Annotated in this window: 51 protein-coding genes and 2 riboswitches (2 of these 53 cut by a window edge); of the genes, 22 read left to right on the top strand and 29 right to left on the bottom strand. The window is 58.7% G+C overall.

All coding sequences use genetic code 11. The features are described 5' to 3' along the window. Positions 1 to 295, bottom strand: partial view of an RNA 2',3'-cyclic phosphodiesterase gene (thpR, locus tag J5276_RS00735; protein WP_003516655.1) — the 5' end (the start) only. Its footprint begins 299 nt before the window's first position; 295 of the gene's 594 nt are visible here — the first part of the coding sequence; its start codon is at positions 293 to 295; its stop codon lies off the left edge, out of view. A 68-nt stretch (positions 296 to 363) separates the two neighbouring features. Further along, positions 364 to 1014 (bottom strand): arylesterase, encoded by a 651-nt coding sequence (locus J5276_RS00730; RefSeq protein WP_112153901.1) that lies wholly within the window; start codon positions 1012 to 1014, stop codon positions 364 to 366. Between the two features lie 90 nt (positions 1015 to 1104). Between J5276_RS00730 and J5276_RS00725 the strand changes: the two genes are divergently transcribed. From J5276_RS00725 to J5276_RS00715, 3 genes are all read left to right on the top strand, one after another. Beyond that, positions 1105 to 1815, top strand: a complete 711-nt coding sequence (locus J5276_RS00725; protein ID WP_038492408.1) for an ABC transporter ATP-binding protein — start codon at positions 1105 to 1107, stop codon at positions 1813 to 1815. Next, a complete protein-coding gene (locus tag J5276_RS00720) occupies positions 1812 to 4373 on the top strand; it encodes an ABC transporter permease (protein ID WP_111782570.1) in 2562 nt (853 codons plus the stop codon). Before J5276_RS00725 ends, J5276_RS00720 begins: the two co-directional genes overlap by 4 nt. Before the next feature lie 218 nt (positions 4374 to 4591). After that, positions 4592 to 5329, top strand: coding sequence for a Bax inhibitor-1/YccA family protein (locus tag J5276_RS00715; protein ID WP_013636912.1), 738 nt, complete (start codon positions 4592 to 4594; stop codon positions 5327 to 5329). Positions 5330 to 5464: 135 nt separating this feature from the next. Here J5276_RS00715 and J5276_RS00710 read toward each other — a convergent pair whose 3' ends face one another. The 3 genes from J5276_RS00710 to acnA form a co-directional block, all read right to left on the bottom strand. After that, positions 5465 to 5857 carry a DUF2794 domain-containing protein gene (locus tag J5276_RS00710; protein WP_003516645.1) on the bottom strand — a complete coding sequence of 131 codons (393 nt, stop codon included), beginning with the start codon at positions 5855 to 5857 and terminating at the stop codon, positions 5465 to 5467. 398 nt (positions 5858 to 6255) lie between these two features. Further along, complete coding sequence (locus J5276_RS00705; protein WP_003516643.1) at positions 6256 to 6996, bottom strand: thioredoxin family protein; 741 nt, start codon at positions 6994 to 6996, stop codon at positions 6256 to 6258. Between the two features lie 195 nt (positions 6997 to 7191). Beyond that, positions 7192 to 9885: an aconitate hydratase AcnA gene (gene acnA / locus J5276_RS00700; protein ID WP_112153902.1), complete on the bottom strand. Its 2694-nt coding sequence runs from the start codon at positions 9883 to 9885 to the stop codon at positions 7192 to 7194. Between the two features lie 272 nt (positions 9886 to 10157). On the opposite strand from acnA, the gene ccmA reads away from it, so the two are divergent. The 5 genes from ccmA (at position 10158) to J5276_RS00675 (ending at position 13118) form a co-directional block, all read left to right on the top strand. Continuing rightward, positions 10158 to 10799, top strand: a complete 642-nt coding sequence (ccmA, locus tag J5276_RS00695; RefSeq protein WP_112153903.1) for a heme ABC exporter ATP-binding protein CcmA — start codon at positions 10158 to 10160, stop codon at positions 10797 to 10799. Between the two features lie 43 nt (positions 10800 to 10842). Then, entirely contained in the window at positions 10843 to 11502 is a 660-nt protein-coding gene (gene ccmB / locus J5276_RS00690) for a heme exporter protein CcmB (protein ID WP_003516632.1), read from the top strand. Positions 11503 to 11576: 74 nt separating this feature from the next. After that, positions 11577 to 12338 (top strand): heme ABC transporter permease, encoded by a 762-nt coding sequence (locus J5276_RS00685; RefSeq protein ID WP_111803888.1) that lies wholly within the window; start codon positions 11577 to 11579, stop codon positions 12336 to 12338. Between the two features lie 4 nt (positions 12339 to 12342). Next, positions 12343 to 12516, top strand: a complete 174-nt coding sequence (gene ccmD, locus J5276_RS00680; protein ID WP_013636916.1) for a heme exporter protein CcmD — start codon at positions 12343 to 12345, stop codon at positions 12514 to 12516. Continuing rightward, positions 12513 to 13118, top strand: a complete 606-nt coding sequence (locus tag J5276_RS00675; protein WP_013636917.1) for a DsbE family thiol:disulfide interchange protein — start codon at positions 12513 to 12515, stop codon at positions 13116 to 13118. Before ccmD ends, J5276_RS00675 begins: the two co-directional genes overlap by 4 nt. Positions 13119 to 13136: 18 nt before the next feature. Here the strand turns inward: J5276_RS00675 and J5276_RS00670 are convergent, their stop codons facing one another. From J5276_RS00670 to J5276_RS00640, 7 genes are all read right to left on the bottom strand, one after another. After that, positions 13137 to 14324 (bottom strand): GGDEF domain-containing protein, encoded by a 1188-nt coding sequence (locus tag J5276_RS00670; RefSeq protein ID WP_162647798.1) that lies wholly within the window; start codon positions 14322 to 14324, stop codon positions 13137 to 13139. Between the two features lie 121 nt (positions 14325 to 14445). After that, positions 14446 to 15042: a DUF2585 domain-containing protein gene (locus J5276_RS00665; protein WP_003516627.1), complete on the bottom strand. Its 597-nt coding sequence runs from the start codon at positions 15040 to 15042 to the stop codon at positions 14446 to 14448. After that, positions 15039 to 15689 carry a septation protein A gene (locus J5276_RS00660; RefSeq protein WP_003516625.1) on the bottom strand — a complete coding sequence of 217 codons (651 nt, stop codon included), beginning with the start codon at positions 15687 to 15689 and terminating at the stop codon, positions 15039 to 15041. Before J5276_RS00660 ends, J5276_RS00665 begins: the two co-directional genes overlap by 4 nt. 2 nt (positions 15690 to 15691) lie before the next feature. Next, positions 15692 to 17122: a signal recognition particle-docking protein FtsY gene (gene ftsY / locus J5276_RS00655; protein WP_065705167.1), complete on the bottom strand. Its 1431-nt coding sequence runs from the start codon at positions 17120 to 17122 to the stop codon at positions 15692 to 15694. A gap of 30 nt (positions 17123 to 17152) precedes the next feature. Then, entirely contained in the window at positions 17153 to 18427 is a 1275-nt protein-coding gene (gene mtaB, locus J5276_RS00650; protein WP_112153905.1) for a tRNA (N(6)-L-threonylcarbamoyladenosine(37)-C(2))-methylthiotransferase MtaB, read from the bottom strand. Further along, positions 18424 to 19326 (bottom strand): diaminopimelate epimerase, encoded by a 903-nt coding sequence (gene dapF, locus J5276_RS00645; RefSeq protein ID WP_111782566.1) that lies wholly within the window; start codon positions 19324 to 19326, stop codon positions 18424 to 18426. The genes mtaB and dapF overlap by 4 nt, the downstream gene beginning before the upstream one ends. 121 nt (positions 19327 to 19447) lie before the next feature. After that, the gene (locus J5276_RS00640) at positions 19448 to 20563 is read right to left on the bottom strand and encodes an MBL fold metallo-hydrolase (RefSeq protein ID WP_013636923.1); all 1116 of its coding nucleotides are present in this window, start codon (positions 20561 to 20563) and stop codon (positions 19448 to 19450) included. A 282-nt stretch (positions 20564 to 20845) separates the two neighbouring features. On the opposite strand from J5276_RS00640, the gene ffh reads away from it, so the two are divergent. The 5 genes from ffh to trmD all read left to right on the top strand — a co-directional run bounded on the left by ffh (position 20846) and on the right by trmD (position 24622). Further along, positions 20846 to 22417 (top strand): signal recognition particle protein, encoded by a 1572-nt coding sequence (gene ffh, locus J5276_RS00635; protein ID WP_003516616.1) that lies wholly within the window; start codon positions 20846 to 20848, stop codon positions 22415 to 22417. 11 nt (positions 22418 to 22428) lie between these two features. After that, the gene (locus J5276_RS00630; protein ID WP_013636924.1) at positions 22429 to 22746 is read left to right on the top strand and encodes a chorismate mutase; all 318 of its coding nucleotides are present in this window, start codon (positions 22429 to 22431) and stop codon (positions 22744 to 22746) included. A 33-nt stretch (positions 22747 to 22779) separates the two neighbouring features. Further along, positions 22780 to 23157 carry a 30S ribosomal protein S16 gene (rpsP, locus tag J5276_RS00625; protein ID WP_003516612.1) on the top strand — a complete coding sequence of 126 codons (378 nt, stop codon included), beginning with the start codon at positions 22780 to 22782 and terminating at the stop codon, positions 23155 to 23157. Between the two features lie 204 nt (positions 23158 to 23361). After that, on the top strand, positions 23362 to 23928 hold the full coding sequence (gene rimM, locus J5276_RS00620; RefSeq protein WP_003516610.1) for a ribosome maturation factor RimM: 567 nt from the start codon (positions 23362 to 23364) through the stop codon (positions 23926 to 23928). Positions 23929 to 23932: 4 nt separating this feature from the next. Beyond that, the gene (trmD, locus tag J5276_RS00615) at positions 23933 to 24622 is read left to right on the top strand and encodes a tRNA (guanosine(37)-N1)-methyltransferase TrmD (RefSeq protein WP_013636925.1); all 690 of its coding nucleotides are present in this window, start codon (positions 23933 to 23935) and stop codon (positions 24620 to 24622) included. Here trmD and J5276_RS00610 read toward each other — a convergent pair. Then, positions 24619 to 25365: a sulfite exporter TauE/SafE family protein gene (locus J5276_RS00610; RefSeq protein ID WP_003516607.1), complete on the bottom strand. Its 747-nt coding sequence runs from the start codon at positions 25363 to 25365 to the stop codon at positions 24619 to 24621. The genes trmD and J5276_RS00610 overlap by 4 nt on opposite strands. A 267-nt stretch (positions 25366 to 25632) precedes the next feature. On the opposite strand from J5276_RS00610, the gene rplS reads away from it, so the two are divergent. The 4 genes from rplS (at position 25633) to J5276_RS00590 (ending at position 30607) form a co-directional block, all read left to right on the top strand. Further along, positions 25633 to 26172: a 50S ribosomal protein L19 gene (gene rplS / locus J5276_RS00605; RefSeq protein WP_003492508.1), complete on the top strand. Its 540-nt coding sequence runs from the start codon at positions 25633 to 25635 to the stop codon at positions 26170 to 26172. A gap of 249 nt (positions 26173 to 26421) precedes the next feature. Beyond that, positions 26422 to 28158, top strand: a complete 1737-nt coding sequence (locus J5276_RS00600) for a type I secretion system permease/ATPase (RefSeq protein WP_065705157.1) — start codon at positions 26422 to 26424, stop codon at positions 28156 to 28158. Further along, the gene (locus J5276_RS00595; protein ID WP_209159556.1) at positions 28151 to 29464 is read left to right on the top strand and encodes an HlyD family type I secretion periplasmic adaptor subunit; all 1314 of its coding nucleotides are present in this window, start codon (positions 28151 to 28153) and stop codon (positions 29462 to 29464) included. Before J5276_RS00600 ends, J5276_RS00595 begins: the two co-directional genes overlap by 8 nt. 180 nt (positions 29465 to 29644) lie before the next feature. Continuing rightward, positions 29645 to 30607, top strand: a complete 963-nt coding sequence (locus tag J5276_RS00590) for a hypothetical protein (RefSeq protein ID WP_025594592.1) — start codon at positions 29645 to 29647, stop codon at positions 30605 to 30607. Positions 30608 to 30730: 123 nt separating this feature from the next. Here J5276_RS00590 and J5276_RS00585 read toward each other — a convergent pair whose 3' ends face one another. Then, positions 30731 to 32008, bottom strand: a complete 1278-nt coding sequence (locus J5276_RS00585) for an MFS transporter (RefSeq protein ID WP_003516599.1) — start codon at positions 32006 to 32008, stop codon at positions 30731 to 30733. A 428-nt stretch (positions 32009 to 32436) separates the two neighbouring features. Between J5276_RS00585 and leuC the strand changes: the two genes are divergently transcribed. Further along, a complete protein-coding gene (gene leuC, locus J5276_RS00580; RefSeq protein ID WP_019566018.1) occupies positions 32437 to 33846 on the top strand; it encodes a 3-isopropylmalate dehydratase large subunit in 1410 nt (469 codons plus the stop codon). A gap of 61 nt (positions 33847 to 33907) precedes the next feature. On the opposite strand, the gene J5276_RS00575 is transcribed toward leuC, so the two are convergent. From J5276_RS00575 to J5276_RS00545, 7 genes are all read right to left on the bottom strand, one after another. Then, entirely contained in the window at positions 33908 to 35368 is a 1461-nt protein-coding gene (locus J5276_RS00575) for a M48 family metalloprotease (protein WP_025594597.1), read from the bottom strand. A 307-nt stretch (positions 35369 to 35675) separates the two neighbouring features. Further along, positions 35676 to 36392 (bottom strand): thiamine ABC transporter ATP-binding protein, encoded by a 717-nt coding sequence (locus J5276_RS00570; protein ID WP_019566017.1) that lies wholly within the window; start codon positions 36390 to 36392, stop codon positions 35676 to 35678. Continuing rightward, positions 36389 to 38014 carry a thiamine/thiamine pyrophosphate ABC transporter permease ThiP gene (gene thiP, locus J5276_RS00565; protein ID WP_019566016.1) on the bottom strand — a complete coding sequence of 542 codons (1626 nt, stop codon included), beginning with the start codon at positions 38012 to 38014 and terminating at the stop codon, positions 36389 to 36391. Before thiP ends, J5276_RS00570 begins: the two co-directional genes overlap by 4 nt. 19 nt (positions 38015 to 38033) lie before the next feature. After that, positions 38034 to 39047 (bottom strand): thiamine ABC transporter substrate binding subunit, encoded by a 1014-nt coding sequence (gene thiB / locus J5276_RS00560; RefSeq protein ID WP_112153908.1) that lies wholly within the window; start codon positions 39045 to 39047, stop codon positions 38034 to 38036. Between the two features lie 38 nt (positions 39048 to 39085). Further along, positions 39086 to 39196: riboswitch (TPP riboswitch) on the bottom strand. Positions 39197 to 39241: 45 nt separating this feature from the next. After that, on the bottom strand, positions 39242 to 39634 hold the full coding sequence (locus J5276_RS00555) for a VOC family protein (protein WP_065659960.1): 393 nt from the start codon (positions 39632 to 39634) through the stop codon (positions 39242 to 39244). A 91-nt stretch (positions 39635 to 39725) separates the two neighbouring features. Then, on the bottom strand, positions 39726 to 41552 hold the full coding sequence (locus tag J5276_RS00550) for an ABC-F family ATP-binding cassette domain-containing protein (RefSeq protein ID WP_112153909.1): 1827 nt from the start codon (positions 41550 to 41552) through the stop codon (positions 39726 to 39728). 4 nt (positions 41553 to 41556) lie between these two features. Beyond that, a complete protein-coding gene (locus J5276_RS00545; RefSeq protein ID WP_112153910.1) occupies positions 41557 to 42210 on the bottom strand; it encodes a thiamine diphosphokinase in 654 nt (217 codons plus the stop codon). A gap of 90 nt (positions 42211 to 42300) precedes the next feature. Continuing rightward, a riboswitch (SAM riboswitch) is annotated at positions 42301 to 42377 on the top strand. An 82-nt stretch (positions 42378 to 42459) separates the two neighbouring features. On the opposite strand from J5276_RS00545, the gene metA reads away from it, so the two are divergent. Then, a complete protein-coding gene (gene metA, locus J5276_RS00540; RefSeq protein WP_025594607.1) occupies positions 42460 to 43386 on the top strand; it encodes a homoserine O-succinyltransferase in 927 nt (308 codons plus the stop codon). A 74-nt stretch (positions 43387 to 43460) separates the two neighbouring features. Continuing rightward, positions 43461 to 44480: an aldose epimerase family protein gene (locus tag J5276_RS00535; protein WP_003516565.1), complete on the top strand. Its 1020-nt coding sequence runs from the start codon at positions 43461 to 43463 to the stop codon at positions 44478 to 44480. A 15-nt stretch (positions 44481 to 44495) separates the two neighbouring features. Here the strand turns inward: J5276_RS00535 and mtgA are convergent, their stop codons facing one another. Continuing rightward, entirely contained in the window at positions 44496 to 45242 is a 747-nt protein-coding gene (gene mtgA / locus J5276_RS00530) for a monofunctional biosynthetic peptidoglycan transglycosylase (RefSeq protein ID WP_003516563.1), read from the bottom strand. Positions 45243 to 45377: 135 nt separating this feature from the next. Between mtgA and J5276_RS00525 the strand changes: the two genes are divergently transcribed. Next, entirely contained in the window at positions 45378 to 46292 is a 915-nt protein-coding gene (locus J5276_RS00525; RefSeq protein WP_111790476.1) for a polyprenyl synthetase family protein, read from the top strand. A 32-nt stretch (positions 46293 to 46324) separates the two neighbouring features. Here the strand turns inward: J5276_RS00525 and J5276_RS00520 are convergent, their stop codons facing one another. The 6 genes from J5276_RS00520 to J5276_RS00495 all read right to left on the bottom strand — a co-directional run bounded on the left by J5276_RS00520 (position 46325) and on the right by J5276_RS00495 (position 54878). Next, positions 46325 to 46987 carry an OmpA family protein gene (locus tag J5276_RS00520; protein WP_003516557.1) on the bottom strand — a complete coding sequence of 221 codons (663 nt, stop codon included), beginning with the start codon at positions 46985 to 46987 and terminating at the stop codon, positions 46325 to 46327. Positions 46988 to 47053: 66 nt separating this feature from the next. Then, complete coding sequence (ispG, locus tag J5276_RS00515; RefSeq protein WP_003516555.1) at positions 47054 to 48304, bottom strand: flavodoxin-dependent (E)-4-hydroxy-3-methylbut-2-enyl-diphosphate synthase; 1251 nt, start codon at positions 48302 to 48304, stop codon at positions 47054 to 47056. Positions 48305 to 48424: 120 nt separating this feature from the next. After that, positions 48425 to 49615 (bottom strand): MFS transporter, encoded by a 1191-nt coding sequence (locus J5276_RS00510; protein ID WP_003516553.1) that lies wholly within the window; start codon positions 49613 to 49615, stop codon positions 48425 to 48427. Positions 49616 to 49627: 12 nt separating this feature from the next. Further along, positions 49628 to 50428 (bottom strand): DeoR/GlpR family DNA-binding transcription regulator, encoded by an 801-nt coding sequence (locus J5276_RS00505; RefSeq protein WP_111790475.1) that lies wholly within the window; start codon positions 50426 to 50428, stop codon positions 49628 to 49630. A gap of 144 nt (positions 50429 to 50572) precedes the next feature. Continuing rightward, positions 50573 to 54034: a pyruvate carboxylase gene (gene pyc / locus J5276_RS00500; protein WP_038492474.1), complete on the bottom strand. Its 3462-nt coding sequence runs from the start codon at positions 54032 to 54034 to the stop codon at positions 50573 to 50575. Between the two features lie 106 nt (positions 54035 to 54140). Beyond that, a complete protein-coding gene (locus J5276_RS00495; protein ID WP_003516548.1) occupies positions 54141 to 54878 on the bottom strand; it encodes a LuxR family transcriptional regulator in 738 nt (245 codons plus the stop codon). A gap of 337 nt (positions 54879 to 55215) precedes the next feature. On the opposite strand from J5276_RS00495, the gene J5276_RS00490 reads away from it, so the two are divergent. Continuing rightward, the gene (locus J5276_RS00490) at positions 55216 to 56979 is read left to right on the top strand and encodes a glucan ABC transporter ATP-binding protein/ permease (protein WP_013636948.1); all 1764 of its coding nucleotides are present in this window, start codon (positions 55216 to 55218) and stop codon (positions 56977 to 56979) included. A gap of 460 nt (positions 56980 to 57439) precedes the next feature. Here J5276_RS00490 and J5276_RS00485 read toward each other — a convergent pair whose 3' ends face one another. Then, positions 57440 to 57671, bottom strand: partial view of a GH36-type glycosyl hydrolase domain-containing protein gene (locus J5276_RS00485; RefSeq protein WP_112153912.1) — the 3' portion only. 8264 nt of this gene lie beyond the right edge of the window; 232 of the gene's 8496 nt are visible here — the last part of the coding sequence; its start codon lies beyond the right edge, outside the window; the stop codon is at positions 57440 to 57442.

Genomic DNA, 57671 nt, shown 5'->3' with positions numbered 1-57671 from the left:
CCTGAAGCGCATTCATTTCCGGCGAGGGGGAAACCCCCGCCCAGATCGAATGCGGTTTCTTGGAGCCGAAGGAACCCATCCCGTTGAGACTGAGCTGGAATTCCGGCCTGTCGATCCGGTCCAACCTGTCAACGACCTCATCGGCGGTTCTCCCGTCGATATCGCCGATAAAACGCAGGGTTATGTGATAATTCTCCACATCGATCCACCGGGCTCCCGGCAGACCACCGCGCAACAATGACAGGCTCATAGCCGCATTGCGCGGAATTTCGAGGGCGATAAACAGTCTCGGCATGGCGAGCTCCCCGAATCTCTTGGCAGAACAAGCATAGCGAATCATGCAATGCAGGCGGGCGCAAGTGCTTATTTTTTTTGCGCACCGATTGTCTTGATGAAGCTTTCAACAGCTGGCAAAGATTTCTCCACCATCATCGCCACACCCTGCGTATTGGGATGCATCTTGTCCTCCAGCTTCAACTTATCATCCGTCACCACGCCATCCAGAAAAAACGGATAAAGCGGCAAGTTGTATTTTTCTGCAAGCTTCGGATAGATCGGGTTGAAGCGCTTGGCGTAATCGTCACCCATGTTCGGCGGTGCCATAATGCCGACTAGCAGCACCGCTATGTTGCGTTTCTGAAGGCCGGAAATGATGGCGTCGAGGTTCTTTTCCGTCTGTTCCGGCGCAATACCGCGCAACGCATCATTGGCGCCGAGTTCCAGAATGACCCCGTCCGTGCCATCGGGAACCGACCACTCCGCCCGAGCCAGACCGCCTGAGGACGTATCGCCGGACACACCGGCATTGGTGACGGTAACATTGATGCCCTTGGCCTTTAATGCAGCTTCAAGCTGTGCCGTATAGCCATCGGTGGGGGGTAACTGGTAACCCGCCATGAGACTGTCGCCCAGGCCAACCAGTTGCAATGTCCGCTCCTGCGCCATGGCCGCCGAGGCGGAAAAGGCGGCGGCGAAAATGACGATGAAGTGAAACAGGGCAGCTTTAAATCTCATCACGGCTTTCCTAACTTGGTTTGCATTGTCTGAAATACCGTGCGCATCGACACCGCCAGACTGTTTTCATCATATATAGGAACGAGAATTGTGACGAAAAGCATCATAGAGCTTAAGAAGGCCGACCTCACGCTCGGCAACGCCGCCGCCTCCGTTCACGTTCTCAAGAGCATCGATCTTGCCATTGGCGAAAGCGAGGCGGTGGGCATCGTCGGCCCTTCCGGTTCGGGAAAATCGACACTTCTCATGGTGCTTGCCGGTCTCGAAAGGCTGGATAGCGGCGAGATCGTCATAGCGGGCACGGAATTGCATAAGCTCGGCGAGGATGCTCTCGCGGATTTCCGCGGCAAGAATATCGGCATCGTTTTCCAGTCTTTCCACCTCATCGCCAATATGACGGCGCTGGAAAACGTAGCCGTTCCGCTGGAACTGGCCAACGTGCCGAACCCCTTCGAGATCGCCAAACGGGAACTCGTTGCTGTCGGTCTCGGCGAACGCCTCAACCATTATCCCGGCCAGCTCTCCGGTGGCGAACAGCAGCGTGTTGCGATCGCCCGCGCGCTTGCACCCTCCCCCGCCGTGTTGATTGCAGACGAACCGACCGGTAATCTGGATGCGGATACGGGCCAGCAGATCGCCGATCTTCTTTTCTCAAAACAGGCCGAACGCGGCATGACGATGATCCTTGTCACCCATGATCCGTCACTGGCCGCTCGTTGTTCAAGACAGATCAAAGTGCGCTCCGGCGAGATAGAGGGTGACAGCGCCGCTGCCCATATGGCCAGGGCGGTATCGGCATGATCGGCTCCATTCTCCCGTCTGTTGCCAACATCAAAAACGCATTGAGGCTCGCGCGGCGCGAAATTCGCGGCGGCCTTCGTGGCTTCTATATTTTCCTCGCCTGCATCGCGCTCGGAACCGGCGCCATTGCCGCCGTCAACTCCGTGTCACGTGCCGTCACCAGCGCGATTGCGACGGAAGGCCAATCGATACTGGCTGGCGATGTGCGCTTCGAGCTGCGCAACAGGGAGGCAACCGCAGAGGAACGGGCCTACCTCGATGGCCTCGGCAAAATTGCGGTTTCCACCGGGCTGCGCTCCATGGCGCGCCTTGCCGATGGTTCCGAACAGACGCTGACGGAAGTGAAGGCCGTAGACGGCGCCTATCCGCTTTACGGCGCGTTCGTGGCAGATCCAAACCGGCCTCTGAGCGAGCTTCTGGCTGCGAACGGCGATACCTATGGCGCCGTGGCCGCGCCGCTTCTCCTGGAGCGGCTGGGCATCAAGGTCGGCGACGACATCCTTCTCGGTAATGTGAAGCTGAAACTGACCGGCACGGTTGTCGACGAGCCGGATGCCCTGTCCGACGGCTTCGGTTTTGCCCCAAGGCTGATGGTCAGCCGCGATGCGCTTTTCGCCTCAGGCCTCGTTCAGAACGGAAGTCTGGTCGAACACGCCTACAAGATCATGCTGAACGATCCTGCAGCGCGGGCAACGATGACCGATGCGGCCAACAAGACGTTTCCCGATGCCGGCTGGTCCATCCGCACGAGTGACCGGGCAGCGCCATCGCTTACCGAAAACGTCAACCGCTTCTCGCAATTCCTGACGCTGGTGGGCCTGACTGCCCTCATCGTTGGCGGCGTCGGCGTTGCGAACGCCGTTCGCGCGTTCCTCGATTCCAAGCGCACCACGATCGCCTCGCTGAAATGCCTCGGCGCGCCGGCTTCCGTGGTCACCATGACCTATCTCTTCCAGATCGTGTTCATTGCCGCCGTTGGCATCATCATAGGCCTCGCTGTGGGCGCCATCGCCCCGCTGATCGCCATGCGGTTTCTGGAGGGTGTGCTTCCGGTACCGAAAGAGCTTGCCTTCTATCCGGCAGCACTTGGTCTTGCCGCCCTGTTCGGCATCTTGACGACACTTGCCTTCGCCATCGTGCCACTCGGCCAGGCGCGCGAAGTTCCCGCGACCGCCCTTTTTCGAGAGCAGGGGTTCGAGGAGGGCAGCTGGCCGTCCTGGCCTTATCTCGCCGTGACGGGCTTGTTGTTGGCTGCGCTGGCCGTACTTGCCATTTTTTCGGCAGAAGAACGTTTCATCGCCTTGGTTTTCCTTGCCGCCATCGCCTTCGCGTTTGTGGTGCTGCGACTGGTGGCGTCAGGCGTCAAGGCCATCGCCAAACGCAGCCCGCGCGTTCATTCCGCCGCCCTTCGCCTGGCGATCGGCAATATTCACCGGCCGGGTGCGCTCACCCCCTCCGTCGTTCTCTCCCTCGGCCTCGGGCTGACGTTGCTGGTGACCCTGACGCTTATCGACGGCAATCTGCGCCGCGAACTGACCGACAGCCTGCCGGAACGAGCGCCGAATTTCTTCTTCGTGGATATTCAGGGCACCGAGTTGCAGGGCTTCCGCGATCTTCTCAGGCAAGAAGCGCCTCAGGGCACGCTGACCGAGGTGCCGATGCTGCGCGGCCGCATTCTGGCTCTTAATGGCGAGGACGTGACGAAGATAGACGTGCCGCCATCCGGTCGCTGGCTGCTGCGCGGTGATCGGGGCATAACCTATTCGCAGGATGCTCCCGAAAACGCCAAGCTGACCGAAGGAACATGGTGGGGACCGGATTATAGCGGCGAGCCGCTGGTCTCTTTTGCGGCGAAAGAGGCGCAGGAACTGGGCCTCAAGATCGGCGACACCGTTACCGTCAACGTGCTCGGCCGCAGCATCACGGCAAAGATCGCCAATCTGCGCAATGTCGAATGGGAATCGCTGTCGATCAATTTCGTCATGGTGTTTTCACCCAATACCTTCCGTGGCGCACCACATGCCTGGCTTGCCACACTCGCCGACCCCTCCGCATCCGCAAGCGAGGAGGGCCAGATATTGCGCGCCGTTACCAACGCCTACCCAACGATAACAAGCGTGCGCGTGAAGGACGCCCTCGATGTGGTCAACCGGCTGGTCGGCCAGCTTGCCACCGCAATTCGCGCAGCAGCGGCCGTTGCGCTCATAGCCTCCGTCCTCGTCCTCGCCGGCGCTCTTGCCGCCGGAAACCGTGCCCGCACCCATGATGCGGTCATCCTGAAAACACTGGGCGGTACACGCAGCCTGCTGATCCGCGCCTTCTCCTATGAATATATGATGCTCGGTCTCGCCACCGCCGTTTTTGCGCTTTTCGCCGGCGGCGTCTCCGCCTGGTTCGTCATTTCCCGCATCATGAAGCTGCCCTCCAGCTTCCTGCCGGATGTGGCGATCGGCACGGTCGTCGTCGCCCTCGTCATGACGGTAGGCATCGGCCTCATGGGTACATGGCGAATTCTCGGGCAGAAGGCCGCTCCGGTTTTGCGGCAGGCGGGTGAATAATCTTCGGTTGTGCGCTGCTTAACTTTAACGATTAATTCTTTGTAATGATCGCTGAAACGTGAGCGCTTTTCGCGCATATGGTGTCTTTTCGACTGCAAAAGGCCTTGTATCGGACACGTTCTGCCATCATATTCTTGGGCAGGCTTGCTGAAGCTCCGCAGCGGCGCCCGGGAGGTATCCCGACACCGTAGCAATTACGGAGCTCAAAAGAGGAAACAATGGCTGACTTCAATAACTACCAGAACCGCATGGCCCAGACCCGTGCACAGACTGGTGCGATGATCGATGAAGGTCTTCGTGCCTACATGCTCAAGGTTTACAACCTTATGGCACTGGCTCTGGTCATCACCGGTGTTGCGGCGTTCGCTACCTTCACGCTCGCGACCACCAATCCGGCTTTCGCCCAGTTGCTCTATGCATCGCCGTTGCGCTGGGTTGTGATGCTCGCACCGCTCGGACTGGTGTTCTTTCTTAGCTTCCGTATCCAGAACATGAGCGTTTCTGCCGCCCAGATGACCTTCTGGGTCTATGCGGCGCTGATGGGCGTGTCCCTGTCTTCGATCTTCCTGGTCTATACCGGCCAGAGCGTCGTACAGACGTTCTTCGTGACCGCTGCCTCGTTCGGCGCGCTCTCGCTTTACGGTTACACCACGAAGAAAGACCTTTCGGGCATGGGTTCGTTCCTGATCATGGGTCTGTTCGGCCTGATCATCGCGTCCATCGTCAACATCTTCCTCGCCTCTTCCGCGCTGCAGTTCGCGATCTCCGCGATTGGTGTGCTGATCTTCGCTGGCCTCACCGCCTATGACACGCAGAAGATCAAGGAAATGTATTTCGATGGCGACGAAGTTGCCGTGGCTGGCCGCAAGGCGATCATGGGTGCGCTGACGCTCTATCTCGACTTCATCAACCTGTTCATGTTCCTCCTGCAGTTCATGGGCAACCGTGACAAGTAAGGGCAGGAACCCAACTGGCAAACATGCAAAAGGCGGCCATTCGGCCGCCTTTTTAATTACAAGAAATTCAAAACCTGACCGTCTCCCAACCCGCTGTGGCATAAAGCGGCGGAATGGGTAACCCGTCGTCCCATCTCACTCGATAAGCTTCAGGACCTTGTCGAAAACCTTGAGAACCTGCGGCAGTTCGTGGCCACGTTTGAGAATGCGGCCATCCGTATTCACCACGCAATAGGCGCCCTGTTTCGCCGCCAGCTTGGGGTTCTTCTCGATCCTGTAGAGCGGCATTTCACCCGAGCGTTTAAACACTGAAAATACCGCCTTTTCCCTCAAGTGGTCGATGGCATAGTCGCGCCACTCGCCCTCTCCCACCATGCGGCCATAAATGCGCAGGATCGCATCCAGCTCGCGCCGATGGAATGTAATTGGCAGAGGGTCTTTGTCTTTTTTGTACTCGCGGAGATCGACAACGGTGGAACTGTCGCGTGAAGCGGTCTGAACCTGCTGCACATCCGGTTGATCGGTCATCCAATACCTCCGATTCCACCCAAGTCGTCCGATTAATGTGAGCCGGAGAAGACAAAATTGCAAGTCTCGAACAGCCATTGAAGATGAGATCGCAACTTTGGAGGCGGGTTTTTACGGTCTTAGGACGGCAGCGAAACCCAGCGTCTGCGACGCAGAAAGACACCAGCCGATGTCCATAAGGACGCTGCCTTAGAAAAAAGCAGGGGTAAAAAAGGTAACCATTTAGGCAGCCATTTTAGCATGGCCTGCCGTATTTCGGTCAAACCATGGCCCGAATTGAATGGAATAGTCCTATTGTCAATTGATGCCTAGGCACCAAGATGACCCGATCCGGTGCATTGACCCTTTACCCCCAGCCCCCAATGCCCGGATCGGATCTTCCATCGCCTAACAGGCGATCAGGGTGTTTCATTCCCCAGTAAAATACTTGCACCGACGATTGCCGCCGGATCGCCGCTGGCATTTGCCGTTTGCAACAGCACGGCGCAGCCACCCTTTTTCACCTTTGCCACCACGCTCGCCGGAAGCTTCACCGTCATCGGTGAACCATCCCACATGCCGACGGTCTGCACGTCATAGACGCTGTGCCAGTAGGACATTTTCTTCCCCTGGTTTTCGCCCTTCTGCACGTCTACCGTCTGCTCGCGCGTGAAATAGGCGACCACGACATCGGCCTTGCCGCTACCGGCGCCAATATCGATCTCCACCTCGTCACCGGCAAATTTAGATGCGACCGGCACGTTCAGCCCCTGGCCCTCGCGCTTGAAAGCATCCAGCCTGTCGTAAATCCCGCGGACATCCGCACCCTTGACGTGGTCGCGACCGTTCAGGATGGCCTGCGGCGTATAGACACCGTTGCGGCCGAGGGCGCGCATGTAGCCATATTGCCGCTCTGTATTTTCCTTCGATGCCAGGGAATCTGTCCAGCCAAGATAATTCCAGTAGTCGACATGGTAGGAGAGGCCGACCACATCACCCTTCTGGATCATCTTGCGCAACGCTTCGTCCGCCGGCGGGCAGGACGCGCATCCCTGCGATGTAAACAACTCGACAACGCCCTTCACAGCTTCCTGCGCATGCGCGGATGTGACGAGGAACGTGCCGAGAAGACATATCGACAGGGGCAATTTCAGCGGCATTACAAGAACCTTTGTCCGGAGCAGATATCCAGACGAATTGATGCGATCAACCCAACCGGATTCAAACCGGAAAATAACGTCTATTCCACTTCAATAGAAAGTCACGAAGGGGTGAGTGGCAATCACAAAAAAAGAGATGATGAAACGCAAAGACGCCGGGAAAAATCCCGGCGTCCTTTGCTGGTCTGAGCTTTGTCAGGCAACCAGATCGCGAAGAACCGTCTGCAGAATGCCGCCATTGTTCATGTAGATCACTTCATCCAGCGTATCGATGCGGCAAAGAAGCGGAACTTCCTTCACCGAACCGTCGCTGTAGGTGATCTTGGCGATCTTCTTTTCACGCGGCTTGATTTCACCTTCGAGACCATCGATCTCGACGACTTCATCACCCTTGAGATCAAGGCTTGCCCAGGTCGTGCCTTCCTCGAAGACGAAGGGAACGACGCCCATGCCGACGAGGTTGGAGCGGTGGATACGCTCGAAGGACTGTGCGATGACTGCCTTGACGCCGAGCAGGTTGGTGCCTTTCGCCGCCCAGTCGCGGGAAGAACCGTTGCCATATTCGACACCGGCGAAGATGACGAGCGGAACGCCCTCCGCCTTGTACTTCATGGCAGCGTCGTAGATCGACATCTCTTCCTTCGACGGATAGTGGATGGTGTAGCCACCTTCCTTGCCGTTCGGGCCGAGCATGTGGTTGCGGATGCGGATATTGGCGAAGGTGCCGCGCATCATGACTTCATGGTTGCCGCGACGCGTACCGTACTGGTTGAAGTCGGCAACGCCCACGCCGTGCTCCGTCAGATAGGCGCCGGCGGGCGAAGCAGCCTTGATCGAACCGGCCGGGGAAATGTGGTCGGTTGTGATCTTGTCGCCGAAGAGACCGAGAACGCGGGCGCCCTTGATGTTCGTAAGGCCCGTACCAGTCTTGCCCATGCCCACGAAGTAAGGCGGGTTCTGAACATAGGTCGACTTGTCGTCCCAGGCATAGGTCTGGCCCGGGGGAACCTGAACGGCCTGCCAGTTCGCGTCACCCTTGAAGACATCAGCGTACTTCGATTCGTAAAGTTCGCGTGTGACGTATTTCAGGATGAATTCCTGGATTTCCTGCGAAGTCGGCCAGATATCCTTGAGATAGACCGGATTGCCGTTCTGGTCGTCGCCGATCGGCTCCTTCGTCAGGTCCTTCTGGACTGTGCCGGCAAGCGCGTAGGCCACGACGAGCGGCGGCGAGGCGAGATAGTTCGCCTGAACATCGGGCGAGATACGGCCTTCGAAGTTGCGGTTGCCGGAGAGGACGCCGGCCGTGATCAGGCCCTTGTCGTTGATCGTCTTGGAGATCGGTGCGGGCAGCGGGCCGGAGTTGCCGATGCAGGTGGTGCAGCCGAAACCGACGAGGTTGAAGCCAATCGCATCGAGATCCTTCTGCAGACCCGACTTGTCGAGATATTCGGCAACGACCTGCGACCCCGGCGCCAGCGAGGTCTTCACCCACGGCTGGGACTTCAGACCCTTGGCAACCGCATTGCGGGCGAGAAGGCCGGCAGCGATGAGAACGGAAGGGTTGGACGTGTTGGTGCAGGAGGTGATGGCGGCAATCGCCACATCGCCATGGCCGAGATCGAACTCCTCACCCTCAACCGCATAGCGGCTGTGGAGTTGGCCGGGCTTCTTGTAGTCGTTCTCGAGAGCCGCCGCGAAATTCGGTGCAATGGTTTCGAGCGGCAGACGGCCTTCCGGACGCTTCGGACCGGCCATGGATGGCACGACGTCGCCGAGGTCGAGTTCAAGGGTGTCGGTGAAGACGAGGTCGGAACCGTCGCCCGTCCGCCACATGTCCTGCGCCTTCGAATAGGCTTCGACAAGCGCGATACGGTCCTTGGTGCGACCGGACATGGTCAGATAGTTGATGGTCTCGTCGTCAACCGGGAAGAAGCCGCAGGTAGCGCCATATTCGGGACCCATATTGCCGATGGTGGCACGGTCGGCCAGCGTCATCGAATCGAGGCCGGGGCCGAAGAATTCGACGAATTTGGAAACCACGCCCTTCTTGCGCAGCATCTGCACGACGGTCAGCACGAGGTCGGTCGCAGTCACGCCTTCCTTCACCTTGCCGGTCAGCTTGAAGCCGATGACCTCGGGCAGGAGCATGGAGACAGGCTGGCCGAGCATCGCTGCTTCAGCCTCGATACCGCCAACGCCCCAGCCGAGAACGCCAAGACCGTTGATCATGGTGGTGTGGCTGTCGGTGCCGACGCAGGTATCCGGGTAAGCGATCGTTTCGCCGTCCTCTTCCTTGGTCCAGACGGTCTGGCCGAGATATTCGAGGTTTACCTGGTGACAGATGCCGGTACCGGGCGGAACCACGCGGAAGTTCTTGAATGCCTGCTGGCCCCACTTCAGGAAGCGGTAACGCTCGCCATTGCGCTCATATTCAAGCTCGACGTTTCGGGCAAACGCCGTCGGCGTGCCGAATTCGTCAACGATAACAGAGTGGTCGATCACGAGGTCGACGGGAACGAGCGGATTGATCTTTTCCGGGTCGCCACCGAGCGACACCATGGCATCGCGCATAGCGGCGAGATCGACCACAGCCGGAACGCCGGTGAAGTCCTGCATGAGAACGCGGGCGGGACGATAAGCGATTTCGTTTTCGGTCAGGCCCTTATTGTTCAGCCACTCTGCAACGGCCAGAATATGCTCCTTGGTGACGGACTGGCCGTCCTCGAAACGAAGCAGGTTTTCCAGAAGAACTTTCATGGAATAGGGGAGCTTGGAAACGCCCTTCAGGCCGTTTGCCTCAGCCTTGGGAAGGCTGAAATAGACGTAGTCCTTACCATCAACGGTAAGGACGGAACGACAATGAAAACTGTCGAGTGATTTGGGCATGGATAAAAAACCCCGCTTACTCTGATAGCCAACACGTGCGTGCGGACACCTATGCACTCATGCACATCAGGATGCGGGTACGACCATTTCCGCTGTCCGCACGTGAAAATTGCTCCTCGCAATCGTCAAGTCCGGCGCAAGATGATGTTCACGCCGGCCGCTGGCGTGGTTGACACCCATATAGATAATTTCTCAGAAACGTGCCAGACCATTCAGGAAATCAAATCGATTTTTTTATGCGAGACGATGAAAATCTTATACGGAAACGCAGCATGGATTTGACGGCGGAAAATCTTGGCGTGCGACGCGGCGAAGATTTCATATTCATGAACATTTCCTTCAAGTTAAGTGACGGCGAAGCGCTGGTGCTGACCGGCCGCAACGGCTCGGGAAAATCCACTCTTCTGCGCACTGTAGCCGGCCTGCTGCGCCCCGAGCAGGGCTGGGTAAAGATAGCCGGCAAAGAAATAGAAACGGACATGCGTCCATCGGAGGCCTGCCATTATCTCGGCCATCGCAACGCAATGAAAACGGAACTGACGGTTTCGGAGAATCTGCGGTTCTGGAAAGACTTTCTCGGTGACTTCGCCGGCGGCGCCGGTGTCGATATCGATGAGGCGGCAGACATCGTCGGCCTTGCGGGCATCACCCACCTGCCCTTCGGTTACCTGTCCGCAGGCCAGCAGCGACGTTTTGCCATGGCAAAGCTTCTGATCGCGTGGCGGCCAGTGTGGATTCTCGACGAGCCGACAGCGGCGCTCGACAAAGCAGCGGACGGCATGTTTACGGATCTGGTCAAGAGCCACCTGAGGAGAGGCGGCATCGTCATGGCTGCCACCCATCAGCCGCTTGGGCTCGATAATGCGCGGGAATTGCAGATGACGGGCTTTGCAGGTGTGGAGGCTTGGGCGTGATGGGTGCGTGTGCGGGGTATGCCCGCCTACCGAGGCGCCTCCAATGACCGCCCTCTTCCTCCGCGACCTGAAACTCTCCATCCGCGCCGGCGGTGGCGCGCTGATCGGCGTCTTGTTCTTCATGACCGTTGTCGCCGTCATCCCCTTCGGTGTCGGGCCTGATCTCAATCTGCTTGCACGCATTGGCCCGGCCATCGTCTGGATCGGCGCGCTGCTCTCCACCCTCCTCGGCCTCGACAGGCTGTTTCAGGCAGAGCGGGATGACGGCTCGCTAGACCTCATACTCATGCAGGAAAACCCGCTTGTGCTGACCGTGCTCGTCAAATGCCTGGCACATTGGGTGGGAACGGGTCTGCCACTGGTCATCGCCTCGCCGCTCATCGGCCTGTTCATGAACATGGACGAAGTGGCGATCGGCGCGGTGATGCTCACACTCCTTGTCGGATCGCCCGCCATTACCTTCATCGGCGCGGTGGGTGCCGCTGTCGCCGTTGCCTTGCCGCGCGGCGGCCTTCTGGTCTCCATCCTTGTGCTGCCATTGGCCATTCCGGTCCTGATCTTCGGCGTCAGCGCGTCCTATGCGGCGGTGCAGGATCCGGCACCCTTTCTGCCGCCCTTCCTCATTCTCTGCGCGATCACGTTATTTTCAGCCGTGACCGGTCCTTTCTTTGCCGCTTTGGCATTGCGCAATGTTATGGATTGATGAAACCGCAATTGCCGATCTACGATTGACGGCGATCAATTGCGGGGCAGCCATTCTCGGGTTACACAAACGGCATGAACCAGCAGACTTTCACCATCACCAAATTCAGTGATCTCGCCAATCCCTCGCGGTTTCTGGCGCTCTCGGCACGCATTCTTCCCTGGCTTGCGGTCCTGACGGCACTGGTGCTGGCCGCCGGTCTCTATCTGTCTTTCACGACAGATGGCGACTACCAGCAGGGTTATACCGTGCGCATCATGTATGTGCATGTCCCGTCCGCCTGGCTTTCGATGATGTGTTATACCGTCATGGCGGTCTCAGCGATCGGCACGCTCGTCTGGCGTCATCCGGTTGCGGATGTCAGCCACAAGGCGGCCGCACCCATAGGCGCTGCCTTCACGCTGATTGCGCTTGTTACCGGCTCGCTCTGGGGTAAACCCATGTGGGGAACCTGGTGGGTATGGGACGCGCGGCTGACGTCCGTCTTCGTGCTTTTTCTGATGTATCTTGGCCTGATAGCGCTCAACCGCGCCATGGACGACCCTTCCAGAGCCGCCCGTGTCAGCGCCGTGCTCATCCTCGTTGGTTTTGTAAATATTCCCATCATCAAGTTTTCAGTTGAATGGTGGAACACGCTTCACCAGCCGGCAAGCGTCATCCGCATGGGCGGCTCGGCAATCGATGCGGAGTTTCTCTGGCCGCTTCTGACCATGGCGATCGGCTTTACGCTACTGTTCTTCACGTTGCACATCGCCGCAATGCGTAACGAAATCTGGCGCCGGCGCGTGGCAGCCCAACGGCGGCTTGCCGCCCGCATGGCAAACCGGGAGGCATGAGAACATGACACACGCCTTTTATATCGGCATGTCCTATGCGGCGACAGGCCTTGTTGTCCTCTGTCTCATCGCCTGGGTCATCCTCGATGGTCAGGCGCGCAAACGGGAACTGAAGGAATTGGAAGCATCCGGCGTGCGCCGCAGGGCAAAAGCCGGTTCCGCGGGTGAAACCCGATGACGCAGGCCAGCCAGGACCAGAACACCAAAGCCAAAAGCACGGGGCGCACGCGATATGCCCTGGCGCTTCTGCCGCTTCTGCTTTTCGGCGGTTTTGCCATTATCGCCGGCAAGATGCTCTACGATCAGGACGTCAACGGGCTGGATATCAGCGCCATTCCATCGGCGCTTATCGGAACCAAGGCGCCCGCACTGTCGCTGCCGCCGCTGGAAGGCTCAAACCTGCCGGCCCTCAACGATGCCGCCGTCAAGGGTAAGCTGACGCTGGTCAACGTCTTCGCCTCCTGGTGCATTCCCTGCCGTCAGGAGCATCCCATCCTTCAGGAATTGGCGAAAGACAAACGCATCACCGTCGTCGGCATCAACTATAAGGACAAACCGGACAACGCGCTTCGTTTTCTCGGCGAACTCGGCAATCCCTTTGCCGCGATAGGCGTCGACCCGAACGGCAAGGCCGCGATCGACTGGGGTGTCTATGGTATCCCTGAAAGCTATCTGGTCGGCGCCGACGGCACGATCCTCTACAAAAAGGTCGGCCCCTTCGATGCCCGCAGCGTCGAGCGGGATTTATTGCCGGCGATCACCGCTGCGGCCGGAAAGTAGCCCGCGCGCCGAACGGTATTATACCTTGGAAATCACCCTTAGCGACGGCCCTTCGGCTGTCGCCTGCAAACCCATCCCTTCAAGCACGACCTGATTGCGGCCACCACGCTTTGCCGCATACAGGCTGTCGTCAGCGCGTTTGATCGCATCGTGAATTGAATGATCTCCCCTCGCGACAGCTGAAACGCCGAAGCTCGCCGTGACCTTGGTGGCCACGCCACGGCTACGCCAATCCAGCGACAGAAGGTTCAAACGCATGGCATTGGCAAGGTGACCGGCCGCGGCGGCGGTGTGGCCGGGCAGGAAAACCACGAATTCCTCGCCACCGAAACGCGCCACCAGAGCGTCGCTACGCGCGCCTTTCCTGAGAAGGTCTGAAAGGCCGATGAGAACGATATCACCGGCGGCGTGGCCATAGTCATCGTTGATACGCTTAAAATGGTCTATGTCGCACGCAATTACTGCGCCTATTGGTGTCCCGCTGCGAAAATCGGGAACGCGCCGGTCGAACCCACGGCGGTTCAGCACATCCGTCAGCGGATCGTGCTCAGCCGCTTGCAGGTGCCGGTCGACAGTCACGGAAATCTGACTCGCGAGTACGGATAGCGCAAGCAGAAAGCCGAATATGCTCGCGGCAAGCTGCATGTAGAAAGCATAATCGGATTCGAAGAATTCGCTTAGTTCGATCATCGAACCGTTCGGCGTCATCACCAGCAACATGCCGATGCGCACCAGCGTTTCGAGCACCACGAGTGACGCAATCGCCACCATCAGCCTGTCTGCAAGCGCCAGGGGCCGCTTCCGCACGATCCAGACCGGGATGGCGAGCAGCAGGGCGCAGACAAGATCACCGATGACCAGCTCACGTTTCAGATCCGGTGTGATGAAGACATGGAACGAGACCAGCAAAACCGCCGCAGCCACGATCGACAGTCGCGCCGTCGTATAAAGCGGCCGTCCGAAATGGGTAAGCAGCGCATGGCCGTAGAGAAAAAAGGCAGAGAAAAACAACAGGTTCGAGACGATCGCCTGTACTTCGAAGGGCAAGCCGCCAAGCACCAGAGGTGCGGCAAAACCAAACGCCGCCGAAAGATATCCGAAACCCCAATATCGCGCCGAAGCGTGGCCGGTCCTCTCCAGGAACAGGAATACCACACCGAATGTCAGCATGATGAAGGGGAGAAGATAGGCGAAATTATCTTGCACAGTGTTCTGCCGGACGAAAAGACGAGCCTTTGAGCCCGGACACTACCGCAATGCCCTTAAGAAAACTTGCATATAAGGCAGGGTTTTCGTGCCTTTCCGACGCACGTACGGGCAGATATGTTCACATTGGCGGGAGCGCGTTCTGCCATTGCTTGATCGCTTCGACGGGCCAGACAAGCATCACTACGTTCAGCGTCAGATTATCGCGGATCAGCCAGCCGGTGAAGATTTCAAAGAAGATGGCGATCACAACCGTCAGCCACACCGGCACGCGGGCGGCGAAGAGGAAACCCAGCGCCATGAAAACGGTGTCCATCGCGGAGTTCAGGATGCTGTCGCCGGTATAACCCAGCGCCATGGTCGCCGTGCGGTAACGATCGATAATGAGCGGCGAGTTTTCGAGAATTTCCCACGCTGCCTCTATCAAAACCGCAAAAGAAAGCCGCATGGAAAGGGGTTTCTTGCGAAACAGCAGCCAGGCGAGCCCGTAAAACAGGAAGCCGTGGATAATGTGTGAGGGCGTGTACCAGTCGGCAAGATGCTGGGAATTGCCCGGCGTGTTCACACCGGGTTCGAACAGCTTCACATAACCGCATTCGCAAATGGGAATGCGGCCCATGGCATAGAGGATGACGATCTGCAGGAGAAGAAGTCCGGCGGCGACACCGAACCATTTGAACGAGCGCGGACGGGAAGCCGGCATCTCTGCAACTGTCATTTTTCGTCCTTGTTCAGCGGTTCGAGCGAATGACGCATGACGAGCGGCATTTGCGCCATGGTGAAGATGATCGTGATCGGCATCGTGCCCCAAACCTTGAACGCAACCCATGCGTCGGTTGAGAACATGCGCCAGACCACCTCGTTCAGCACGGCGAGAAAGAGGAAGAACACGCCCCAGCGCAGCGTCAGCTTGCGCCAGCCCTCATCGTTCAGCCTGAAGGCCGAATTGAAGACATAGCCAAGCAGCGATTGGCCGAAAAACAGGCCGCCCAGCAGAATGACGCCGAACAGCGCATTGACGATGGTTGGCTTCATCTTGATGAAGGTATCGTTCTGCAGCCACAGCGTCAGCGCACCGAACACCAGAACCACGATGCCTGATATCAGCGGCATGATCGGCAGCTTGCGCGTCAGCATCCATGAGACGGAAAGCGCAATTGCGGTTGCGATCATGAACAGGCCGGTGGCGATGAAGATCGGCCCGCCGAACTCCGTCAGTACCGGAAAAGTGGAGGCCAGCCATTCGCCGCGGGAATTGGCGAAAAAGAACACCATAAGCGGGCCAAGCTCGAGCACGAATTTCAGGAGCGGGCTGATTTCCGCCACCATCTTTTCGCTTTCCTTGGAATTGCTTTCAATATCCATACTCAAACTCCCGCAATGGCCTTGGCGAAATCTTCCGCCTCGAAGGGCTCCAGATCGTCCACGCCTTCACCCACACCAATGAAATACACCGGCAGCTTGTGTTTGGCGGCAATGGCCACGAGGATACCGCCCCGCGCCGTGCCATCCAATTTTGTCATAATCAGGCCCGAAACACCCGCAACATTGCGGAATATCTCCACCTGGTTCAAGGCGTTCTGCCCGGTCGTGGCGTCCAGTGTCTGAAGCACGGTATGCGGCGCATCGGGATCGAGCTTGCCGAGCACGCGCACGATCTTTTCCAGCTCCGCCATCAGCTCCGTCTTGTTTTGCAAACGGCCGGCAGTATCAATGATGAGCACATCGCTTTTTTGCGCACGCGCCTGCTCATAGGCGTCGTAAGCGAGACCCGAGGCATCCGCACCGAGCTTGGTGCCGATGAATTGCGAGCCGGTGCGATCCGCCCAGATCTTGAGCTGCTCGATTGCCGCCGCACGGAACGTATCACCGGCCGCGAGCATGACCTTGAGGCCAGAGCCCGAGAGCTTGGAGGCGAGCTTGCCGATGGTCGTGGTTTTGCCGGTGCCGTTCACGCCGACGACGAGAATGACATGCGGCTTGTGTGAAAGATCGAGTTCCAGCGGCTTGGCGACAGGTTTCAGGACCTTGGTGATCTCACCTGCCATGATGCGCGCCACGTCCTCGCCGCTGACATCCTTGCCGTAACGTTCCGAAGACAGGGCGCCGGTGATGCGCATGGCGGTCTCGACACCCAGATCCGACTGGATGAGAAGGTCTTCCAGTTCGTCGAGCGTATCCTCATCCAGCTTGCGCTTGGTGAACAGCGCCGAAATCTGGGTGGTAAGTTGCGAGGAGGTGCGCGCAAGCCCGGCCCGCAGGCGCTGGAACCAGCTGAGCTTCGGCTGCGGCGCTTCGGCGACAGGCTCTTCGCGCTCGCTTGCCGCCGCAAAACCTTTCGGCAAGATCGGCGAAACGGCAGAGGGCTCGACGGCACCGGCAGCCTCCGCCTCATCGAGCAGCGCATCCATCGCATCTGCATCGAGCACGGCATCGGCAGCTTCGGGCAAAACCTCGGCCTGTTCTTCGGCAGCGGCTTCGGCCTGCAACAGCGACAGCGGAACAACGCCGATGTCTCCGGCCTGCTCGGCACCGGGCAGAAGTGGCGCGTCCTCTTCCTCCTGGTCATCGGAAAGGGCCGCATCAGCATCCGGAGCAGGCCCACCGGCCGTCTCAATCTCCAGTTCGGAAACCGGGTCTTTCTCAACAATGGGATGTGCTTCGGCTTCGCTCAGCGCCTCATCGAAAGAGACATTTTCTCTGGCGCGTTCAAGCGCGGAATCCTCTTGCGGCTTGCCGTCAGTCCCGGCCTTGTCCTTGCCGAAAGAAAAGACTTTTTTGATGAAGCCGAGGGCCATGGTCGTTCCCGTGTCTTTTCCTGTGCCGCTTCAGGCCGCGTCCGCTGCGAGAAGCTTCATGTTCAGATGTTTGCCGTTGTGGCCGGTAATCTCAACCTGCGCAAGAGTGCGCGGGAGAAGATCGGGCGCCGCCACCAGCGTGAAATTGTCGGTATGCGCAAAACCGGTGTTTTCAACGAGGATCGTTTGCGTCGAACCGACCATATTTTGCAGATGCACGAGCCTGAGTGCCTCGCCACGTTCGCGAAGCCTCGCCGCCCGCTCCTTCACCAGCGCACGGTCGAGCTGCGGCATACGCGCCGCCGGCGTGCCGGCACGCGGGCTGTAGGGAAATACGTGCAGGCTGGAAATGCCGCATTCTTCCGCAAGCGTCGCGGCGTTTTCGAACATCTCTTCGCTCTCGGTCGGAAAACCGGCAATCATATCAGCACCGAATGTGATATCCGGCCGGAGCGACCGCACCTCGTGACAGAAACGGATGGCATCGGCCCGCAAATGACGGCGTTTCATGCGTTTCAGGATCATGTCGTCGCCATGCTGGAGGGACAGGTGAAGATGCGGCATGAAACGCGCCTCACCTGCAATCAGATCCATCAGATGGTGGTCGGCCTCGATGCTGTCGATCGAGGATAGCCGAAGTCTCAAGATTTCCGGCACCTGCTTCAGCAATGTTTTGGCAAGAAGCCCTAGCGAAGGTTCGCCCGGCAGGTCGGCACCGTAGCTGGTAGCATCCACCCCGGTCAGCACGATTTCGCAATAACCGCTTTCCACCAGCCTGCGCGCCTGCTCCACCACAGCGCCCATCGGCACGGAGCGGGAATTGCCCCGCCCATAGGGAATGATGCAGAAGGTACAGCGATGATCGCAGCCGTTCTGCACCTGAATGAAGGCACGGACATGCCCGTCAATGTGCTTGACCATCTGCGGCGCGGTCGCCTTGATGCTCATGATGTCGTTGACGCGCAGCTTTTCTTCCGCCGAAACGCCGAAATCCGGCAGTGCGCGATAGGAGGCGCTTTTCAGCTTTTCCTCATTGCCCAGCACCGCATCCACTTCGGGCATCTCGGCAAAGGTCTGTTTTTCAGTCTGGGCAGCACAGCCGGTCACGATGATGCGCGCATGCGGATTGTCGCGCCTTGCCCGACGGATGGCCTGGCGCGCCTGGCGCACCGCCTCGCCGGTCACCGCGCAGGTATTGACCAAGACGGCATTGTTGAGCCCGGCCTTTTCGGCCTCCGCCCGCATCACTTCCGATTCATAGGTATTGAGACGGCAGCCGAAGGTTATGACCTCGACGCCGCTCATATGGCCCCCTGCTCAGCCACGGCATCGCGCGACCAGGCGCCGCTGATGGGATCGACCATGCCGGACCATTCCCATTCGGCCGGCCCGGTCATGATGACGTGGTTGTCCTCGCGCCACTCAATTGTAATCGGCACACGCACGGGGCTGGAGGCAACATCGATGGTGACCTTCCTGCCCGTGCGACCGGTGCGCGCAGCGGAAACGGCAGCGGCACATGCGGCAGAACCGCAGGCGAGCGTCAGCCCGGCGCCGCGCTCCCAGGTGCGGGTGCGAAGCGCACTGTCGGAAATAACCTGCGCCAGGGTGATATTGGCCTTTTCAGGGAACATCGGGTGGTTTTCAAGAAGCGGACCGAAGCGTTCCAGATCGAACTCCATCGGATCGCGATCCACCCAGAAAATGGCGTGCGGGTTTCCCATGGACATGACGGCGGGCGAATGCAGGATTGGCGAGTCGATCGGCCCGATCTGCAACTCGATGCGGCTCGTATCGTGGAACTCTTCAGAAAGCGGAATGTCGCTCCAGCGAAAACGCGGCAGGCCCATATCAACGGAAATCATGCCGTCTTCATGCTCAACGGCGTTCAGGATGCCCGCCACCGTCTGGAAGGTGAAGGTGGTCTTGCCGGTTTCAGAGGACAGTGCCTGCACCACGCAGCGCGTGCCGTTGCCGCAGGCCTGCGCCTTCGTGCCGTCGCAATTGAGGATATCGATGAATGCATCGGTGCCGCCGACACGCGGATCGTGGATCGCCATGATCTGATCGAACTGCGTGGCGGGATCGGCATTGAGCGCAGTGGCCGCCGCAGGCGTCACCATATCCCTGCGGCCGCGCATGTCGACAACGAGGATCTTGTTGCCAAGCCCGTTCATCTTCGCAAATTCGACCGTATCCGCCATCGTACTGAACCTGAAAACTACCTGAAACCGGAATAAAGACGGGCTTTGCCCGCACTTTCGCTCTATATGGCGGAAAGGACGGCAAATTACCAGACTGTTGCGGCGCAAACCGCTGAGCCGCTCAGGCGGAAGGTACGTCGAAGACTTCGCCGGGCCGCATGGGCTGGAAGCGGCTCTCGTCTATCCCCTGCTCAGCAAGCGCTGCCTTCAACGCGACAAGAGGAGCTTCGACCGCTTCATCGGTCAGTTGCACAGTGCCCCAATGATGGCCGCAGACATGTGCCGCACCGCAGATCTTCATGCCTTCCACGGCTTCCGCAGGGTTCTGGTGCTGGCCCTTCATGAACCAGCGCGGCTCATAGGCGCCGAAAGGCAGGTTGGCGAGACGGAACTCACCGTGTTTCTTGCGCGCGGCGTGATAATTGAGGCCGTCGTGGAAGCCGGTATCGCCGATATGATAAATCTTGCCATAAGGCGTTTCGATGACGAAGGCAGCCCACAGCGCCATGCGCCGGTCGTTCAGCCCACGCGCCGACCAATGGTGGCACGGCTCGAAATGAATTTTGACCGAACCAATCTCAAGGACATCGCCCCAGTCCCCCACCTTGATGCGCGCTGCCTCGACGCCGGTGCGGATGATGGCGTCATTGCCAAGCGGCGTGATGAAAAGCGGCTTGTGCGCGACATGCAGGCGCTTCAGCGTTTCCATATCCAGATGGTCGTAGTGATTATGCGTCACCAGCACCAGATCGATAGGCGGCAAATCCTCAAAACGGATGCCCGGCGGGTTGACGCGTTTGGGACCGGCGAAGCTGAACGGGCTGGTACGCTGCGACCACACCGGATCGATGAGAATATTCAGCCCTGCCGTCTGGATGAGAAAGGAGGCGTGACCGACGAAGGTGACGCGAATGTCCTTGCCGTCGATGCGAGGCTCCGGCTTTGCGAACGGAAACGGGCTGGGGTAGTTTTCCGGCCACGTGGCGCGCTCGCCGTTGAAGCGCCATTTCAGGAGGCCCATGAAATTGCCGGGCGGCGAGCCGCCGGGATTGAAGAAACGCACCCCGTCGAAATGATCGGAGACCGGCCCACTATAATAGGCGCTGGCGTTAGAGCGGCGCGCAAACAGGCCGCCGCCCGCAAGAGCAAGCAGACCAAGTGCGGAAAAACGAAAGAAGTTTCGACGTTTCATGGGAAAGGTATAAGAAGCCAGGCGACGCCGTTCAAGCACCGCCATCGCAGCTTTCGTCTGATCACGTAAAGATGACAAGGCATGCTTTGCCGCATGAAAACCGGCACTGTCTTGACTTTCACGGCACTTTCCTATTTATCGCGGCCAATCAGCTGGCAGTTTCACGACTCCAAGCCGCCGACCGGGACCCGCAAAGGTATAAAGAGATCCCGGAGGTCAACACCCGACAGCGCGATGCGCCCTCGGGTGCTTTTTGGCTTTGCGTCTTGTTTTTGGCAGCGAAAGCACCGACGTTTCGGAGATCCCGGAACGAAGAAGGAAGAAACGATGTTTGAAAACCTCCAGGACCGCCTTGGTTCCATTCTGAATGGACTGACCGGCCGTGGCGCGCTGACGGAAGCCGATGTTGCCGCCGCCCTGCGCGAGGTTCGCCGTGCGCTTCTGGAAGCGGACGTTGCGCTGGAAGTCGTGCGTTCCTTCACCGACAAGGTGCGTGAAAAGGCTGTCGGCGCAGCCGTTCTGAAATCCATCAAGCCCGGCCAGATGGTCGTCAAGATCGTGCATGACGAACTTGTCGAGATGCTCGGCACCGAAGGCGTCTCGATCGACCTGCATGCGGCCGCCCCTGTCGTCATCATGATGGTGGGTCTGCAGGGTTCGGGCAAGACCACGACCACAGGCAAGATCGCCAAGCGCCTGACCGACCGCGACAAGAAGAAGGTGCTGATGGCATCTCTCGACACGCGTCGTCCGGCCGCACAGGAACAGCTTCGCCAGCTGGGCGTGCAGACCGGTGTCGATACGCTGCCGGTCATCGCAGGCCAGTCGCCGACAGATATCGCCGCGCGCGCCGTGCAGGCCGCCAAGCTTGGCGGCCATGACGTCGTCATTCTCGACACCGCCGGCCGCACCCATATCGACGAACCCTTGATGCTGGAAATGGCCGACATCAAGAAGAAGTCCAACCCGCATGAAATCCTGCTGGTCGCGGATTCGCTGACCGGTCAGGACGCCGTCAATCTGGCGCGCAACTTCGATGAACGCGTCGGCATCACCGGCCTCGTGCTCACCCGTATGGATGGCGACGGACGCGGCGGTGCGGCCCTCTCCATGCGCGCCGTCACCGGCAAGCCGATCAAGCTGATCGGTATCGGCGAGCGCATGAACGAACTCGACGAGTTCCATCCGCGCCGTATCGCCGACCGTATTCTTGGCATGGGCGACATTGTCTCGCTGGTCGAGAAGGCCGCCGAGAATATCGATGCCGAAAAAGCCCGCGCCATGGCCGAAAAGATGGCCAAGGGCAAGTTCGACCTCAACGATCTCTCCGACCAGCTTGCCCAGATGAAGAAGATGGGTGGCATGGGCGGTATCATGGGGCTGATGCCCGGCATGGCCGGCATGAAGGACAAGATGGCTTCCGCAGGCCTCAACGACAAGATGTTCGACCGCCAGATCGCCATCATCTCGTCGATGACCAAGGCCGAACGCGCCAATCCCGATATCCTCAAACACAGCCGCAAAAAGCGCATCGCCGCCGGTTCCGGCACCGATGCCGCCGAAATCAACAAGCTCTTGAAGATGCACCGTGGCATGGCCGACATGATGAAAGCCATGGGCGGCAAGGGCAAGGGCGGCATCATGAAGCAGATGATGGGCGGCCTTGCGGGCAAGATGGGGCTTGGTGGCATGATGGGCGGCGGCATGCCTGATCTGTCGAACATCGACCCGAAGCAGCTCGAAGCACTTCAAAAACAGGCTGAAGCTGCCGGTCTTGGCAAGCCGGGCGCAATGCCCGGTCTCGGTGGTCTGCCAGGCGGGCTACCCGGTCTGGGCGGGACAAAGCTGCCGGGTCTCGGCGGCATGCCGGGCCTGCCCGGCTTCCCGAAAAAGAAGTGAGGGCGACGCCAGTGAACAACGCAGAAGTGAAAGCCCAGCTTTCCGAATACCGCCAGTCGATCGACAATATCGATGCCGCACTGGTTCACATTCTTGCCGAACGTTTCCGCTGTACCAAGGCGGTGGGCGTGCTGAAGGCAAAATACAATTTGCCGCCGGCGGACCCGGCGCGCGAGGAATACCAGATCGAACGCCTTCGCCGTCTGGCAAAGGATGCAAATCTGGATCCGGATTTCGCCGAGAAGTTTCTAAACTTCGTCATCAAGGAAGTCATCCGGCATCATGAAGCAATAGCCGCCGAACATGGCGGTAATGAAAAGACCGCCTAACCGGCGGACAAGCTATCTCAAGGAGTAAATAACATGGCACTTAAAATTCGTCTCGCACGCGGTGGTTCCAAGAAGCGCCCGTACTACCAGATCGTCGTTGCTGACGCCCGTTCGCCCCGCGACGGCCGTTTCCTGGAGAAGGTCGGTTCCTGGAACCCGATGCTCGCCAAGGACAACCCGCAGCGCATCGAGCTGAAGGCTGACCTCATCAAGGAATGGATCGCCAAGGGCGCACAGCCGACCGACCGCGTTCTGCGCTTCCTCGCAGAGGCAGGCCTTGCCGATCGCGCCGCTCGCAGCAACCCGGAAAAGGCATTGCCGGGCAAGCGCGCTCTGGAACGCGTTGCAGAAAAGAAGCAGAAGGCTGAAGACGCAGCTGCTGCCGCAGCAGAAGCTTCTGCTGCAGAATAATCTGCAATAGAATTTTAGAGAACGGGTGGCGTGGTTTTCCATGCCGCCCGTTTTTTGTTTATTTTGGTATCAACAAACTTTAGAGCGTCAGGAACTATGCTCTAACGCGTTGGATCTGCGCATCGTGCCCTGTGAAAATCGATTCCGATTTTCACGCTGATGCTGTAAACCAGACGCAACCAACACCAGAAGACGGACGGCCCGATGGCAAAGCTGGAAAACCCGATACTCATGGCAAAGATCGGCGGCGCACAGGGATTGCGCGGCGAAGTTCGCGTCAGCACCTATACGGACGAACCGATGGCGCTCGGCGATTACGGCAATCTGGTCAGCGCCGATGGCCGTGTCTTCGAAATTCTGGAAGTGCGCGAGGGCAAGAATGTGGTTGTCGTCCGCTTCAGGGGTATCAACGACCGCAATGCAGCGGAAAGCCTGAACGGGCTCGAACTGTTCATCGAACGCGACAATCTGCCGGATGACGAGCTGGACGACGACGAATTTTATTATGCCGACCTCGAAGGGCTGGAAGCCGTCGATGCCGAAGGCAAAAGCTATGGCGCCGTCAGCGCCGTTTACGATTTCGGCGCAGGCGACCTCCTGGAGCTGAAAGGTGCGGGCCGCCGTCCCGCCCTCATCCCCTTTTCGGAAGCAGCCGTGCTTGAAATCGATCTGGAGGCGAGACGCATTCTCATCGATCCCATGGCCGCTGGCCTGATCGACAATCCGGACGACAAAGACGAAACCGGCGCATCGCCTTTCGGCAAGAAATAAGGCCATGACGTTCAAGGCTACAGTTCTGACGCTCTACCCGGAAATGTTTCCCGGGCATCTCGGATATTCGCTGGCGGGCAAGGCGCTGGAGCGCGAGCAATGGTCGCTTGAGGCCGTGCAGATCCGTGAATTCGCCACCGACAGGCACAGAAGCGTGGACGACACCCCGGCAGGCGGCGGCGCCGGCATGGTGCTGAAACCCGACATTCTGGCCGCAGCCATCGACCATGTTTCAGATGGAGATACGCGACCGCGTCTGCTGATGAGCCCGCGCGGCAGGCCACTGTCGCAGGACCGAGTGCGCGAACTGGCGGCAGGCGACGGCGCGATTATCGTGTGTGGCCGCTTCGAAGGCGTCGACCAGCGGGTCATAGAGGCGCGCGGGTTGGAGGAAGTGTCGATCGGCGATTACATTCTCTCCGGCGGCGAGCCCGCCGCCCTGACGCTTCTGGACGCCATTGTCCGCATTCTGCCGGGCGTCATGGGCAACGATCTCTCAGGCGTGCATGAAAGCTTCGAGGGTGGGCTTCTGGAGCATCCGCACTACACCCGTCCGCAGGTCTGGGAAGGCCGCGACATCCCAGCCGTTCTCACCTCTGGCAATCACGCCGTCATCGACAAATGGCGGCACGAGCAGGCGCTGGCGTTGACGAAGGAAAGACGGCCCGACCTGCTGGAAAAGGCCAAGGTTTAAACCGAGACGAAATAATAGGCCGTCAGCACCAGCCCGACGGCAATGACCAGCCAGCGGATGATCCACTGCGGCACCCGCCTTGCCGTGTGCACTCCCACATATCCGCCAAGCGCGGCCGCCGGGAACATGATGAGGGCGGCCCACCAGGAAACGACGCCGCCGCTGACGAAGATCGTAATGGCGATGATCGCGATCACCACCGAGAGCAGGTTCTTCAGGGCATTCAGATGATGATAGCTGCCACCCGAGGTCATTCCGAGGATGGCCAGCATCATGATGCCCATGCCCGCCCCGAAAAAACCACCATAGATGGAGGCGAGCCCCTGAAAGAAGAGGCTCGGCACATTACCGGGTGAACGCTCGGCACTGGCCTTCGGTCGCAGCCACGGGCCAGCGGCGAAAACAACGGTTGCGGCCAGAAGCAACCACGGCACGAGCTGGCGGAAGGAGGGGTTGTCGAGCGACAGGAGCAAAAGCGACCCCGCCAGCCCGCCGACGATGGAGACGGCCGACAGAAGGATCGCCTCGCGCCAGTGGGCGCGGATTTCAGGCCCGTAGGCGATCACGGAGGTGATGTAACCGGGAAACTGCACGATCGCCGAAGTGGCATTGGCGACAATCGGCGGCAGGCCTGCAAGCGTCATCGCCCCGAAGGTCAAAAAGGTGCCGCCACCGGCGATCGCATTGACCACGCCAGATAGAAAGCCGGTCGCAAACAGCATCATGATAATAAGTACGGACATGGCCCCTCCCAAGGTTTCCATGCCATAACCGGGGAAACGCACCTTCGCAACAGCCCGTACGTCGCCCACAATTGATAAAATATTGTCATGAAGGGATGACAAATGGCGCTGCCTCGTGTATGTGCCCGCGTGGAATTGGGGTTTTCCCCTTTAACCGCAAGCAAAGAATGGCGAACCCGCTCCTGCCGCACGGCATGGTCTGAAGGCATTGACCGACAGACGAAACGTTGAGCGCTCTGGCTGTTTCAGAAGAAATCAGAGGTTAACATGACCAATATCATTCAGCAGCTGGAAGCCGAACAGGCTGCCAAGATCGAAGCAAAGCGCACCCTGCCTGAGTTTTCTCCGGGCGACACGCTGCGCGTCAACGTGCGCGTTACCGAAGGTAACCGTACCCGCGTTCAGGCTTACGAAGGCGTTTGCATCGCCCGTTCCGGCGGCGGCCTTTCCGAGAGCTTCACCGTTCGCAAGATCTCCTACGGCGAAGGCGTCGAGCGCGTATTCCCGATCTACTCCCCGCTGGTCGAAGGCGTTGAAATCGTTCGCCGTGGTAAGGTTCGCCGCGCGAAGCTCTACTACCTGCGCGATCGTCGCGGCAAGGCTGCCCGTATCGTTGAAAACACCGGTACGCGCGCCCGCAAGCTGAACGAATCCGAGCGCCAGGCAGTCGCCGAAGAAAAGGCACGTCTGGAAGCTGAAAAGGTAGCAGCAGCACAGGCTCTCGCCGCCGAAAAGGCAGCAGCCGAAGCAGCAGAAGCCAAGGCAGCAGAAGAAGCAGCAAAGGCTGCGGAAACTGCAGCGGAATAAGATTTCCATTTTGATGGATTTACGGAGAAGGCGGTCTTTGGACCGCCTTTTTTGTTGCATCGATGCGCCATAACACTCTGGTGGGCGACATAGCGTCACGTCCAGCCTTCGACTCCATCTCCGTATCGACAGATCAAGATCAAAGTCGTATTGCTACTTATCTCTTTGCCTAATTTATTTAGAACATTCTCTAATAGCATTGCCTAGTTTCACTTATTGTGCAATTTTCGCGCAGTTTTAGGTGTTGATATGTTTTTTTTTAATTCTTTTTTAACAAAAAATAAGCGCGCTTTCTTCGCTGTCGGCCTTGCCAGCGCACTCATGAATATTCTCAACCTTTCCGGCTCCCTTTTCATGCTGGAGGTTTATGACCGGATTCTGCCGAGCAAGAGTATTCCTTCTCTTGTCGCTCTCGTTGTTCTGCTGGTTATTCTCTATGCCTTTCTCGTCGGGTTCGATGCTCTGCGCGGCAGGATATTGGCTCGCATCTCGGACAATATGGACGACGAGCTCAATCAGAAGCTCTTCAGGGCATCAATCAGCGCACCACTTGCCGCCTACGGCAAGGTAGACGGGCTGCAGATCGTCGGCGATCTCGATCAGATACGCCAATTCCTGTCCGGGCCGGGACCAGCAGCTTTCTTTGATATTCCCTGGCTGCCCATCTATCTGCTGATCTGTTTTGCCTTGCATCCCTGGATCGGTTTTGCCGTGCTTGGCGGCGCCCTGGTCCTTGTCGTGCTGACGCTCATAACCAACTGGCTGACCGAAAGGGCGACCAAACAGGCCTACACCGTGCGCGGACAGAGAAATGCACTCGTCGGCAGCAGCCAGCGCAACATCGAGTCCATAAGAACCATGGGCATGATGAATGCGGTGACGTCGATGTGGGACGATCTGCACTCCAATTACCGCGCCGTCACACTCTCGACGTCGGACACGGCGGGCATGCTCGCCGCGATTTCCCGAACATTCCGCCTTTTGTTACAGTCAGGTGTGATGGCAATCGGCGCCCTGCTGGTTATCGAGGGGCATGCGTCAGCGGGTAGCATCATCGCAGGCTCCATCCTCTCGGCCAAAGCGCTGGGCCCTGTCGAACACGCAATTGCAAACTGGCGCAGCTTCATGACTGCGCGACAGGGCTGGAAACGCATCAACGAGTTTCTCGAACTCGTACCGGAACCCGCACAGCCGCTTTCCCTGCCGCCACCGAAATATACCGTTGCCATCGATCGCGTGACCGGCGGTCCGCCCAATGGTGCGCGAGATACCGTGGCCGATATTTCCTTCACGTTGAACGCGGGCGATGGCCTTGGCATCATTGGGCCGAGCGCTTCCGGTAAATCCACGCTGGCACGTTTGATAACCGGTATCTGGCCCTATGAGCGCGGCTCCGTGCGCTTCGATGGCGCCGGACTGAACCAGTGGGATTTCGAGGTTCTCGGTAAATCCATCGGTTACATGCCCCAGCAGGTGGAGCTGATGCCAGGCACGGTCGCGCAAAATATCGCGCGCTTCGACCGTGACGCAACGGCGGAAGCCATCGTTTCGGCAGCCAAGGCCGCTCAGGTTCATGATCTCATCCTGAACCTGCCCCACGGTTACGACACCTATATCGGCGACCGAGGAGAGGCATTGTCAGGCGGGCAAAAACAGCGCATCGGCCTGGCGCGGGCGCTTTTCGGGGATCCCTTCTTTGTCATCCTCGATGAGCCGAACTCCAATCTGGACAGCGAAGGCGAGGCAGCCTTGCGCAACGCCATTGGCGACATAAGGGCGCGAGGCGGCATCGTGGTCGTCATTGCCCATCGTCCGAGCGCCATCGAAAGCGTCAATCTTGTGATGGTGATGAGCAATGGCCGCATGCTTCGCTTCGGCACCAAGGAAGAGGTGCTTGCGCAAATCCTGCGTCAAAATATTCGCCAGGTGCCGGAAACAGAAGAAGAAGTACGTAAGCTGGAAAGCCGGGTGGGTGAAAATGGTTGAGGGAGAAAAAACCGGCGTGACGAAAACATCTATCGTCAAACACTCAACCGCCGTAGTCGTTCTTGCTGCCGGCCTTCTTTTCGGCCTGAGTGGCTGGGCGGCTCTCGCGAAGCTTTCGGGGGCGGTCGTCGCCACGGGCCGGGTCGTTGTCGAAGGCAACTCCAAGAAAATTCAACACCTTTCCGGCGGTATCGTCAGCCAGATCAATGTTGCGGAAGGTGACACGGTGGAGGCCGGTCAGGTTTTGCTGCGGCTGAGTGGCACGATCGTTCAGGCAAACCTGTCCATTGTCGAAAATACGCTCGCGCAGCTTTATGCACGCCGCGCGCGTCTGCGTGCCGAAATCTCCGACGCCACCTCTTTCACAACGCCGGAAGATCTGGCCGTCTTGACCAATTCGAAAGCTGCCAAAACATTCATCGACAGTGAGCAGAACCTTTTCAACAGCCGTCGCAGTGCACTGATCGGCATGAAGAAGCAATTGGTAACGCGCAAGGATCAGCTAGCCGATGAAGCGCGGGGCATGGACGTGCAGATTGAGGCGACCAACAATGAACTTGCTATCGTAAGGGAAGACGTCTCAAAGACACGGGAGCTATATGCCAAGGGGCTGGTAACGCTTCAGCGCCTCAACCTTCTCAAGCGGCAGCTTTCCAATCTCGAAGGTCAGCAGGGCCAGTATATGGCCGCGCGTGCGCAGACGGTAGGCAAGCTGAGCGAAATGGACTTGCAGTCGCTTCAGCTTGACGAGGACCGCAAGTCCGAGGTCACTAAAGATCTGACGTCTATCGAAGCCACCGTTGCGGAATACGAGGAACGGCTTGCGGCAACACGCGACCAGCTCGACCGCCTCGATATTCGCTCGCCGATTGCGGGGCGTATCTACCAGCTGTCGGTGCACAACATAAACGGCGTCATCCAGCCGGGCGAAGTGCTTATGCTGGTGGTGCCGGCAAAGGAAGATCTTGCAATCGACGCTAATGTTCTTCCAAACGACATAGACCAGATCTATGTCGGGCAGCCAGTGACCATTCGCTTCACGGCTTTCAATCAGAGCACGACGCCGGATGTAAGCGCTGAAGTCGCAGTCGTCGCCCCGGACTTGCAGACAGATTCCCGAAGCGGGGCGTCATTTTACGCACTGCGCATCAAGCCGAGCAAAACTGGAATGGACCATATACCAGGTGGACGGTTGTATCCGGGCATGCCGGCTGAAGTCTTCATACAGACAAGCGAAAGAAGCGTTCTTTCCTATTTTGTCAAACCGTTCCAGGACAGGCTTAGAAAGACGTTCCTGCAGGAATAAAAGACTTTCATTACATGCTTTCTTAGAAACGATTCGCAAATACACCAAGAGCGAGAATTTTTCCAAAAAAAACAATTTCTCATATTGTCTTGCCATTTATAATGTACTAATTATCACCCGCAATATTTATTAAATTTAATTTCGATACATCGAATTCTCAAAAATTTATAGGAGAGTAAAATGGCGTTAAAAGTAACTTTTGGTAATGGCGGCGCGGCATCGGTTTCGTCGCTCACCAGCCTGATCGATCAGGAAGCATATAAGCTCCTCACGGAATCCACAGCACAGGTCAAAAACGGCTCTACGCTCGATTCGGGCGCTGTCAGTGTTGGAGCTGTGGCGGTTGCCGGTACCGGTGCTGGTGGCACTGTCGATGTCGGCTACGACCCCAACGCAAACGGCTTCACATTTGACGTATCCTCGGCATGGAATTCGGTGAAGAACGCTCTCGCCCAGTCTGACACCTCTGAAAACCTTAAGTTCAAGGATTTCGTACAGGTAGACGTTCACCTCGGCGGCACCGGTTCGTCCACCGTTGAAGTTCTCAATGCCAAGCGCGGTAACATCACGACCGGCGCAGGCAACGACACGGTTACCGTATCTGTCGTTTCGAACGAAAAGACCTGGGTCAACAATTTCAACATCGACACCGGCGCAGGCAACGACACGATCACCGTCAAGGCCGGCGCTGCCTTCAATGACACGTCGGCTGCGGGCACGGGCGGTCTTGCCGCCAATACCGGCGCTGTGAATGGTGGTGCTGGTATCACCGACGGCAGCTACACCTCCGTCAAGATCGATGCCGGTGCGGGTAACGACTCTATCGACCTGAGCGGTGTAAAGCTCGCTTCGTCGCTGGTCACCGGTGGCAAGGGCATCGACCACATCATCGCAAGCGGTGGCGCCGATACCTTCGTCTTCAATCTGGGTGACATGGCGAAGAGCTTTGCCACAGATACCATCGAAGGCTTCAACGCCTCCATGGACAAGCTCAAGCTGGTCGGTACAGTGATCGATAACTGGGCGGTTTCGACCTTTGATAACGATACCGTCCTCAGCTACAACGTTACTGGCGAGCACAAGGGTGAGAAGATCATTCTCTCCGGCGTTCACCTGACCGGCAGCGATTGGTTCACGGCGTAATTTCTCTCGAAGAGAATTTCATCGGTTACCGTTTAAATGGATCATGGCCCGGACATATCCGGGCCATGATTTTTTACATATGCGGCGGTTCGGAAATTATGCCGGCTGCCGCAATCTTGCAGATCAGGCGGCCTCGGCCTGATTGCCCATTTTTCGCGCCGCGATGATGACGAGGACCCCGGCAAGCGCCAGGCAGAAAGCAAGGAAGAACATCGGCGCAATCGTGCTGCCGGTCTGGTCCTTGATCCAAGGCACCACGTTCTGCGCCACGAAACCACCGAGATTGCCGACGGAATTAATGGCGGCGATGCCGGCAGCGGCACCGGCTCCCTTGAGGAAGCGGCCGGGCAGGCTCCAGAACACCGGCTGGCCGGCAAAAATGCCCGCAGCGGCGATGCAAAGGAAGGCAAACTGCAATACCGGATCGCTGAGCAGCGCCGACATCAGCAGGCAAAACGCGCCGACGAAGGCAGGGCCGACGATATAAGGCGTTTTGTTTTTTGCCTTGTCAGCCGCCAGTGGCACGACGAAGAGAGCGACGGCCACGATCACCCAGGGGATGATGTTGATGAAGCCGTTGGCGGTGTTGGAAACGCCGAAGCTCTTTACGATCGTCGGCAGCCAGTAGCTGAGACCATAGGCCGCCAGCGGAAAGCCGACATAGCAAAGCGCCATGAACAGCACGCGCGGATTGATCAGCGCCTTGAAGCCGTCCTCCGCATGCTCTTCCATGCCCTTGTTTTCTTCGGCCAGGCGGTTCTTCAACCAGTCCTTCTCGGCCTGCGTCAGGAACTTCGCCTTTTCCGGCGTATCGTCCAGATAGAAGAAGGTAACGATACCGGCGATCACGGCGGGAATACCCGTCGCCAGGAACACCCATTCCCAGCCGGCATAACCGAGGAAACCATCGAGATCGAGCAGCATGCCGCCAAGCGGTGCGCCGATGGCATTGGCAAGCGCACTGAAGATCATGAACAGGCCGATCATGCGGCCGCGATAATCGCGCGGGAACCACAGCGTCATCAGGAACAGCACGCCGGGGAAGAAACCGGCCTCGCAAAGCCCGAGCAGGAAGCGCAGGATGTAGAACATCGTCGCATTCTGCGTGTAGGCAAGCGCGATGGTGACGGCACCCCAGGACACCAGAATGCGGGCGAACCATTTGCTGGCGCCGAAACGGTTGAGGAAAAGGTTGCTCGGAACCTCAAAGAGGAAATAGCCGATGAAGAACAGCGAAGCGCCAAGTCCGTAGGCATATTCGCTGAGGCTCAGCGCATCGACCATCTGCAGCTTGGCATAGCTGACATTCTGCCGGTCGATATAGGCGATGAGATAGAGAAGGCCAAGAAACGGCATCAGCCGCCAGGTGATCTTCGAGATTAGGGATTTTTCCGATACCATGTGCTTTTCCCTCCCTTCGATTGCTCGTCGAAATGCAAATGATAAGGGGACCCATCTATATGTGCGCCGCAAGATACGCAAGTTGCATTGCATCATAACCAATGCCGAAAAGGCTGCGAAACCGGCATTTTAGAGCTCTGAGTGCATGATGCGGCGCACATCAAAGCCGCCGGGTCACCATTTTACGGGCTGCGTGCATTCATATTGCCGCGAAACCGGCAATCTGCTATGAAGACCGCCATGGGATCTAAATTCGGATGTCTCGCGCAGAATGTTTATGTGCTGCAGGACCACAAGCGTCTGCCGGCACGTTTTTTTGCGCGCATTTCCGGGGCGCTCAACAGCCGACTTAGGCTCGCCTGACAGCACCCGCTGTCCACCGCCTTACTGAACCCTGATTTTACCTTTCCATGACAAGGCATAGAGCCATGAGCGCACCCCGCACCTTATACGACAAGATCTGGGACGACCACGTCGTCAATCGTGACCCGGACGGAACCTGTCTTCTCTATATCGACCGTCACCTGGTCCATGAGGTGACGAGCCCGCAGGCCTTTGAAGGCCTGCGCATCGCCGGCCGTCCGGTTCATTCGCCCACCCGCACGCTTGCCGTCGTCGATCATAACGTGCCAACCACAGCCGACCGGCTGGAAGGCATCAAGAACGAGGAAAGCCGTATCCAGGTGGAAGCGCTTGCGCAGAATGCCAAGGATTTCGGTGTCGAATATTATTCCGAGCGCGACAAGCGTCAGGGCATCGTCCACATCGTTGGCCCGGAACAGGGCTTCACCCTGCCGGGCATGACGATTGTTTGCGGCGACAGCCACACCTCCACCCATGGTGCTTTCGGCGCGCTGGCGCACGGCATCGGCACGTCGGAAGTGGAGCATGTGCTGGCGACCCAGACGCTGATCCAGAAAAAGGCCAAGAACATGCTGGTGCGTGTCGATGGCAAGGTTCCGGAAGGCGTCACCGCCAAGGACATCATCCTCGCCATTATCGGTGAGATCGGCACAGCGGGCGGCACCGGCCATGTGATTGAATTTGCCGGTGAGGCGATCCGCTCGCTCTCCATGGAAGGCCGCATGACGGTTTGCAACATGACCATCGAGGGCGGCGCCCGTGCAGGTCTGATCGCGCCTGATGAGACCACCTTCGACTACATTAAGGACAAGCCGCGCGCGCCAAAGGGCGAGACGTTGGAACAGGCCATCGCCTACTGGAAAACGCTGAAATCCGATGAAGGCGCCCATTACGACAAGATCGTGGTGCTGGACGCCGCCAATCTGCCGCCGATCGTCTCCTGGGGCTCATCGCCTGAGGACGTGACGTCCGTCGAGGGCATCGTTCCCAATCCGGATGATATCGAGGAAGAAAACAAGCGTACTTCCAAATGGCGTGCGCTGGATTATATGGGCTTGAAACCCGGTACGCGCATCACCGATATCGCCATCGACCGCGTTTTCATCGGCTCCTGCACCAATGGCCGTATCGAGGATTTGCGCGCAGCGGCAAAGATCGTCGACGGCCGCAAGGTCGCGCCCACCGTCTCGGCCATGATCGTGCCCGGCTCCGGTCTCGTGAAGGAACAGGCGGAAAAGGAAGGTCTGGACAAGATTTTCCTCGAAGCCGGTTTCGAATGGCGCGAACCGGGCTGCTCCATGTGCCTTGCCATGAATGACGACCGCCTGAAACCTGGCGAACGTTGCGCCTCGACCTCGAACCGCAACTTCGAGGGCCGCCAGGGCTATAAGAGCCGCACCCACCTCGTCTCCCCCGCCATGGCAGCGGCGGCGGCCATCGCCGGCCATTTCGTCGATGTGCGCGAGTGGCGGTAATTATCGATAACGTCTGAAACGAAAAACCCCGGATCACAATCCGGGGTTTTTTGTTAGCATCTCATTCCGCAATGATCTTCACCCGCTGGCCGGGCTGAAGCGTGGCGGTGGCGCTCATCGCATTCATCATGCGGAACATGTCGAGCTTGCGGTCGGTCCCCATCATACGTGCGGCAATCGTTGCCACGGTTTCACCGGGCTTGACCGTCACCACGCGCACGCGCAGAGGTTTTAACGATGCGATCTCCTGCGGCGTCATCTTGCGGAAACTCGTGCGCAATACGTTGGCGATGGAATCGAGCTGCGTGTTACCCTTCGGCACGGCCGTCAGGAAGCGGAATATCTGCTGACCAACACGGATGACGGTAACGTCAAAGTCCCATTTGTCCGCCGTCGCACGGGCTGTCGCAGCCTCCAGACCGTTGATCTGCGTTTCCTTCACGGTTTCCGGCATCAGGCCGGCAACCCAGCCGCTGGTAAGGTAATTGGCAAGAGTGGTCTGTTTCGGATCGGCCACGCCGTCGAAACGGATCGCCACATCGCCCGGACCCGTCGCAAGAACGGCCTCGACCTTGTTGTCGATGACGAAACCTTCCGGCACATCGAAACGGATACCGAGCGTTCCGTGCAGGAAGGTTTGGCCCCGGACATAACCCTCCTGCGGGCTGTCGCCGTAAAGCAGGCCGTCTATGCCATCCAGAAACCAGTCGCGACCACGATCCCCGACCTGACCGTCCTGACCGAAGGCGCGGGCATGCCGGCGTGCAAGCTCGATGCGCTGCGGCGTGTTGGGGTGGCTGGAAAGAAAGTCGAGGCTCTGGTCATTTTCGGGATCAGCCGAGGAGAAACGCGCATAGGCTGCCATGGAATCCAGAAACCGCGGCGATGCGAAGGGGTCGTAGCCGGCCTCACCCAACATGCGCACGCCAATCACGTCTGCCTGCAATTCCTGCTGGCGCGAAAAAGCCGCAAGCCGCAGCTTGCCGCGCGCAAGCGCCTGCTTGCCGGCGAGATCGCTCGACAGAACCTCGGCGACCACGCGGCTTGCAATCACCTCCGCCTCTTCCCGGCGCTGGCGCTCGATGCCGTGGTTTGCGGTAACGTGGCCCATCTCATGCGAAAGCACGGCGGCCACTTCCGAGGCATCGTTGGCGAGAGCCAGAAGCCCGCGCGTCACGTAAAGATACCCACCCGGCAGCGCAAAAGCGTTGATAGCAGGCGAGTTGAGGATGGTGATGCGATAGGATTGCTGCGGATTTTCCGAAACGGCCGTCAGCGCGCCGGCGATACGGGCGACAAGCCGCTCAGTCTTGGCATCACGATATTCGCCACCATAACTCGCCACAATACGCGGATGTTCGCGCGCACCCATCTGCGCACGGGGATCATTCTTCTGCACCTCTTCCACGGTCTGCGGATTGTCCGAAGGCCGCAAGGTGGACTGGTAGGCCGGGCTGAAGAGAGACTGACACGATGACAGGAATACGGCAGACGCCGTCAGCACGGAACACACGGCAGCCATCCTGCCCGAACGGCGAAGGCCTGAACGGGAGAAAAGCCTCCACTGCGCAGTCATGCTATTTCTCATTCTCTATGCCTGCCCCTAACGTTCCTGATCATCCGTTAATTGCAGACCAGAATAACAGATTCGCCCCAACGAGCCATGAATGTCGAAACGGAAAAAACGATCCATCAAGTCCGGAATATTCCTGAAGAACGCAATAATTCTCGTCTTTTCTCGGGCAACGACTTGAAACTGGCAAGTGCAAATTAACGCCATTGAAGTTATCTAAAGCGATTGCCAGCGGCACGCGTCGAAAATAAGGCGATCAGCCGTTCAGAAAACTGTCGACCGCCTTCACATTTTGTGTGGCGAAGAAATCTATGGTCGAGCCCGCATAGACAACGCGGCCACGATCAAGAAAAACCACCCGCTGCGCCAGCTTTTTTATGTCGTCTGGATGGTGCGTGACAATAATCACCGTATTTTTTGTTTCGGCATGCAAGTCGAGAAGCAGGGAGGTCATGCCCGCCCGCAGCCCCGGATCTAGCGCCGCGAAAGGCTCGTCAAGCAGCATGACCGGTTTTTTCCGGACCAGCGCACGCGCCAGCGCCGCCCTTTGCCTTTCCCCGCCGGAAAGCGTGCCCGGCAAACGTTTGTCAAAACCCGCAAGACCAACGCGTGTGAGCGCCATGTCGATCCTCTGCCTGTCTTCCGCCCGCAGCTTCAGCCCGGGGCTGATGCCGAGCGCGACATTGGTGAAGATATCGAGATGGGCGAAAAGATTATTATCTTGGAAGATCGAGGAGACCGGTCGTTCGGAAGGATCGAGCGCCTTCATGTCCCGCTCGCCGATCAGGACGCGCCCGGAATCGGGCAATTCAAAACCGGCGATGAGATTGAGGAGCGTCGACTTGCCAGAACCGGATGCACCGACAACGGCAGTCATCTGGCCTTGCGGGAATATACAATCGAGATCGAAATCCTGCGTTCCGAGCCGCAGCCTGACCTTGTCCAGCCCCACGGCAAATTCGTCACCCGTCATATGCTCGCCCTTGCTGATTGGGATTGCCGTGAAACGCCGCCCGCGGCAAGCAGCAGGCAGACGACGCCAAGGATGAACGCGTATCCGGCGGCATCATTAGTGCGGTAGCTGCCCATATTGCTATAGACCAGCCATGGCAAGGTGATGAAATTTTCCGATCCGAACAGGGCAACCGCCCCAAGATCACCGAGCGACAGGGCCATGGCAAAGGAAAACGCCATCAGCAGCGGCCGCAGCAGAACCGGCAGATCGGCGAACCGCAGCCGCGTCAGTCCCTGAAGCCCAAGACTGGCGGAGAGCCGGGACGTGCGTAAAAAATGGCTGGTGAAGGCTGGCTCCAGCACCCGCATGGCAAGCGGCAACGCCATCAGCATGTTGATGAGCGCCACGAGAACGGGAGCATAAAAACTGACATCTCCAAAGGGCCGCAGCAACAGGAACCACCCGCTTCCCAGCACGACGGGCGGCACCAGCAGTACCAGCGATGACCCCGCCCCGAGCGTGGCGGACAAAAGGCGCAAGGGCTGAGCCGCGTGCCGTTTGGAACCCACGGCCTGTCGCGCACCGATAATCGCAAAGCAGCAAAGCACGACGAGAGTTGCGGAGAGCGCAGCGATTGCAAGGCTGGTCGCCGCCGCACGCAGGAAGATCGGCGCTGACAAAAGACGCGGCAGATCGGCCCCCAAACCCGAGACGGTTATGGCAACAAGCGGCAGGCCGACCAGCAGAACCGCAAAAATGATTGCCGCTCCGTCCCACAGGCGCGCGCCAACACGCTTGCCGTCGAAACGGCGAACAGGGCGGCCAAGCGAGGCAATTTCCGCCTCGGGCGATGGCAAAAAGGCAAGAAGGCCGAGCAGAACTGCTGTGATTGCAATCTGCAAAACCGAAAGCGCGATTGCTCGTTGCGGATCGAAATCAAACCGCAACGCCTGATAGATTGCGACCTCAAGTGTCGTCGCCGCCGGTCCACCGCCCAGCAGAAGCACTAGCGTGAAGCTGGTGGCGCACAGCATGAAGACAAGCCCGGCAATACCGGGAACAAGCCGCGAGACGGCCGGCCACTCGATGAAGCGGAAAACCGAAACCGGCCCCATGCCAAGACTTGCCGCCATCCGCCAATATTCGCCCGGAATCCGCTCCAGCCCGGCCAGCATCAGCCGCACCGCAAGCGGCAGATTGAAAAACACATGGGCGATGAGAATGCCGGAGAGGCCGTAAATACTGAAGGGCTGCTCCGCACCGGCAAAAACAAGGGCAGTATTCAAAACACCCTGCCTGCCCCAGATCGTGATAATGCCGAAGGCGCCGACGATGACCGGCAGCCCCATCGGCACAGCCATCAACCTGATAATCCAAATCCGCCCCGGAAAATCCTGTCTGCGGGAGAGCGCAAGCGCCACCGGCAGGCCGAGAACAATGGAAAGAACAGTGGACAACGTTGCCTGATAGAGCGTGAAGCGCAGGATGCGCAGCGTGTAGGCATCCACGATTCCGGCGGCGGATGTGCCGGCATCGAACGACAGTAGTGCTGATACAGCAAGCGCCATGAACAGGAAAACGGCGGCAAACGCCGCCGTTCCGCCAATGATCGACCATCTGTAGTCGCGACGCAGCATCATGCGCGGGCGTGCCTCTTGCTTAGTTCATGCTCATGGCCGCAAGCCATTCGTCGATCCAGGCCTTGCGGTTCTTGGCCACCTCTTCCGGGTCCATCAGGAAGGTCTTCTGCGGTACGACGAGTTTGGAAAATGCCTCGGGCAGGGGCGTGGACGTTGCCGCGACCGGCATCATCCAGTTGTTTTCCGGAATGGCATCCTGAAATCCTGATGTGAGCGTGAAAGCGAGGAACTGCTTCGCCAGCTCCTTGTGCGGCGCGTTTTTGAGAAGGCCGGAAACCTCGATCTGGATGTAGTGCCCCTCGGAAAAAGCCGCGGCCTGATAGCGATCCGTCTTTTCCGAGACCATGTGATAGGCAGGCGACGTGGTGTAGGAGAGCACCATCGGCACCTCACCCTTGGTGAAAAGGCCATAGGATTCCGACCAGCCCGGCGTGACGGTGAGAATGCGCTTCCGGAGCTTCGCCCAGGCTTCCGGTGCCTTGTCGCCGTAAACGGACTTCACCCAGAGCAGCAGGCCAAGCCCCGGCGTGGAGGTGCGCGGGTCCTGAATGGCGATTTTCTGTGAAGGATCGCCGTCCACCAGATCCTTCAGGCTCGTCGGCGGATTTTTTATCGTCTGCGTGTCATAGACAACGGCGAAATGACCGTAGTCGTAAGGGACGAAAACGTCGTCCTTGTAACCGCCCGGCACCTTGGCCGCCGATGCATCGATACCGCTGATATCGAAGAGGCCGGTCTGTTTCGCTTCCGCGACCAGATTGGTGTCGAGACCAACAACGACATCCGCCTTCGAACCCGCCCCTTCAAGCTTCAGGCGGTTGAGCAGCGCCACGCCATCCGCCACACCGACGAAATTGACCGTGCAATTGCACACTTTCTCGAAGGCCTCTTTCACCTTGGGGCCGGGACCCCATTCGGAAACGAAGCTTTCATAGGTGTAGACGGTCAGTTCCTGTCTGTCCTGAGCAGTGGCAAGACCGGGCAGAAACAACGAAACGGCAACGAGGGAATTCAGGAAAAGACGACGGCGCACGGGTATCTCCTCAAAAAACGAAAAGGGAAATAGCCGCTTGCCTTAAGCCGTCTAATCCCTCCGCCGGTGTGAACCGGATCAGGTTCTTCGGGTTGGCAAGCCTCTCAGCCTTTTGCACGCAAGCACAAAAGACACCCCGTTAGATCAAGATGATGATGTAGTCCCGCTGTCTCTGATTGGCAAGATGGCTGCCGTCAGGCCTGCTGCACCATGTGCACCAGTTCCCAGACATGGCCGTCGGGATCCTGAAAACTACCGGCATACATGAAACCGTGATCCTGAACCGGTTTCCAGCTGCTGCCGCCCGAGGCGAGCGCCGTCTCGATCATCCGGTCGATTTCCTCACGGCTTCCCGCTGTGAGACAGGTCAGGACCTCGGTGCTGCGTTTGGCGTCGGCGATATCGCCATTGATGAAATCGCGAAAACGCTCCTCCTGAAGAAGCATCACGAAGATGTTCTCCTCAACGATCATGCAGAGCGTGCGGTCATCCGAATATTCCGGATTGAAGGTGAAACCGAGAGCCGTGAAGAAGCTTCTCGATGTCTCGATATTCTTGACCGGCAGATTGACGAAGATCATACGCATTTTCTGAACTCCTCCGAACCCGCACAGGAAACGGCAATTCCGCCTCCCTGTCAAAGGTGGATGAGACCTCAGTCAAGAAATCGCGACCAAGTCACCCTTCAATTTCCTCGCGCAGCATCTCCAGCTCCAGCCATTCCTCTTCCATGGCTTCGAGCTTTTCGCGCAGCTTCGTCATTTCCTGCGCCAGCGTATTGAAGGTAGCCGGGTCCTTGGTGAACAGATTGGGGTCGGCCATGCGCTGCTCACGCTTGGCGATTTCGCCCTGCGCCTTCTCCATCTCCTTTGGAAGGTTTTCGAGCGCAAATTTTTGCTTGAAGGAAAGCTTGCCCTTGGCCTTTGAAGGGTCCTGCGACGTGGAGGCGGAAGGGGCGGTCTTTGCCTTTTCCTGCTTCTCCGCCTTGCGCTTTTCTTCCGCAGCGCCCTTGCGTTGCGCCATCATGTCCGAATAGCCGCCGGCATATTCGATCCAGCGTCCATCCGGCTGGTCCGGATTGGCGGGCGCAATTGTGGAGGTGACGGTACGGTCGAGGAAGTCGCGGTCGTGGCTGACGAGAATGACCGTGCCGGAAAAGCCCGCAACGATTTCCTGCAACAGATCGAGCGTTTCGATATCGAGATCGTTGGTCGGCTCGTCAAGGATCAGCAGGTTGGTAGGCCGCGCCAGAATGCGCGCAAGAATAAGACGGGCGCGCTCACCACCGGAGAGGTTGCGGATGGGCGTGCGGGCCTGTTCCGGCTGGAACAGGAAGTCCTTCATGTAACCCGTCACATGTTTCAACTCGCCATTGACCAGCAAATTGTCGCCGCGACCGTCGGTGAGGTAATGAGCGAGCGTATCGTTTGGATTGAGATCTTCACGCTTCTGGTCAAGCGTCGCGATTTCCAGATTGGTGCCGAGCTTTACCGTGCCGCTATCGGGCTGAAGCTGGCCGGTCAGCATCTTCAAAAGCGTTGTCTTGCCAGCACCGTTCGGCCCGACGAGACCGATGCAATCACCGCGATGCACCCGCAGCGAAAACGGCGCGATGATCACGCGCTCGCCGTAAGACTTGGTGATTGCGTCTGCCTCGATGACCAGCTTACCGGATTCCCGCACCTCCGCAGCCGTCGCCTGCACGCTGCCCTGCGGTCCCTTGTGGCCGCGATAGTCCGCACGCATTGCCTGAAGCTCGCCCACGCGGCGCATGTTGCGCTTGCGTCTCGCGGTCACGCCGTAACGCATCCAGTGTTCTTCACGCTCGATGGCCTTGCCGAGCTTGTGCTGCTCCAGCTCTTCCTCTTCCAGCACCTTGTCGCGCCATTCCTCGAAATGCGCAAAACCGCGATTGAGACGGCGGGACTGGCCGCGATCCAGCCACACGGTCGAGGTCGAAACCTTTTCCAGAAAACGCCTGTCGTGCGAGATCAGCACCAGCGCGCTACGCGTCTGCTGCAACTCGCCTTCAAGCCATTCGATGGTGGGCAGGTCCAGATGGTTGGTCGGCTCGTCCAGCATCAGAATATCGGGTTCAGGCGCCATGACGCGGGCAAGGGCCGCACGCCGCGCTTCGCCGCCGGACAGGCTATCCGGATGTTCCTGTCCCGTCAGGCCCAGATGCTCGAGAATATAGGTAACGCGATAGGGATCGTCGCCAGGTCCCAGCCCCGCCTCGGCATAGGCCTGCACAGTGTCGTAACCGACAAAATCCGGCGCCTGTTCCAGATAACGGATGGTGGCGGAGGGGTGACGGAAAACCTCGCCCGACTGCGCCTCGACCAGACCGGCGGCGATCTTCATCAGGGTCGACTTGCCCGAACCGTTGCGTCCAACAAGGCAGATGCGGTCGCCCGGCTCCACCTGAAGATTGGCGCCGTCGAGCAGCGGGGTCACGCCGAAGGTCAGCTTGATGTCATCGAGTTTCAAAATTGGGGGTGCCAAGGCGTCAGGCTCCGGTCAGATCATAAGGGCGGGCGAGCACGATGGCTTTTCCGCTTTTCAGCGAGAAATGCACAGGGCCGCCATTCGCGACATTGGAAATAGTGCGGGAAGAGCCGAAAGCAAGCGGGAAATCCTTGAGAGGATAACGCACATTGCCGATATCGAGCCCCACAAGGTCGGTAAACCCGGCAACGGAAAACAGCGCACCGGGTGGCAGATCAAGATCGAACGACCCTGCCAGCAGCGGGCGGGCCTCCTCTTCGCCGGAGGACAGCGTAACGTTGAGACCACGCTCAGTAAGCGCCACCGCGTAAAGAAGGTGCTGAAGTGCGTGGTCGCTTCTCGCTCCACCAAGCGCACCGGCAAGCACCAGAGAACGCGCGCCGCGGGCAAGGGCCTCCGACACCGCAATTTCGCCATCGGTCACAGCCTTTGCAGCGGGATAGGGCTGTCGCACCACATCGGGCCAAGCGTCCAGCAGGTCCTTGTCGGTGGAATCGAAATCCCCCACCCAGAGCTCGGGTGTGAGCCCGAGCGGCGCGGCATGGCGCATGCCGCCATCGGCCGCAATCACACGGCTACCCTCAACCGCCGCTTTGAGGCGGTCGGTAACGGTGACATCGCCGCCAAGCAGAATGGTGAAGCGTTCTCTATCCATGCCCTGCCTTATCGCACCTCAGGCAAAAATGGAAAGGCAGAAACCCGATGAAATCAGCCGATATTGATTTTCGTCGGCTTCGGGATTATGAAACGCCTCAGTGGTGATTTGCCGACCGGCTTGCAGCCACTTTAAAGAAGTCGCTAAAGGGTCGAGGAAAAGGGTAATTTCCTGGGACCGGCTGCGATTTCGCTGCCGGTTTTTTTGTTTTCGCAACGTTCTTTACGTCATCCGAAAAGAGAGTTCGACATGCCGATCAAGATTCCCGATACGCTTCCCGCCTTCGACACCCTCGTTCATGAGGGCGTGCGGGTCATGACAGAAACGGCGGCCATCCGGCAGGATATCCGCCCGCTCCAGATCGGGCTTCTCAATCTCATGCCGAACAAGATCAAGACGGAAGTGCAGATGGCGCGCCTCGTCGGCGCATCGCCGCTGCAGGTGGAGTTTTCGCTGATCCGCATTGGCGGCCATCGTGCCAAGAATACGCCGGAAGAGCACCTTCTGTCCTTCTATGAGACATGGGAGGAAGTGCGACACCGCAAGTTCGACGGTTTCATCATCACAGGCGCGCCCATCGAGATGCTTGATTATGAAGACGTGACCTACTGGAACGAGATGCAAAAGATTTTCGACTGGACGCGAACCAACGTCCATTCGACGCTGAACGTCTGCTGGGGCGCGATGGCCGCCATCTACCATTTCCATGGTGTGCCGAAATACGAACTGAAGGAAAAGGCTTTCGGTGTCTATCGTCACCGCAATCTCTGCCCCTCGTCGATATATCTCAACGGTTTTTCCGACGACTTTCAGGTTCCGGTATCACGCTGGACGGAAGTGCGCCGCGCCGACATCGAAAAACACCCGGAACTCGAAATCCTGATGGAGTCAGAGGAAATGGGCGTATGTCTGGTGCATGAAAAAGAGGGCAACCGCCTCTATATGTTCAACCACGTCGAATATGATTCAACCTCGCTTTCGGATGAATATTTCCGCGATGTGAACTCGGGCGTTCCAATCAAGCTGCCGCATGATTATTTTCCGCACAATGATCCGGAGCTTGCCCCGCTCAACCGCTGGCGCAGCCATGCCCATCTGTTTTTCGGCAACTGGATCAACGAGATATATCAGACGACGCCTTACGATCTCGAAGCGATCGGTAAACTAGCGGCGTAAATTGCGGGATTGCGAATTGCCGGAAAATGACGCAACGTCCGCCGGCAATTCAAAGATATCGGGAGAATGACGCAATGAGCGACGCGGCGGCACGGGAGAATTTCGGTTTCACGGCAACCGGCGAAAAGGTTGAGCGCGTCACCATCTCGAAGGGCGGGCTGACGGCCAAGGTTATCACTTGGGGCGCCGTCATTCAGGACCTGCGCCTCGATGGGCACCAGCCGCCGCTCGTTCTCGGCTTCGATACATTCGAGGACTACAAATATTCATCCTATTTCGGCGCCACACCCGGCCGCAACGCCAACCGTATCGGTGACGGAAAATTCTCGATCGACGGGCACGAATACCAGCTGGAACTGAACGAAAAAGGCGTCAGCCACCTGCATGGCGGCAGCGACGGGATGGGCAAACGTAACTGGATGCTGATGGAACACGGCGAAAGCCATGCGGTTCTGCAGATCATCGATCCCGACGGCCGCGCCGGTTATCCCGGCAATTGCACGGTGACCGCGACCTATACGATCCGCGACGGCGGCGTGCTTTCGGTGGTCTATGAAACGGTGACCGACCAACCGACCATCGCCAATATCTGCCAGCATTCCTATTTCAACCTCGACGGTGCTGATACCGCACTTGGACATGAGATCAGCATCGCCGCTGACTTTTATCTGCCAACCAACGACAAACAGATCCCGACAGGCGAAATCCGCTCCGTCGAAGGCACCGTCTTCGACCTGCGCCACCCGACGCCGATGCGGCGAACGGAGGATGGCGAGCAGGTGCTCTACGACCATAATTTCTGCCTTTCGCCCGAGCGTCGCGCCAAGCGCAAGGTTGCCCGCGCCTATTCGCCCGCCTCCGACATTGCCCTTGAGGTTCACACCACCGAACCCGGCGTGCAATTTTATTCAGCCTTCAAGCTGAATGTTCCCGTTCCGGGCCTCGATGGCCGCCATTATGGCCCCTTTGCCGGTTTTTGCCTGGAAACGCAGATATGGCCGGATGCCGTCAATCATCCCGATTTCCCCTACGCGATCCTGCGTCCCGGCGAGACCCTGCGTCAGGAAACCGACTATATTTTCAAGAAGGGTTGAGGCGGCGGGCTGGGCTCAGTCCAGCACGCATCCCACATAACCGCCCGATGCCCGGGCACGCCGTTCGATAAGGCCGGCAAGCCGTTGCAAACCACGCCCCGGCTTGCTGGCAACGCGATCGATGGGATTGGGTAGGGAAACGGCAAGCAGTGCCGCCTGGCGGGAGCTTAGCTTTGCCGCCGGTACCTTGAAATGGTGCTGTGCTGCGGCCTCGATGCCGTAAATGCCGGGTCCCCATTCGGCAACGTTGAGATAAATCTCCATCATCCGTTTTTTGGACCAGACGAAATCGGCAGCAATCGCCAGCGGCAACTCCAGCCCCTTGCGCAAGAACGAGCGGCCGTTCCAGAGGAACAGGTTCTTGGCCGTCTGCATGGGAATAGTGCTGGCGCCACGGGTGGACGCGCCTTCGAGCGCATTGTTGACGACGGACTGCATCTGGTTCCAGTCAACGCCGCCGTGGAAACAGAATTGTCCGTCCTCGGACATCATTACGGATTGCACAAGGCGCGGCGAAATATCCTCGAGCGGCACCCAGCGCCGGTCATAACCCTGAAGTGTCACCAGATCGGCAAGCATCAGCGTCGAGACCGGCCGCATGAAAGGCAGGGCATAAACCGGGATCAGCAGATAGGGCAGGATCAGCAACGCCAGCAAGGTCATGATGATACGCTTTGCCAACGTGCGAAAATCCACCTTCGGACTGCTCCGGTCTTCCGCCAGCACGGCGTAATCTGCGTCGCTTTCAGGCGTACTGCTCAATATTCGTCAAAGCCCCGCACCAATCGAAGCCTTTCATATTCCATTGCCGCCTTCAAGGCGAGTCCGGTCAAACAGTTGACCTCAGGAATCACGAAAAGGTTGCCTGACCCCGCGCGCCATGCCAAAGAGCGCGGCATGGACGCTCAGATGACGAATTTCGAAACGAAGCTGCGCGATAACGCGGCACAGACCGAATCCCTGCTTGGTCGCCTGCTTTCCGCAGAGGCGCGTGCGGATGAGATTACGCGCCCGCAAAACCTGCTCGACGCCATGCGTCATGGCGTGCTGAACGGCGGCAAACGCCTGCGGCCCTTCCTCGTCATAGAAAGCACGGCCTTGCTCGGCGGAAATGCTGAAGCAGCCCATTATGTCGGTGCCGCGCTGGAATGCCTGCATTGTTACTCGCTGGTGCACGACGATCTGCCAGCGATGGATGACGACGACCTGCGCCGCGGCCAGCCGACAGTGCACCGCAAATTCGACGAGGCGACCGCCATTCTCGCAGGCGACAGCCTGCTGACACTCGCCTTCGACATTATCGCATCGGACGAAAATCCTCTCGAGGCAGACCGCAAGGCGTCTCTCGTTCTCTCCCTTGCCCGCGCGTCGGGTATCGGCGGCATGGCGGGCGGTCAGGCGCTCGATCTGGCTGCGGAAAAGAACGCACCTGATGAGAACGGCATTATTACATTGCAGGCTATGAAAACCGGTGCGCTGCTGCGCTTCGCCTGCGAGGCAGGCGCGATCATCGCCGGCAGCGATGTTTCCGAAAGACAAAGACTGCGCCTCTTCGGTGAAAAGATCGGCCTTGCCTTCCAGCTTGCCGACGATCTCTTGGATCTGACCGCCGATGCCGCCACCATGGGCAAGGCAACCGGCAAGGATGCCGCACGCGGCAAGGGAACGCTGGTGGCACTACGCGGTGAAGACTGGGCGCGCCTCAAGCTTCAGGAACAGGTGGCGGAAGCCTCCGAACTTCTGGCCCCCTACGGCGAAAAGGCCGCGATACTCATCGCGGCCGCCAGATTCATCGCCGAACGGAAAAGCTGAGCCGGTTTCCCGGCTCACCGTTTTTCAGCCAATCAGCCCTTGAGCGGCGAAATCAGCACTTCGACACGACGGTTCTGGGCGCGGCCATCCGGCGTTGCGTTCGAAGCGATCGGCTGCGAGGGGCCGAAGCCGAGCGTCGAAATACGGCGCTGGTCGACGCCGCGTGCGCCGAGATAGTTTGCAACAGACGCCGCACGACGCTCGGAAAGCGCCTGGTTGTGCTGCTGGCTGCCGGTGGAGTCGGTATGGCCGTTGATGTCGATGAGCGTGCGGTTGAACTTGTTCAGCACGATGGCGACGGAATCGAGTGTCTGATAGAAGGGCGGGATGACCTGATCCTGATCCGTCGCGAAGGTGATGTTCGACGGCATGTTGAGAACGATGCTGTCGCCACGGCGGGTAACCGAAACGCCAGTGCCCTGAAGCTGGGCGCGAAGCTCGGATTCCTGACCATCCATGTAATTGCCGATTGCGCCACCGGCGAGTGCACCGATGCCGGCGCCGATGAGGGCTGCGTTGCGGCGACCGACCGGCGAACCGCCGACAGCCAGACCACCGAGAGCACCGACGACAGCGCCGATACCAGCGCCGCCCGCCGTGTTCGACATCTTCTGCTCACCCGTATAGGGATCGGTGGTGGTGCACGCGGAAAGATAGGTCCCGCAAAGGGCAACGATCGCGATTTTTTTGATCATGTGTTTTGATGCTCCGAAGGGTTCAGGCGGTATGACAGTGGAATTTCGGCATTTTCACGGTAGTTTTTACTCCGCCGCATCTTTCCGGCCAAAACGCTTTTCGATGTAATCGATCACAAGCGCTTCAAAATCCGCGGCGATGTTGGGACCGCGCAGGGTGAGCGCCTTCTCGCCATCGATGAAGATCGGTGCAGCGGGGCTTTCGCCGGTTCCGGGCAGTGAAATGCCGATATCGGCATGTTTGCTTTCTCCGGGGCCATTAACGATGCAGCCCATGACAGCAACATTGAGCGCTTCCACACCGGGATATTTTTCACGCCAGATCGGCATGTTCTTGCGAATGTCATTCTGGATATTCTGGGCAAGTTCCTGAAAGACGGTAGAGGTGGTGCGCCCGCAGCCGGGACATGCCGCAACCACCGGAATGAACTGGCGGAAACCCATGACCTGCAGCAATTCCTGCGCCACCTGCACCTCGCGGGTGCGGTCGCCGTTCGGCTCCGGCGTCAGCGAGACGCGAATCGTGTCGCCAATACCGTGCTGCAGCACATAACCCATGGCAGCAGACGAGGCGACGATGCCCTTGGAACCCATGCCGGCTTCGGTAAGACCGAGATGCAGTGCATGGTTGGAGCGTTCCGACAGCATCGAATAAACGGCAATCAGGTCCTGTACCTGGCTGACCTTGGCAGACAGTATGATGCGGTTGCGCGGCAGGCCGATTTCTTCGGCAAGCTCTGCGGAAATCAGTGCCGACTGGACGATGGCTTCGCGGGTGACCTGACGGGCAGAGAGCGGAAAACCCTCCTCCTTGTTCTTGTCCATCAGCGTCGTCAGCAATTCCTGATCGAGCGACCCCCAGTTCACGCCGATGCGAACCGGCTTGTCATAACGGATCGCCATTTCGACGATTTCGCCGAACTGCTTGTCCTTCTTGTCCTTGAAGCCGACATTGCCGGGATTGATGCGATATTTCGCCAGTGCTTCGGCACAGGCCGGATGATCCGCTAGAAGCTTATGGCCGATATAGTGGAAATCGCCAATCAGCGGCACGTCCATGCCAAGGCGCAGCAGCCGCTCGCGGATTTTCGGCACAGCGGCAGCGCTCTCATCGCGATCGACGGTGATGCGCACCATTTCAGAACCGGCCTGGAAGAGTGCCGCCACCTGCTGCACGGTGGCGTCGATATCCGCCGTGTCGGTATTGGTCATGGATTGTACGACGACAGGCGCACCGCCACCCACGATGACGCCCCCTACGTCGACGGCAACGGATGCACGGCGGGGCTTTGGATCGTAATCGGCGTGTGACGTCATGGCGGTCTCTGGAGCTTGCGGCAAGGTCTGGCAATTGAGGTGAAACAAGGGGGCCTGCTTGTCAACACCCAACGCATAAGAGCTTCTACTTTACCGCAATCATGGCAAAATTCGAGACGCCTATTCCTTGCCCGCACCATCCGCATGCCGGGCGAGCCGCGAAAGCAGCAAAACCACCACATGCAACAACGGCAGAGCGAGAAATACGCTGGCAAGGCCGGTATGTTCGGCAATGAAGCCGATGGCCGAGGGTGCTACCAGAATCCCGGAATAACCCATGGTGGTGACGACCGACAGGCCGATGCCGGGTGCCAATCCCGGCATGTTCCCCGCCGCCGAAAAGGCGATCGGCACCATGTTGGAAATACCGATGCCGGCAATCGCGAAGCCGATGATCACAAACGTGGAATTTCCCGCAAGACCCGCAATCAGAAGGCCCGCAATCGACATGACCGAGCAGAACCGCAGGGTATTGACCGCGCCGAACCGGTCGCGCACCAGATCGCCGGCAAAACGCATGGCCGCCATGGTCATGGAAAAGGCCGCGAATGCGAAACCGGACTGGGACACGGAAGCGCCGAGTTCATTGCGCAGATAAAGGGCACCCCAATCGAGGATCGCGCCTTCCGGAATCATCGAAAACAGCGCCATCAGACCGATAATCCACGGCAAGGGCGTCAGCGGCAAGCGACCTTTCGGACGCTCCTCCTCGGCATGCGGGCGATCCGCAAGAACGCGCGGCCACGCGACGACGAGCAAAACAAGGGCGATGACCGTCAACGCGATCGCATGCCCCTGCACGCCAATGGCCGTGATGAGATAGCCGCCAAGACCGGCACCGATCAGGCCGCCCAGGCTCCAGAAAGCATGGCACGACGACATGATGGCGCGGCGCATGTCACGCTCGACCGCCACCGCATTGGCGTTCATGGCGACATCCATCGCCCCTGTCAGCCCACCGAACAGGAAAACCGCAATCACACCCGCCCAGATCGTGTCTGCCCAGGAGATGAAAAGCAGTGTCGGCAAGAAAATAGCCGCACTCGCAAGGCTGACCGTTCGCGATCCGAAACGGGCGATCTGGGAACCGGCGATCGGCATGAAAACCAGCGAGCCGACGCCGAAAACCAGAATGATCAGGCCAAGCGCACTTTCACTGAGGGATAAGCGCGCCGCAAATTCCGGTATTTTGGGCGCCCACGATCCCATCATGAAACCGTTCATCAAAAACAGCAGGGATACACCGAGCCTGTGCCGCGTCAGATAGGACGAGCGCTTGACCGTCGGCGAAAATGTCGTGGGGCCGTTCATCGGTAATATCCTTCAGACTTGACCGTGAGAGAGTTGGACGGCGTCATCGCCGCCGAAATGAACTTGTACGCCTTTAGCCGATAGCGCCTCGACCAATGTGCGGTCGGCGTCATGTTCCAGCACCAGGGAAAGAGGCGGAGAAAAGTCATGCACGTGAAACGCCGCCTTGTGGCCCAGCTTTTCCGTGGTGATGGCGGCAACAATCCGCTGGCTGGCGCTGCAGGCAAGCCGCTTGAACACGGCATCCTCGAAAATATCCGCCGACAGGCCGGTCTCAGCCGCAACACCGCAAACGCCAAGAATACACAGTTCGGGCCGCATCAGCTCGAGTTGCCGCAACGCCAAGGCGTCGATGGCCGCACCGACGGCCGGATCGACCTTGCCGCCGATCATGATCAAATCGATATCAGCCCGCCCCGTGAGTTCAGCGGCAATAGCAGGCGTATTCGTTACCACCGTCAATTTGAGACCGGCTGGGATAGCCCTTGCAATGGCCAGATTGGTGGAGCCGGCATCGATGAAGACGACCATGCCCGGCTCAAAAAGCGGAATTGCTGCCCGCGCCAACGAAGCCTTGCGATCGGCATCCTCGGCGATCCGTGTCTTCAGCGGCACCGTCTTGCTATCGGAAAGCAACGCCCCGCCATAGACGCGCAGACACTCCCCGCGCGCCGCCATATCCCGCAGATCCCGGCGGACCGTGTCTTCCGAAACGCCGAAATTCTGGGCCAGATCCTGCGCAAGCACTCGGCCGCTTTGCCGCAACTGTGCAAGGATGAGCGCCTGCCGCTCGCTGACAAAATGATCGCTCATCGGGACTCATGCATAAACAGGAATAAACGTGCACGAACATGCATATTTGAGTTTTAGCGAAGGTGCAACAGCAAAACGCCCGCCGGGAGGGCGAGCGTTTATAACGAAAGACAAAATATCGCGGCTAGCGATGCCGTGTGGGCATCATTCCGCGTAAGCGATCAGCAGATCCTTTGCGTCGATCTGGTCACCCGGGCGCACAAGAACCTCGGCGACCTTGCCATCGCGTTCGGCGTGAAGCGCAGTTTCCATCTTCATGGCTTCGATGGAGAGCAGCACGTCGCCGGCCTTGACCTCCTGACCCTGGTTGATGAAGACGCGGCTGATCACGCCCGGCATCGGCGCACCAATATGCGTGCCATTGCCGAGTTCCGCTTTGCGGCGCACCGCAGAGCCGGATGCGCCATGAGCGCGATCCGGCACCTTGATGCGGCGCGGCTGGCCGTTGATCTCGAAGAACACCGTCACCATGCCCTTATCGTCAGTGCCTGAAGAGGCTTGATTGACGATGACCAGCGTTTTGCCGCGCTCGATATCGGCAAACAGCTCTTCACCGTCCTCCATGCCGTAGAAATACGCATGGGTGGGAAGCACGGAAACCGGACCGTAGGTCTCGGAGGTCAGCGCGAAATCGGTAAACACCTTCGGATACATCAGATAGGATGCGAATTCGAAGTCGTTCACGGAACGCTCGAGTTTGGTCTCGATCGCCTTTCTCTCCGCATCGAGATCGGCATCCGGCAGCAAAGAGCCGGGACGAACCGTATAGGGCGCGTCACCCTTCAGCGCCTTTTTCTGCAGGGCTTCCGGCCAGCCGCCTGGCGACTGCCCAAGATCGCCCTTCAGCATCGAAACCACCGAGTCCGGGAAGGACACTTCGCGATCAGGATTTTCCACGTCGGCGACCGTCAGATCCTGGCTCACCATCATCAGCGCCATATCGCCGACAACCTTGGAGGACGGCGTGACCTTGACGATATCGCCGAACATCCGGTTGGCGTCGGCATAGGCCTGCGCGACCTCGTGCCAGCGGCTCTCAAGACCGAGCGAGCGCGCCTGCTCCTTGAGATTGGTGAATTGCCCACCGGGCATTTCATGCAGATAGACTTCCGAGGCAGGGCCCTTCAGATCGCTTTCAAAAGCCGCATACTGGTTGCGCGCCGACTCCCAGTAGAACGAGATGCGGCGGATCCATTCCGTATCGAGACCCGTATCGCGTTCCGATCCGGCCAGCGCTTCCACGATGGAACCGAGGCAGGGCTGGGACGTGTTGCCCGAAAGCGCATCCATGGCGGCATCCACCGCATCCACGCCCGCATCGACGGCGGCAAGTACGGTCGCAGCCGCAATGCCGGATGTGTCATGCGTGTGGAAATGGATAGGCAGGCTGGTCGCCTCCCTCAGCGCCTTGAACAGCACCTTGGCAGCGGCAGGCTTCAGAAGTCCCGCCATATCCTTGACGGCGATGATGTGCGCGCCTGCACGCTCCAGCTCGGCGGCGAGGTTGGTATAATATTTCAGGTCGTATTTTGGACGCGCGGAATTGAGGATATCGCCCGTGTAGCAGATGGCCGCTTCGCAGAGCTTGTTCTCCTCGGCGATCGCATCCATCGATACGCGCATATTCTCCACCCAGTTCAGGCAGTCGAACACGCGGAACAGGTCGATACCGCCCTTCGCAGCCTGACGGACGAAATATTTCACGACATTGTCTGGATAGTTCTTGTACCCGACGCCGTTCGCACCGCGCAGCAGCATTTGCAGCAGCAGGTTCGGCGCACCCTCGCGGATCAGCGCCAGGCGCTCCCACGGGTCTTCCGTCAGGAAGCGCATGGAAACGTCGAAAGTGGCGCCGCCCCAGCACTCCAGAGACAGAAGCTGCGGCAAGGCCTTGGCATAGACACTTGCGACGCCGGCAATATCATGGGTACGCATGCGCGTGGCCAGCAGCGACTGATGGCCGTCGCGCATCGTTGTGTCCGTTACCAGCACCCGCTTTTCGTTGCGCATCCAGTCGGCAAAGCCCTTCGGCCCCAGCCGGTCGAGCAATTGCTTGGTGCCATCAGGCGTCGGCGCATCGATGTAGGGAACCACCGGCTGTGCCGCATTTGCCGGTGGCTTAACGCGGCCCTTGGTTTCCGGATGCCCGTTCACCGTCACATCGGCAAGATAGGTGAGCAGTTTCGTAGCGCGGTCCTGACGCTTGACCTGTGCAAACAGCTCCGGCGTCGAATCGATGAAGCGGGTCGTATAGGTGTTGTTGCGGAAACTCGCATGGCCAATGATGGCCTCGAGGAAGGTCAGGTTGGTCGCAACACCGCGAATTCGGAATTCGCGCAGCGCGCGGTCCATGCGGCTGATCGCTTCATCCGGCTGCGGCGCCCAGGCCGTTACCTTCACCAAAAGCGGATCGTAATAACGGGTGATAATCGCCCCCGAATAAGACGTCCCGCCATCCAGACGAATGCCGAAGCCGGACGCCGAGCGGTACGCCGTTATACGGCCGTAGTCGGGAATGAAATTGTGCTCCGGGTCTTCCGTGGTGATACGGCACTGCAGCGCATGGCCGTTGAGGCGGATATCCTCCTGTTTCGGCACACCCGATTCCGGCGTGCCGATGGCGGCCCCTTCCAGAATATGGATTTGCGCCTTGACGATATCGATGCCGGTCACGACTTCGGTGACGGTATGCTCCACCTGAATGCGCGGATTGACCTCGATGAAGTAGAATTTGCCGGTATCGACATCCATCAGATATTCGACCGTGCCGGCGCCGATATAATTGGTCGCAGCCGCGATCTTTAAAGAATAGGCGGCCAGTTCCTGACGCTGCGCTTCGCTGAGATAGGGTGCCGGCGCGCGCTCAACCACTTTTTGATTGCGGCGCTGGATCGAACAATCGCGCTCGAACAGATGCACGACATTGCCGTGGGTATCACCGAGAACCTGGCTCTCGACGTGGCGGGCGCGCTCGAGCAGCTTTTCGAGATAGACCTCGTCCTTGCCGAAAGCGGCCTTCGCCTCGCGCTTGGCCTCGGTGACCTCGCGTGCCAGATCCTCCTTTTTGCGGATGGCGCGCATGCCGCGACCGCCGCCGCCCCAGGAGGCCTTCAGCATCACGGGATAACCGATCTCTTCGGCCAGCCGCTCCACCTCGGCCATGTCATCCGGCAGCGGCTTGGTTGCAGGAACAACGGGAACATTGACCGAGATCGCCAGATTGCGGGCGGCAACCTTGTTGCCGAGCTGGCGCATCGTATCTGCCGTGGGTCCGATGAAGGTGATGCCAGCCTTGTTACAGGCCTCAACGAATTCGGGGCTTTCGGACAAAAGGCCGTAACCGGGATGGATCGCGTCCGCGCCGGAAAGTCTGGCCACGCGGATGACCTCCTCAATCGAGAGGTAGCTCTCGATTGGTCCCATATCCTTGGCGAGATGCGGCCCCCTGCCGACCTGATAACTTTCATCCGCCTTGAAGCGGTGCAAAGACAGCTTGTCCTCTTCCGCCCAAATGGCGACGGTTTTTATCCCCAGCTCGTTCGCTGCCCGGAAAACTCGGATCGCAATTTCGGATCGGTTGGCAACAAGTATTTTCGATATTTTCAAGACGGTCTCCCCACACGCCAAAACAGAATTTCTGCTGCACTGCGGAATTAAGCAGCAAAACCCGGTCTTGAAAAGGGCAATTCGGGAGAGAAGCGTACTGTCGTAACTAGCTCAGCAGGCCGTTGCGAAAGGCGAGTGCTACAGTATGCTGCCTGTTCTTGGCGCTGAACCGACGCTGGATTCCATTGATATACCAGTCGACCGTGTGATTGGAGATCGATAGCTGGCGTCCAATTTCGGTTGAGGTCATGCCATCAGCCATCAGCGTCAGAACTTCCATTTCCCGCCTTGTAAGTTCAAGAGCGGAAACATTCGGCGCGTTGTTGAGGTTATGGACCTGGCCTGAAAGATCGAGCAGACGCCAGAACACCGCGCGCGTGGCCGCATCCAGCAGCTCAACGTGCAACGAAGGCAATTGCCGGTCCTCGCCGCCAAGGAACACCGCGCCGATGAATCCCGCGCGCCCGTGCACCGGAAAGGCATACCCACCCTGCAGACCGTAACGGCCGGCATCGTGAAAAAACACATTCGCCCTTTTTCGATGCATCGCGCGGGGCAGGCCCTCAAGCGCCTCTTTCCACTGAAACGGCTTGTGCACCATGCCGATCACCTTACGGACGGGATCGACGAGATTATATTTCTTGGCGCGGTAGACCTCGATCCACCCTTCCGGGAGATGTTGTGCGAGAATCTGGCCGGTGGAAGCAAGCTCCCCGGTCATCCGCCGGCTGACGAGGAAATATTCGAAACCATATTCGCGAATAAGTGTTACAAATTCGGAGCGAACACGATCAGCGTTTCCCGCCTGGTAGCACGCAGAGATGAAGTGAAGAATATCATGCATAAAGACACATGCCCGGAGCTTGGCTGGAAGGGATGACATGAAGGACATGGTCCCGCGAGGACGTCATGTTACTCGGGCGCCGGTCGGTTCAGACTGAACATATCGTCGTTAGCAATCCCTGAAACGAACATGCAAAATCTTGTGACGGCGTCCCCTAGAAACATCGGGTTCAGTTTTTTTTCGGTTCGCACGCGTGCTCGGTTTGTTAAGCCGCCATTCAGACTGAAAGAGCGATAATTACACAAATTTCGCCGTCTCATGCAACCTTGCTAAAACAGCATTGTATTGAGACCGAACAATCAACCGCTCGAAACAGACGCTGGACTGGATTGAAAATTTGACTTTGTTTCAGGTTTACACACGCGCCCTGCGCTATCTGACCGTACATAAATGGCGGGTGTTGATCGTTGTCATCGCCAACATCATTCTTGCAGCGATCACCATTGCCGAACCCGTGCTGTTTGGACGGATCATCGACGCCATCTCTTCCGGCTCCGATGTCACGTCCATCCTCATCCTGTGGGCGGGTTTCGGCGTCTTCAACACCGTGGCTTATGTCGCTGTCGCCCGCGAGGCCGACCGGCTGGCCCATGGTCGCCGCGCGACCCTGCTGACGGAAGCCTTCGGCCGGATCATCTCCATGCCGCTCTCCTGGCACCATCTGCGCGGCACCTCGAACGCGCTGCATACGCTTCTGCGCGCCAGCGAGACGCTGTTCGGCCTGTGGCTCGAATTCATGCGCACGCATCTGGCGACTTTCGTCGCGCTCGTGCTGCTTATTCCGACAGCCATTGCCATGGACCTGCGCCTCAGCTTCGTCCTGATCGGTCTTGGCATCGTCTACTGGTTCATTGGCAAGTGGGTGATGGGCCGCACCAAGGATGGCCAGGCTTCGGTCGAGGAGCATTATCACAGCGTTTTTGCCCATGTCAGCGATTCCATCAGCAACGTGTCCGTCCTGCACAGCTACAACCGCATCGAGGCTGAAACGAAGGCGCTGAAATCCTTCACCGAAAAACTGCTGAGCGCCCAATATCCGGTGCTCGACTGGTGGGCTTTCGCAAGTGCCTTGAACCGCACTGCCTCCACCGTTTCGATGATGATCATCCTCGTCATCGGCACCGTGCTGGTGAAGAACGGCGAATTGCGCGTCGGTGACGTGATTGCCTTCATCGGTTTCGCCAATCTTCTCATCGGCCGTCTCGATCAGATGCGTCAGTTCGTGACCCAGATTTTCGAGGCGCGCGCAAAGCTAGAGGATTTCTTCGTGCTGGAGGATTCCGTCAAGGAACGGGAAGAACCGGGCGACGCCCGGGAATTGTCAAATGTCTCCGGCACCGTGGAGTTCCGCAACGTCAATTTCGGTTTCGCCAACACCAAGCAGGGCGTCCACGACATCTCGTTTACGGCCAAGGCCGGCCAGACGATTGCCATCGTCGGACCGACGGGTGCGGGCAAGACCACGCTCATCAATCTTCTGCAGCGTGTCTATGATCCGGATTCAGGCCAGATTCTGATCGATGGAACCGACATCTCGACGGTGACGAAGAACTCGCTCAGAAACTCCATCGCCACGGTGTTCCAGGATGCCGGCCTTCTCAACCGCTCCATCCGCGAAAACATCCGCCTTGGTCGCGAATCTGCTACCGACGCGGAGGTCGTGGAAGCAGCAGCAGCTGCTGCTGCGACGGATTTCATCGACAGCCGTATCACCGGCTACCTGACCCAGGTGGGTGAACGCGGCAACCGCCTGTCCGGTGGCGAGCGCCAGCGTATCGCCATTGCGCGTGCTATCCTGAAGAACGCTCCCATCCTGGTCCTTGACGAGGCAACCAGCGCGCTGGACGTGGAAACGGAAGCACGGGTTAAGGCCGCCGTGGACGCGCTGAGAATGAACCGCACGACCTTCATCATCGCCCACCGCCTTTCCACGGTGCGCGATGCCGATCAGGTGCTGTTCCTCGATCAGGGCCGCATCATTGAAAAGGGCACGTTTGACGAGCTCAGCCAGCGTGGCGGACGCTTCACCTCGCTGCTGCGCACCAGCGGCCTGCTGACAGAGGACGAGGGCCAGCCCCGGCCGAAAGCCATCGCCTCCTGACACTCTGGCTTACGGAATATAATAAGGGCGGGCACCGTGGTGTCCGCCCTTTTTCTTTGTCCGTTTTCCAAAGTCTGCGAAGCAGCAGACATGTGCCTTGATAATGCAGGAAAGGGCCAAGCCTTAGCCTTAGCCTTAGCCTTAGCCTTAGCCTTAGCCTTAGCCTTAGCCTTGGCCATCAGCATTCAGCGATCCAACAGCGCAGAAACATGGCCCTGTAAAACTGCTCTGCCTGCGTGCCACGTCGAGAGGAGCACGGCTCACATTCTCGTTGGCCCTTGCAAGACCGTCGCGAGGCTGTGTCATTTCTCTAATTGAGATGATGCTGGAGATACCCGCCAGGACAAAGTTGTCACCGCGCCTCCGTACAGACAAACAATACCAGGGCAGCCACAATAAAAATTAAGGCCCCTGCGTCACCGCAGGAGCCTGATTTTAAAAGCAAACGTAGATCCGGTCGTCAGTCGAACGGGATCACCCGATCGTCAGCCGACAGGGGCTTGCCGTCGACGGATACAGAGACCTCTGCCGTGCCGGCCTTACGGCTGACGACGATGTCCTTTGCTTTACCGTCCAGCGTGATCTTCACCGAGAAGCCGCTCCAGTCTTCGGGCAGCGACGGCGCGATGTGAAGCTTGCCTTCGGTTCGGGTGATACCGAGAATGCCCTCGATCGCGGCGCGATAGAGCCAG

The organism is Agrobacterium sp. S7/73 (genome assembly GCF_019355535.1).
Taxonomy (GTDB): domain Bacteria; phylum Pseudomonadota; class Alphaproteobacteria; order Rhizobiales; family Rhizobiaceae; genus Agrobacterium; species Agrobacterium tumefaciens.
The sequence above is the reverse complement of the archived record's forward strand: the minus strand, read 5'-3'. Positions and strand labels throughout refer to the sequence as shown.

Coding starts and splice junctions, on each gene's coding strand:
- J5276_RS00730 (WP_112153901.1), bottom strand. CDS start 1,014: ATGAGATTTAAAGCTGCCCTGTTTCACTTCATCGTCATTTTCGCCGCC.
- J5276_RS00720 (WP_111782570.1), top strand. CDS start 1,812: ATGATCGGCTCCATTCTCCCGTCTGTTGCCAACATCAAAAACGCATTG.
- J5276_RS00715 (WP_013636912.1), top strand. CDS start 4,592: ATGGCTGACTTCAATAACTACCAGAACCGCATGGCCCAGACCCGTGCA.
- J5276_RS00710 (WP_003516645.1), bottom strand. CDS start 5,857: ATGACCGATCAACCGGATGTGCAGCAGGTTCAGACCGCTTCACGCGAC.
- J5276_RS00705 (WP_003516643.1), bottom strand. CDS start 6,996: ATGCCGCTGAAATTGCCCCTGTCGATATGTCTTCTCGGCACGTTCCTC.
- acnA (WP_112153902.1), bottom strand. CDS start 9,885: ATGCCCAAATCACTCGACAGTTTTCATTGTCGTTCCGTCCTTACCGTT.
- ccmA (WP_112153903.1), top strand. CDS start 10,158: ATGGATTTGACGGCGGAAAATCTTGGCGTGCGACGCGGCGAAGATTTC.
- ccmB (WP_003516632.1), top strand. CDS start 10,843: ATGACCGCCCTCTTCCTCCGCGACCTGAAACTCTCCATCCGCGCCGGC.
- J5276_RS00685 (WP_111803888.1), top strand. CDS start 11,577: ATGAACCAGCAGACTTTCACCATCACCAAATTCAGTGATCTCGCCAAT.
- ccmD (WP_013636916.1), top strand. CDS start 12,343: ATGACACACGCCTTTTATATCGGCATGTCCTATGCGGCGACAGGCCTT.
- J5276_RS00675 (WP_013636917.1), top strand. CDS start 12,513: ATGACGCAGGCCAGCCAGGACCAGAACACCAAAGCCAAAAGCACGGGG.
- J5276_RS00665 (WP_003516627.1), bottom strand. CDS start 15,042: ATGACAGTTGCAGAGATGCCGGCTTCCCGTCCGCGCTCGTTCAAATGG.
- J5276_RS00660 (WP_003516625.1), bottom strand. CDS start 15,689: ATGGATATTGAAAGCAATTCCAAGGAAAGCGAAAAGATGGTGGCGGAA.
- ftsY (WP_065705167.1), bottom strand. CDS start 17,122: ATGGCCCTCGGCTTCATCAAAAAAGTCTTTTCTTTCGGCAAGGACAAG.
- mtaB (WP_112153905.1), bottom strand. CDS start 18,427: ATGAGCGGCGTCGAGGTCATAACCTTCGGCTGCCGTCTCAATACCTAT.
- dapF (WP_111782566.1), bottom strand. CDS start 19,326: ATGGCGGATACGGTCGAATTTGCGAAGATGAACGGGCTTGGCAACAAG.
- J5276_RS00640 (WP_013636923.1), bottom strand. CDS start 20,563: ATGGCGGTGCTTGAACGGCGTCGCCTGGCTTCTTATACCTTTCCCATG.
- ffh (WP_003516616.1), top strand. CDS start 20,846: ATGTTTGAAAACCTCCAGGACCGCCTTGGTTCCATTCTGAATGGACTG.
- rpsP (WP_003516612.1), top strand. CDS start 22,780: ATGGCACTTAAAATTCGTCTCGCACGCGGTGGTTCCAAGAAGCGCCCG.
- rimM (WP_003516610.1), top strand. CDS start 23,362: ATGGCAAAGCTGGAAAACCCGATACTCATGGCAAAGATCGGCGGCGCA.
- trmD (WP_013636925.1), top strand. CDS start 23,933: ATGACGTTCAAGGCTACAGTTCTGACGCTCTACCCGGAAATGTTTCCC.
- J5276_RS00610 (WP_003516607.1), bottom strand. CDS start 25,365: ATGTCCGTACTTATTATCATGATGCTGTTTGCGACCGGCTTTCTATCT.
- rplS (WP_003492508.1), top strand. CDS start 25,633: ATGACCAATATCATTCAGCAGCTGGAAGCCGAACAGGCTGCCAAGATC.
- J5276_RS00600 (WP_065705157.1), top strand. CDS start 26,422: ATGTTTTTTTTTAATTCTTTTTTAACAAAAAATAAGCGCGCTTTCTTC.
- J5276_RS00595 (WP_209159556.1), top strand. CDS start 28,151: ATGGTTGAGGGAGAAAAAACCGGCGTGACGAAAACATCTATCGTCAAA.
- J5276_RS00590 (WP_025594592.1), top strand. CDS start 29,645: ATGGCGTTAAAAGTAACTTTTGGTAATGGCGGCGCGGCATCGGTTTCG.
- J5276_RS00585 (WP_003516599.1), bottom strand. CDS start 32,008: ATGGTATCGGAAAAATCCCTAATCTCGAAGATCACCTGGCGGCTGATG.
- leuC (WP_019566018.1), top strand. CDS start 32,437: ATGAGCGCACCCCGCACCTTATACGACAAGATCTGGGACGACCACGTC.
- J5276_RS00575 (WP_025594597.1), bottom strand. CDS start 35,368: ATGGCTGCCGTGTGTTCCGTGCTGACGGCGTCTGCCGTATTCCTGTCA.
- J5276_RS00570 (WP_019566017.1), bottom strand. CDS start 36,392: ATGACGGGTGACGAATTTGCCGTGGGGCTGGACAAGGTCAGGCTGCGG.
- thiP (WP_019566016.1), bottom strand. CDS start 38,014: ATGATGCTGCGTCGCGACTACAGATGGTCGATCATTGGCGGAACGGCG.
- J5276_RS00555 (WP_065659960.1), bottom strand. CDS start 39,634: ATGCGTATGATCTTCGTCAATCTGCCGGTCAAGAATATCGAGACATCG.
- J5276_RS00545 (WP_112153910.1), bottom strand. CDS start 42,210: ATGGATAGAGAACGCTTCACCATTCTGCTTGGCGGCGATGTCACCGTT.
- metA (WP_025594607.1), top strand. CDS start 42,460: ATGCCGATCAAGATTCCCGATACGCTTCCCGCCTTCGACACCCTCGTT.
- J5276_RS00535 (WP_003516565.1), top strand. CDS start 43,461: ATGAGCGACGCGGCGGCACGGGAGAATTTCGGTTTCACGGCAACCGGC.
- J5276_RS00525 (WP_111790476.1), top strand. CDS start 45,378: ATGGACGCTCAGATGACGAATTTCGAAACGAAGCTGCGCGATAACGCG.
- J5276_RS00520 (WP_003516557.1), bottom strand. CDS start 46,987: ATGATCAAAAAAATCGCGATCGTTGCCCTTTGCGGGACCTATCTTTCC.
- ispG (WP_003516555.1), bottom strand. CDS start 48,304: ATGACGTCACACGCCGATTACGATCCAAAGCCCCGCCGTGCATCCGTT.
- J5276_RS00510 (WP_003516553.1), bottom strand. CDS start 49,615: ATGAACGGCCCCACGACATTTTCGCCGACGGTCAAGCGCTCGTCCTAT.
- J5276_RS00505 (WP_111790475.1), bottom strand. CDS start 50,428: ATGAGCGATCATTTTGTCAGCGAGCGGCAGGCGCTCATCCTTGCACAG.
- J5276_RS00495 (WP_003516548.1), bottom strand. CDS start 54,878: ATGCATGATATTCTTCACTTCATCTCTGCGTGCTACCAGGCGGGAAAC.